This window comes from Nocardioides marmotae, from assembly GCF_013177455.1.
GTDB classification, from domain to species: Bacteria; Actinomycetota; Actinomycetes; order Propionibacteriales; family Nocardioidaceae; genus Nocardioides; species Nocardioides marmotae.
In genome coordinates this window covers 452080-508128 of sequence record NZ_CP053660.1, presented here as the reverse complement: position 1 = coordinate 508128, position 56049 = coordinate 452080, and the positions used below count along the sequence as shown (strand labels likewise).

The window sequence follows — 56049 nt, the reverse complement described above, 5'->3', positions numbered from 1 at the left end:
CATGGCCGGTCCGCACGCCGGCGTCCCGCAGCGGGAGCATGGCGCACCGCCAGAAGTCGAGAACGGTCCGGTCCTGCTGGTCGACGGTGCTGATCCGCAGGGCCACCAGTCCGGTGGGACGGCGCCCCTCCCTGCGCGCATTCTCCTTGAGACCGACGACCTCCGTGGTCGTGTAGAGGGTGTCACCGAGCCTGGGGGCCCGGTGGAAAGCCAGGCCTCGGTAGAAGAGATTGGCCTTCACGTGGTGGGTCACAATGGTCGATCCACCGATGGAGACGTCCCACACCAGCGCCGGGGACGCGAGAGCGGCATCGGCTCCACACACGCGAGAGCTCAGCTCCTTGTCCAGGGAGAGCCGCAGACGGTTGCCCACGATGGCCTGGTGCGCAGCCGCCAGCCCCTCGGTGAGGGTCACCCCGGACGCAGCCTCGAACACCTGGCCACGGCTGAGGTCCTCGAAGTGCGGACCCTCGGCGACGCGCGTCACGCCTTCTCTCCCGCCCTGCTCAGGGTGCGTCGGGCCGCGGCGGCGACGGCCTCGTCCACCATCATCCCGTCGAGAGCCACGGCTCCCGCGCCCACCGACGCAGCCGCGTCCAGCGCGTCGAGGACGACGCGGGCCTGTTCGACCTCGGCGTCACTCGGGGTGAAGGCGGCATGGACGGGTTCGAGGTGCGAGGGATGGATCGCCCACTTGCCATCGAAGCCCAGCTGAGCAAGGAAGGCCGCGCGCTCCCTCAGACCGGCGAGGTCCGCGATCGCGAGGTGCGGCCCGTCGAGCGCCAACAGACCGTGTGCGCGGGCAGCGACCAGGACGGAGACCTGGACCGGCAGCCACGCCGCGGCCGCGATGTCGGACCGCGTGCCGAGGTCGGCGGCCAGGTCTGCATACCCGATGGCGAGCGACATCAGCCGCCCACTGCTGCCAGCGATCTCGCGAACGTGGGCGACCCCGCGTGCTGACTCGATCAGCACCTGGGCGCGGATGTCCCGGGCGGCCCCGTTGCTCGCACCCGCGTCCTCGAGCAGGTCGAAGCAGGCCACGACATCCTCCGGCCCCTCCACCTTCGGCAGCACGATGCTGCCAGGAGGCTTCGAGAGCGCCGCGATCGCACGGAGGTCTGCTTCGTGCCACGCGGTGCCGGCAGCGTTGACGCGCACGGCGACCTGCCCCCGGGGGCGGACCTGCTGGGTGGTGAGGATGTCGACCACGGCTGCGCGGGCGACCTCCTTGGCGTCCAGGGCGACCGCGTCCTCGAGGTCGATGATGACCTCGTCCGCCGCCGACGCCAGCGCCTTGAGGACGAGGGCCGGATTGGACGCAGGAGCGAAGAGGGCAGATCGACGGCGCATTCCTACATCATATATGATGTTGTATATGCCCGATGTTCTCCCGCTCAGCGGGATCACGGTCGTCAGCCTGGAACAGGCCGTCGCCGCCCCCTTCGCCACCCGTCAGCTCGCCGACCTCGGCGCTCGGGTCATCAAGGTCGAGCGCCCCGGCGCCGGCGACTTCGCTCGCCGGTACGACGAAGCGTTCGGCCCCGGGATGTCCAGCTACTTCACCTGGCTCAACCGCTCCAAGGAGTCCCTGACGCTGGACGTCAAGACCCCCGCGGGCCGCGACATCCTGCACACGCTCGTGGCCAAGGCCGATGTGGTGGTGCAGAACCTGGCCCCGGGGGCCGCCCGCCGGTTGGGACTGGCGGCGGACCTGCTCGCGGCGACCCACCCGGACCTGATCATGTGCGACATCTCCGGCTACGGGGCCGACGGCCCGTGGACCGACGAGAAGGCCTACGACCTGCTGGTGCAGTGCGAGACCGGCCTGGTCTCCGTCACCGGCTCGCAGGACTCCCCCGCCAAGGTCGGCATCTCCGTCGCCGACATCTCAGCGGGTATGTACGCCTACTCCGGCATCCTCACCTCGCTGTACGTGCGCGCGACGACGGGACGGGTCGAGCCCTTGGAGATCTCCCTCTTCGAGTCCCTGGCGGAGTGGATGGGGTCGCCCATGTACTACGCCGAGGGCCTGGGGATCGAGCCCGCCCGCGTGGGCCTTCAGCACGCAACCATCGCGCCGTACGGCCCCTACCCCGCCAGCACCGGTTCGTTGGTCCTGCTCTCCATCCAGAACGACCGTGAGTGGGAGAGCCTCTGCACGTCGGTGCTGGGCAAGCCGCAGCTGCTCATCGACCCACGCTTCGTGACCTCGGCTGCGCGAGTCGCCCACCGCGACGAGCTCAACGCCGAGATCTCGGCCGTGACGTCGACCTTGAGCGACGACGCCCTGGTGGCACGACTCACGGCCGCAGCCATCGCGAACGCCCGGATCCGCACCGTGCAGGAGTTCCTCGACCATCCGGTGCTCGAGGGCCGCAAACGCTGGCGCACGGTCGGCACCCCGACAGGCCCCGTGCGAGCCCTGGTCCCACCCGCCACCACGCCCGGACGGGAGCCCCGGATGGACCCCGTGCCGGCCGTCGGCGAGCACACGGACTCGATCCTCGCCGAGATCGGCTGGTCCGCGTCCGACATCACAAGCCTCCACGAAAGGGGAATCGCATGACAACGCTGGTGCCTGAGGAGCAGGCCATCGTCGACCTGGTGCGCAACTGGGTCGACAAGGTCGTGCGGCCGGTCGTCAACGAGCTCGAGCACGACGACACCTACCCCGAAGACCTCATCGAGCACATGAAGGAGATGGGGATCTACGGCTTGTGCATCCCGGAGCCCTACGGCGACGTGCGGGTCTCGACCCCCTGCTACGCACTGGTCGCCCAGGAGCTCGCACGTGGTTGGATGAGCCTCGCCGGTGCCATGGGCGGCCACTCGGTCGTCTCCAAGCTCCTGCTCGACTTCGGCACGGAGGAGCAGAAGGAGCGGTACCTGCCCAGGATGGCGACGGGCGAGGTCCGGGCGACCATGGCGCTCACCGAGCCCGGGGGCGGGTCCGACCTCCAGGCGATGCGCACCACCGCCAGGCTCGAGGGCGAGGAGTACGTCGTCGACGGCTCGAAGATGTGGATCTCGAACGCTCGCCGGTCCTCCCTGATCGCGCTGCTGTGCCTCACGGACTCGACGGCCAAGCCCACGCACAAGGGCATGAGCATCCTGCTGGTCGAGCACGGCCCGGGCCTGACCGTCTCCCGCGACCTGCGCAAGCTCGGCTACAAGGGCGTCGAGACCTGCGAGCTCGCCTTCGAGGGCTACCGCACCCCCGCCGCCTCGGTGCTCGGCGGCGTGCCCGGGCATGGCTTCAAGCAGATGATGAAGGGCCTCGAGATCGGCCGGATCCAGGTCGCCTCCCGCGCGGCCGGGGTCGCCCAAGCCGCTCTCGACGACGCGGTCGCCTACGCGCAGGAGCGCGAGGCGTTCGGGGTGCCGATCTGGAAGCACCAGGGTGTCGGGCACCGGATCGCCGACATGGTCACCAAGCTCACGGCGGCGAAGCTGCTCATCGACCACGCTGCGGTCGAGTACGACGCGGGCCGCCGTTGCGACATGGAGGCCGGCATGGCGAAGCTGTTCGCCTCGGAGGTTGCCGCGGAGATCACCCTCGACGCCATTCGGGTGCACGGCGGCGCGGGGTACTCCACCGAGTACGACGTGGAGCGCTACTACCGAGACGCGCCGCTGATGATCGTCGGCGAAGGAACCAACGAGGTCCAGCGCAACGTCATCGTCCAGCAGCTGATCTCCCGCTCGCGAAAGTGAGCGACGGATGTCAGTCGTGGTCGAAGTGCTGCGCGAGCAGGTCACCAGCATGCGCGATGTGATCGTGCATCGCCACCCGAGCAGCCTCGGCGTCGTGCTCCTCCAGAGCCCTGAAGACTGCCTCGTGGTCGTGGACGGAAGCATCGGACCAACCCGGGATGGTCGCGAAGAACGGCAGGGGCACGTAGCGGACTGCGACCGAGAGCAGGAACGCCAGCTTCGGCGAGCCGGCCAGCAGGTTCACGTGGCGGTGGATCCGCCAGTTGAGGTCGACGACGTCGTCGGCGCGGCCCTCCTGCGACGCCGTGCCGAGGTCACGCTGGAGCGCACGCAAGGCGACGAGGTCCTCGGAGGTGGCCCGCGCAGCGGCCCGCGCGGCGAGTTCCCCGGCGATGTCGGCCTGCACCCAGAACAGGTCCCGGATGTCGGCGGCGGACAGGGGCGCGACCATGAAGCCACGGCGTGGCTCGAAGGTCAGGAAGCCCTCGGCGCTCAGCGTGTGCAGCCCTTCGCGGACCGGGGTGATGCTGACCTCGAGCTCGTCGGCGATGCGCTCCATGCGAACGAACTCGCCGGGCTTCAACGCGCCGGCCATCACGAGCGCGCGCACGTGAGCCGCGACCTCGTTGCTCAGTGTCGAGCGACGACGGACCGTTCCAGCGCCGGACGATCCCCTAGCCGCCATGGAATCTTCATATCATGCACCCTGCACGATCAGGGCTCCACGATGCGGAGGAGCGACAGGTGAGCGGGACCAGCGACTTCGTGCGCCAGATCCACCGCCTCTCGGGCGCCCCGCTCCCCGAGGCAGTGGTCGAGGAGGCGACCCGAGCGCTCCTCGGCGGGGTGGGGAACGCCATCGGGGCGATCCGCTACGCCGAGGTCGAGACTCTTCTCGGGGTCGCGCTGGCCAACGGGGCCGCCGTGCGCACCACCCCCCTGCCGGGTCGCACGGAACGAGTGGACCCGTTGTCGGCGGCCACGATCGTCGGCACGGCCGCCCACATCGACGACTTCGACGACACCCACCTCGCGACCGTCACCCACCCCACCGCCTGCGTGCTTGCCGCAGCGTGGCCGTTGCTGCACGTGGCGGAGGTCAGTGGGCGTGACTTCGTCGAGGCTTGTGCGCTCGGCATGGAGGCCGAGATCCGAGTCGCCTGGGCGATGACGCCGGGGCACTACGACTCCGGCTGGCACATCACCAGCACCGTAGGCGTCGTGGGGGCCGCAGTCACCGCCGGCCTGCTGCTCGGGCTGGACGAGGAGCTCCTCGTCCAGGCAGTCGCCATCTCAGCATCGATGACGCTCGGTCACCGGGAGGGCTTCGGCACGACGGCCAAGTCCTTCCACCCCGGCAAGGCCGGGGCGAACGGCTTGCTCGCCGCGCACCTGGCACGTGCCGGGGTGAGAGCGTCCTCGACGGTCCTCGAGGACCCCCGAGGCTACTTCGCGGCGCTCTCCCCGGAGTCACACCTCGACCGCCTGGTCGAGGGCCTGGGCTCGGACTTCATGCTGCTGGACAACACGTACAAGCCGTACCCCTGCGGCGTGGTGAGTCACCCGGCGATCGAGGCCGCCGAGGTCTTGCACTCCCGACTGGCCGGCCGGGAGGTCACCGCGGTCCGGGTGCACTGCCACCCGCTGACGGTCGAGCTCGCCGGCAATGCCGCTCCGGACTCGGGACTGTCCGCCAAGTTCAGCGCACCGCACAGCGTGGCCGTCACGCTCATCGATGGGGAGGCAGGATTGCGTCAGTTCAGCGACCTACGCGTGGGCGAACCGGAGGTAGCCGCCCTGCGGGGACGCGTGACGCTGCAGCCCGATCCCGCACTGTCGCGCAGTGCCGCGGTGGTCGAGGTGGACCTCTCCGACGGCGCCAGCCTTCGCGAGAGCATCACCGCCGTCAAGGGCAGCCGCGAGAAGCCGCTCACCGACGCGGAGATCGACGCCAAGATCCGAGCACTGGTCGAGCGGTCCTGTCCCGGTCGAGGAGCAGACGTCGTCGCCCAGGTGCGTGGCTGGAGCTCGTCGCGACGGGCGGTGCTCGCATGAACGCCTCGACGCCCTCGGCCGCTGTCGCAGCCTTCGTGTCCGGCAAGGCGAGAGGGCCCATTCCGGCCGAGGTGACCGCCGTCGGACGAGAGGTCCTGACGTCGGTGACCGGACGGATCTCCGCGAACACCGCGTCGCCTCTGGCGACCCAGGTAGGCGCGACGATGGCGGCCTTGGGCCACGGCGGGAAGACACGGGTGCCGGGGTCGAGCGAGACGTACTCGCCCTATGGCGCTGCCTTCGTCATGGGCGTCGCCGCCGGTCGCGACGGTGCGCAGCCGTGGGCCGGCGCGACCGTGGCCGCGGCGCTCGCGGCATCATCACTCACCCAGGCCGGGCCGGATCGGCTCACCGAGGGGATCACGGTCGGCCTGGAGGTCGCCGCCAGGCTCAGCGCCTGCCTCGGCGATTCCCACACCCGCCGAGGCTGGGACCCCGCGGGCAGCCTCGGCGTGGTCGGGGCTGCCCTGGCGGTGGCACGGCTCCTGGAGGCGGAGGAGCCCCAGGCGTTGGAGGCACTCGCCTTCGCGGCCACCCAGGCCGCAGGCCTGGGCGCGCAGAGCACCACACCGACCGGAGCCGTGCACGTCGGCAAGGCCGCGGCGGACGGCCTCGAAGCCGCGCGGCTGGGCCTCGCCCATCTCGGCGCGCCGGCCGAGCCGATCGAAGGACGGCGCGGCATGGGCGCACTGATGTCGGACGCCCTCACCGCCGCGGCGCTGGTCTCCGGGCTCGGCAGCCGGTGGGTCCTGCTCGAGAGCGCCGCCGGGGGCTCCTGACCCGGGGCGCCACATCTCGGCGGGCCGACAGCGGATCCGGCTAGCCGCGCAGGAGCTTGCGCAGATCTGTCGCGGGGTCGGCGAGCTCGGCGGGATCGACGGCGATGCGCCGGTCGATCAGGCGGCGGGCCGCCCGCACGGCGTTCGAGTCGTCGACTGCGACCGCGCCGATGACCTCGAACACCTCCGCCTCTCCACCCCTCGCCGGGCGGAGCGTGAACACGGAGAACGGTCCGTCGCCGATCTCGCCTCGGACGACGACCCGGTGCAGCGCGTCGGCTCCCCGCATCTCCCCCACGCCTTCGACGTGACGGTGGTAGCGGTCGGACCAGAACCAGTGGACCCCCTCGACCGGAGGGGTCGAGCCGAGGATCGTCGCGGCGGCGCGCTGCCCGTCGCGCTGGGCCGCCTCCCAATGCTCGGCGCGTGCATGGTTGCGGGGCCGGGCGCTGTCGCCGACGGCGAGCACGGCGGGGTGGCTGGTGACCTGCCCAGCGTCGACGACAACGCCGCGGTCGACCTCCAGGCCGGCAGCCTCGGCGAGTTCGGTGCTCGGCGCCATGCCGACCCCGATGAGCACGGCGTCGAACAGCCTGCTGTCGACCTCGCCCTGGAGCTGGGCGGCGATACCGGTCGAGGTCTCCTGGAGCGACTGCACGGTCGTGGTGACCACCTCCACCCCGTGGACGACGTGCTGGTCGTGCAGCCAGCGCGCGAGGTCGGGCCCGACCGCCGCGGCCATCGGCGGGTCGAGGGGATCGACGACGACCACCTCGGCGCCGAGCTCGAGGGCGGCGGTCGCGGCGGCCTCCGCGCCAATCAGGCCGCCCCCGACCACGAGCAACCGGGCTCCGGGGACCAGCAGCGCGCGCAACCCCTCGGCGTCGGTGTGATCGCGCAGCACGAACACCCGGGCGGAGTCGCTGCCGGGGATCGGCGGCCGGGTGGCGCGCCCTCCCGTGGCCAGCACGATGCGGTCGGCGGTGAACACCCGGCCGCCGGCGAGCTCGACCTCACCCTGGTCGGGGCGGACATCGGCCACCGTCGCGTTGCCGATCAGCTCGATGCCGTGCTCGGCGTACCACTCCGGCTTCTGGAGCGCGAGCTGCTCGAGGTCGCGGCCGCCAGCGAGGTAGTCCTTGGAGAGAGGCGGTCGGTCGTAGGGGAACTCCGCCCGATCGATGAGGACCAGCCGGCCGTCATACCCTCCGGCCCGCAGTGCGGCCGCAGTCGAGACGCCGGCGACGCCGCCACCGACGACGACGACCCCGCCATCAACCTCGCCATCCGTCACGGCGTCTCGTTGGGGTAGAGGTAGACGTTCCCGTCGACGACCCCGACCCGGTGGGGAACCGTGCTCTCCGTGGCGGGCATCCCCACGACCTGACCGGTCTTGAGGTTGAACTTCGAGGCATGCAGCGGGCACTCCACGAAGCCGTCCTCGACCCAGCCTTCCGCTAGTGAGGCGACCTCGTGGGTGCAGGTGTTGTTCAGCGCCCAGCACGCCCCGCTCTCGTCGCGCAGGATCGCGATGTCGTCCTCGGTCCCGGCAACCGCCGAGGGAACGGCGATCCCCCCGCCCTCGGGAATGTCATCGATGGATGCGACCCGGATGCCTTCACTCACTCTTCGTCTCCCCGTCTGCTCTCCGCCACGGCGCCAGATCGTCGCCGCCGACCAACGATCCCGGCAGTATACAACCAAACGTCTGGTAGGTTGACTGCTCACTCGCCGGCGTCGGACAAGGGTCTTGTCGACTCAGGCCCCGGGGGCACCCAGGCCCCGCAGCCCCAGGTCCGCTCAGCCTAGTGGGGTGCGGGCACACCGGGCCGCGACCGCGGCGAGGTCTCCGGCCAGCCGTTCGGCCTGCACACGGATCTCGGGGATCGCCGTGGACTCCCACAGCTCGCCGCGGCGCAGGGCCCCGAGGGTCCACACCGGCTGGAGCTCGCCGTCGGCCCCGACGAGCCGGCCCTCGGAGGTGGTCAGCCCGAGCCCGAGCGGGTCGGTCGTCGCCAGCGCGGGCCCGCCGTCAGCGCCCAGGAGCGAGTCGAGGACCGGGTTGCCCAGCGTGCGGACGTCGGAGCGGGGACCGGTGCAGTTGACGATCCAGGCGGCGTGGATCCGGCGGCCGTCGGCGGTCTCGACCTCGAACCCGTCGGCCGCCTCCTCGACCGCGACCACGCGCCCGGCGGCCACCTCGAGGCAGCCGTCTTCCTGCGCCTGCTCGACGACCGCGGCGGTGGTGGGCGGCATCCGGTGGCGGCGGACGCCCCAGTCGCCGGCGACCTCGCGCAGGAACCGCTCGCGCTCGCCGGTGGCGAGGCGGCCCCACAGCTCGGCGACCCGGTAGCGGATGCCGTCCACGGCCGGACGCCAGCTGCCCTGCGTGGCCTCCACCTCGCGCACGTGCGCGACCGCGGCGCCGCGGATCTCCTCCAGCGTGCTCCCCCAGCCCGAGACGTCCGGCACGACCTCGCCGAGATAGGACTCGGCGTGCGGCTGCGGCAACCGGCCGGCACGGGAGAGCGCGGCCACCCGGCGACCGGTGGCGCTCGAGCCGACCACGCTGACCGCGACGTCGACCATGGTCAGGCCGGTGCCGACGACGAGGACGTCCCCCTCGCCGTCCACCACCGCATCCAGTGCCCCGGGACGCCACGGGTCGGCGACGTACCGCTCCTGGGCCGAGAGGTCGCGCGGCGCCCAGTCGTCGCCCACGGTCGGCAGCCCGGTGGCGAGCACGAGGTGTTCGGCCTCGTGGGTCGAGCCGTCGGAGTCCGTGACGCGGACGCCGGCGCCGTCCCGCGCGACCGAGGTCGCGGCGGCGAGGACGTGGCGGACCACCAGTCGGCCCTCCACGGCCGCCAGCGCCTCGTCGAGGCGGGTGCGCAGGTAGCGGGCCCACTCCGCGCGAGGCGCGAAGAAGTACGGCGACGCGCCCTCCGCCAGGAGCCCCTCGGCGACGAGGTGGGCGACGAAGTCGAACCGGTCCTCGGGATCGACCGACATGCCGGAGGCCGGCACGTTGAGCAGGTGCCGCGGGTCGGTCGTGCAGAAGGCGGCGCCGTTGACCGGGCCGTTCGGGTCCAGCACGACGACCTCGACGCGGGAGCCCTCGGAGCCTGCCGCGAGGTGGCGGGCGAGGTGGAGCAGCACGAGCGAGCCGGCCGCGCCGGCTCCGACCACGACGAGCCGCAGCGGGGCGCCGGCCCCGTCGGTGATCGGTCCTGCCGTGGGCCCACTAGTTAAAGTCACGCGGCTTACTGTACCTAACGGACATGCTCCAGTCCCCGCGGGGCGCGCAGCGACCCGGGCAAGTGCCCTGGACCACCCCGGGCGGCGGCGCACCGGGGCCGAAATGCAGCGAACCCCCACCGGGGTGGGGGTTCGGCGCCTGGACTCTCTTCCATCCAGTGGCAGGTGAAGGATTCGAACCTTCGAAGGCAAAGCCGACGGATTTACAGTCCGCTCCCATTGGCCGCTCGGGCAACCTGCCGGGGTGCCGCGTCCGGGGGCCGATTGGCTCCCGGTGACGACGAGGAGAAACAATAGCGCAGGCGCAACGCCTGAGAAAAAACGTCACCCGGGAGGAACAGATGGCCGACTCGTCGTTCGACATCGTCAGCAAGATCGACCGCCAGGAGGTCGACAACGCCCTCGGCCAGACCGCGCGCGAGATCGCGACCCGGTTCGACTTCAAGGGCACCAACGCAACCATCGAGTGGTCGGGCGACCAGGTCATCGAGATCAGCGCGTCCGCCGACGACCGCGCCAGCGCGGTGCTCGACGTGTTCAAGGGCAAGCTGGTCAAGCGCGACGTCTCGCTGAAGGTGCTCGACGCCTCCGAGCCGCGCCAGTCCGGGCAGTCCTCCAAGATCACCGTCACCCTCAAGGAGGGCATCTCCTCCGAGGACGCCAAGAAGATCTCCAAGCTGATCCGCGACGAGGGCCCCAAGGGCGTCAAGGCGCAGATCCAGGGCGACGAGCTGCGGGTCTCCTCGAAGAAGCGCGACGACCTCCAGGCGATCATCGCGCTGGTCAAGCAGCAGGACTACGACTTCGCGGTGCAGTTCACCAACTACCGCTGACCCGGCGAACCCCTCTAGGAGCGGTACCGGGCGCCCCCCACGGCCCGGTCCCCGCGCGGGACCCCGGGCACGGCTCCCCCGTCGTGGTTGGCGTACAGGTCACGCGGACACATGTCGTAGGAGTGGTGCGCCGCCGGGTCGAACCAGCCCACCTCCGCGTCCCACACGAGGGCTTCGGAGCAGTGGCGGCAGGTGCTGCGGGGGAGCGGGCCCTGGTGGATCCGGACGAGCAACGTCATGCCGCCACGCTGGCCGGGCCCGCGGCCGGGGTGGAGGTGCTTCGGTCAACCGGGGAGGGGGCCCTTCGCCCCGGGCCCGGGGCATCTGGCCCCCGCCCCGCCGCCGGCCCGCCCGGCGGACGCACGAGGGGTGGACGCCCGCCGTGCGGACGCCCACCCCTCTGTTGCCGGGACCGGTCAGGACACCGCCAAGCGCAACCGGTCCGGGTCCTTCGGGGGCTGGCTCGGCAGCCCGTCGTACGTGCCGTCGGGCGTGATGATCGTGCCGGCCTCCCCGCGGAGGATCGCCGGCCCGTCCTCGAGCCGGCCGATGGCCGCGATCCCTCCGGTGAGCTCGACGAACCGGCACACCGCCTCGACCTTCGGCCCCATCGAGCCCGCCGCGAAGTCCAGGGCCCGCAGGCTCGCCGGGGTGGCGCGCAGCACGGGCTCCTGCTCGGGTGTCCCGAAGGCCTTCATCACGTTCGGGACGTCGGTGAGGATCATCAGGACGTCGGCGTCGAGCGCCTCGGCCAGCACCGAGCTGGTGAGGTCCTTGTCGACGACCGCCTCGACACCGTCGAGCTCGCCACGCTCGTTGCGGATCACCGGTACGCCGCCACCGCCGGCGCACACCACGATGGCCCCGCTCTGCAGCAGCATCCGGATCAGCCGTGTCTCCACGACCCGGTGCGGGCGGGGCGAGCCGACGACCCGGCGCCAGCCCGTCCCGTCCGGCTTGACCGCCCAGCCGCGCTCGCTCGCGAGCCGCTTGGCCTCCTCCTCGGTGTACATCTCCCCGACGAACTTGGTCGGGTCGGCGAACGCCGGGTCGGCGGCCTCGACGAGGGTCTGGTTGATGATCGCCGCGACCTGCCGGTTCGGCAGCTCGTTCTGCATGGCCTGGAGCAGCCAGTAGCCGATCATCCCCTGCGTCTGCGCGCCCAGCACGTCGAACGGGTAGGGCGTGGTCAGGCGGGGATCCGAGGCGCTCTGCAGCGCGAGCACGCCGACCTGGGGCCCGTTGCCGTGGGTGAGCACCAGCTCGTGCTCCTCCGCGAGCGGGGCGAGCGCCCCGACCGCGGCGCGGACGTTGTGCTCCTGCACGTCGGCGTCCGGCTTCTGGCCGCGTTGCAGGAGCGCGTTGCCACCCAAGGTGGCGATGACCCTCACCTCAGCCCCCCAGCGTGGCCACGAGCACGGCCTTGATCGTGTGCATCCGGTTCTCGGCCTGGTCGAAGACGATCGAGTGCCGGGACTCGAAGACCTCGTCGGTCACCTCGAGGGCCTCCATCCCCGTCTCCTGGTAGAGCTCCTCGCCCACCTTGGTGTGGCGATCGTGGAAGCCCGGGAGGCAGTGCATGAACCTGACCTTGGGGTTGCCGGTGGCCTTCACCACGTCCATGTTGACCTGGTAGGCCTTGAGCAGGTTGATCCGCTCTGCCCACAGCTCCTTGGGCTCGCCCATGGAGACCCACACGTCGGTGTAGAGGAAGTCGACCCCCGCCACCCCCGCCTCGACGTCGGCGGTGTGGGTGATCCGAGCGCCGGTCTCGTCGGCGATGGTGCGGGCCTGGTCGATGATCGCGGAGTCGTTCCACTGCACCTCCGGCGCGACGATCCGCACGTCCATGCCCATCATCGCGCCGGTGACCAGCAGCGAGTTGCCCATGTTGTTGCGGGCATCGCCGAGGTAGGCGAAGGAGATCTCCTCGTCGTGCTTGCCGCTGTGCTCGCGCATGGTGAGCATGTCGCAGAGCATCTGGGTGGGGTGCCACTCGTCGGTCAGGCCGTTCCAGACCGGGACGCCGGCGTAGGCGGCGAGGGTCTCGACGTTCTTCTGGGCGGCGCCGCGGTACTCGATGCCGTCGTACATCCGGCCGAGCACCCGGGCGGTGTCCTCCATGGACTCCTTGTGGCCGATCTGCGACCCGGTCGGGTCCAGGTAGGTCACCCGGGCGCCCTGGTCGAAGGCGGCGACCTCGAAGGAGCACCGCGTCCGGGTCGAGGTCTTCTCGAAGATGAGCGCGATGTTCTTGCCCCGGAGCCGGGGCTGCTCGGAGCCGGCGTACTTCGCCTGCTTCAGCTCAGCCGCCAGGTCGAGCAGGAACCTCCACTCCTTGGAGGTGAAGTCGAGCTCGCGGAGGAAGCTGCGGTTCCTCAGGTTGAAGGCCATGGTCCTCAGATCCCTTCGCGCTCGATGGGGCAGGACATGCACCGGGGGCCACCGCGGCCGCGGCCGAGCTCGTTGCCCCGGATGGTGATGACCTCGATGCCCTTCTTGCGCAGGTAGGTGTTGGTGGTGACGTTGCGCTCGTAGGCCACGACGACGCCGGGACGGATGGCCAGGGCGTTGCAGCCGTCGTCCCACTGCTCGCGCTCGGCGGCGTGGACGTCCTGGGTCGCGGTGAGCACCTGGATGTCCTTGAGGCCGAGGGCCCGGGCGATCGCCTTGTGCATGTCCTCGGGCGGGTGGGGGGTGACCTTCAGCTCGGGCTCGGAGTCACCGGGCTCGATCGTGTACGACGGGAGCATCCCGAGGCCGATGTACTTGGTGAAGGTGTCCTCGGAGAGCTGGGTCATGACCGTGTCGAGGTGCATGAAGGCCCGGGACTTCGGCATCGAGATCGCCACGACCTTGGTCGCGGCCCCGGCCTGAAACAGGCGGCGGGCGAGCCGCTCGACGCCCTGCGGGGTGGTCCGCTCGCTGACGCCGATGAGCACCGCACCGCGGCCGATGACGAGGATGTCGCCGCCCTCGGTGGTGGCCGCGCCGTTCGCCGCCCCCTCGGCCCAGACGTTGAACGAGGTGTCCGCGAAGAGCGGGTGCCAGCGGTAGATCGCCTCGTAGTGCACCGTCTCCCGGGCTCGGGCGCGCTTGCGCATGGAGTTGATGGAGACCCCGTCGTAGATCCAGGCGGAGGTGTCACGCGTGAAGAGGTGGTTCGGCAGCGGCGGCAGCAGCAGGTCGTCGAGCTCGAGGGCGTGCACGACCAGGGAGGCCGGCTCCTCGACCCGTTCCAGCAGCTCGCGCTTGGTCATCCCGCCGATGAGGTACGTCGTCAGCTCGGCGTCCTCCATGCTGTCGAAGGCCTGGTGCAGGCTCGCCATGGCGATCGGCCCGTAGACGAGCTCGTTGAGCGACTGCTCCAGGACGAACTTCCTGGCCTCGGGGATGGCCAGCGTCTGGGTCAGCAGCTGGTCCAGCAGGTGCACCTTGACGCCCTGCTCCCGCAGCATCTCCGCGAAGCCGTCGTGCTCGAGCTTGGCGTTCTTGACCCACAGCACGTCGTCGAACAGGTACTCGTCGTGGTTGCTCGGTGTGAGCCGCTTCAGCTCCAGGTCCGGGCGGTGGAGGATCACCTGCTTCAGGCTGCCCACCTCGGAGTCCACGTGCAGGGTCATGGCCGGTTCCTCTCGGTTGACGTCATGCCCCCACCGTGCGCTCGCAGGCCTTGCCCCCGGACGGGCAGAAGGTCATGGGGCGGCGGGTCAACCGGCAGGTCCGGGGCACGCGGCGTCCCGGCTTCGGTGGAGAGGTCCACGTCGGAAGCGACCGAAGGAACGCCATGGCTAAGCACGCGGCAGAAGAACCCGTCACGCCGTCCACCGAGCCCGAGTCCGAGGAGCCGCGCGGGATGCGGTTCCCCAGCGCCTTCACGGTGCTGTTCCTCGTCACCATCGCGGTCTGGCTGCTGGCATTCGTGATCCCCACCGGCGCCTACCGGAACGAGGACGGCGCCCCGGTGCCCGGGAGCTATGAGCGGACCGACGATCCGCTGACCTTCGGCGGGCGGCTGATGCAGCTGTTCATCGCCCCGGTCAACGGCCTCTACGGCGTGATGAACGACGAGGGCTTCATCGGGCCCTACGAGTCCGGCGAGCTCTACGGCGCCGCCGGCGTGTTCCTGTTCGTGCTCGCGATCGGCATCTTCATCACCATCTCGATGACCACCGGGGCCATCGACAACGGCGTCGCGCGGATCGCCCAGCGGATGAGCCACCGCGGCCCGGTGCTCATCGCCGTCTTGATGGTGCTCTTCTCGATCGGCGGCACGACCGAGGGCATGGCCGAGGAGACCCTGGGCTTCTACGCCCTGGTCATTCCCCTGATCCTGGCCCTGGGCTACGACCGGCTGGTCGCGACGGGCGTGATCATGGTCGGCGCCGGCATCGGCGTGCTGGCCTCGACGGTCAACCCGTTCGCCACCGGGGTCGCCTCGGACTCCGCGGGCATCTCCATCGGCGACGGCATCGGCTTCCGCCTGCTGATGTACGTCGTGCTCGTGCCGATCGGCATCTGGTGGGTGCTGCGCTACGCCAAGCGGGTCAAGGCCGACCCGAGTGCCTCCCGCGTGAACAGCGTCGAGGGCGACGAGGAGCTCCGGACCAGCGGGCTCGGGGATGTCGCCGAGCTCACCGCGCGGCAGAAGCTGGTGCTCACCATCATCGGGCTGACCTTCGCCTTCATGATCTTCGCGATCGTCCCGTGGGCCCAGATCATCGACGGGCCCAACGCCGAGAGCTACGCCTGGCAGCTGGACTGGTACTTCCCCGAGCTCGCCGCGCTGTTCCTCGCCATGTCGCTGGTGGTCGGGCTGATCGGCGGCCTGGGCGAGAAGGGCCTGACCGACTCCCTGGTCCGCGGCGCCGGCGACTTCATCGGCGTCGGCCTGATCATCGTGCTGGCCCGCGGCGTCACCGCGATCATGAACAACGCCGAGATCACCGGCACGATCCTGAACTCGATGGAGGAGCTGGTCAGCAACACCGACTCCGGCGTCTTCGGGGCGGTCATGTTCCTCATCAACCTGCCGCTGGCGTTCCTCGTGCCGTCCTCCTCCGGGCACGCCGCGCTGGCCATCCCGATCCTCGCGCCGCTGGCGGACTTCGCGGGCGTCAGCCGGGCCATCGTCGTCACCGCCTACCAATCCGCTTCGGGCGTGGTCAACCTGATCACCCCGACCTCGGCGGTCGTCATGGGCGGCCTCGCGCTCGCCAAGGTCCGCTACGACCAGTACCTCCGGTTCGTGCTGCCGCTCATCGGGATCCTGATCGTGCTGTGCATCGTGATGATCGCCGCCGCGGCGTCGTTCTGAGCGAGGGTCGGTTCGGCGGCCGGCGCGTCATGCCCCACCTGCGCTCGACGTACGCACGCACGGGGGACGCGGTGGCCGGCTCCTGCCCGCCCGTGGTGGTCGGGATCGACGGCTCGCCGGGCACCGAGGGCGCCGTGCGCGCCGCCGTGGCCGACGCACGCCGCCTCGACGCCCCGCTCCACCTGGTCCACGTGGTGCCGGACCGCTTCGCACTGGCCGCCGTGGACGCCCTGGTCGGCGCGGACCTGGTCGGGCGCGGCGCGTCCGTCCTCGCCCCGGCGGCGGCCGCCGTGGCGAGGACCGCCCCCGACCTCGAGATCGGGACCGAGCTGCGGCGCGGCACCGTCGCCGGCGAGCTCGCCGGGGCCGGCGAGACGGCGGCGGCGGTGTACATCGGTCGCGGCAGCCCGTCGTCGATCGGCGTGCTCGCCGGCCGGGCCGGCACCGCGACGGCCGGCCGCGCGCCGTGCCCGGTGGTGAGCGTGCCGGCGACCTGGTGGCCGGGCCGGTCCCGCGGCGGCGTGGTCGTCGCCCTGAAGAGCGCCGCCGGCGCGCCGGAGCTGTTCGCCGACGCCTTCGCCGAGGCCGACTCCCGCGGGGACCGGCTGGTGGTCGTGCACTCCTGGCGGCTCCCCGACGTGTACGACGACATCGTCACCGCCCGGGTCGGGCGCACCGAGCCCGGGCGGCGCGCAGCCGCCGCGCTCGAGGTGCTCCTCGAGGAGTGGCGGACCAGCTATCCCGCGGTGGAGGTCGAGCTCCGGGTCGTGCACGACCACCCCGCCGCGGCCCTGGTCGAGGCCTCCGCCGACGCCGACCTCCTCGTCCTGGTCCGCCGCACCCACGGGCTCGGCGGCGCGGGCATCCTCGGCGGCACCGCCCGGGCGGTCCTCCGCGACGCGCGGTGCCCGGTGCGGGTGCTCCCGACCGAGGGCATGACCGCGGTCCCGGGCCTGGTGGTGGAGCAGGCGGGCGACCTCGTGCGGTGACCGCCTCGCGCTCGAGGACGTGCACCCCACCCCGGCCGTGCGCGTCCTCGAGCGACGTCAGGACCCGGGGACCTGCCACTCGAGCACGGTGCCGTGGGGGTAGACCGGGGTGAGCCGGAGGCGCCCGCCGCGCCGCTGGGCACGTCGGCGGACGTTGGCGAGCCCGCTCTCCTGGACGCCCTCCGGGATGCCCGTGCCGTCGTCGGTCACCCGGACCAGGACCTCGTCGAGGACGCTGACCTCCACCTCGCACGTCGAGGCGTTGGCGTGACGGACCGCGTTGGACAACGCCTCGCTCAGCACCGCGAGGACGTCCGGCAGCAGGTCGCTGCTGATCGCCGAGCGCACCGGTCCGCGGAACCGCAGGGTCGGGCGCAGCTTCATCGTCCGCGCGGCCCGCTCGACCAGCTCGACGATGGCGGCCCGGGGATCGTTCACATCGTCGCGCGGGGTCCCGAGGCTGAAGATGGTCCGCCGGATCGCGCGGATGGTCGTGTCGATGCCGTCGGTCGCGCGGTCGAGCCGGCGCTCGATCTCCTCCGCGTCCCGGACCCAGGAGATCCCCTGGAGCTCCAGGCCGAGCGCGAAGAGCTGCTGGACGACCATGTCGTGCAGGTCCCGCGCGATCCGCTCGCGGTCCTGGAGCACCGCGAGGCGCTGCTCGTCCTTGCCGGCGCGCGCCACCCGCAGCACCAGGGGTGCCTGCCGGGCGATCGTGGCGGGCAGGGTGGCGCGGTCCTGCCCCGCCTCGGGGTCCTCGGGGTGGGGCCGCCACACGAGGGTGATGACGACGTCGTGGCCGACGGCGTCCCCGAGGGGCACCACCAGGGCCGGCCCGACCGGCTCGAAGCCCAGCACCGCGGCGGCGCCGGCCGCGTCCGGGTGCGCGGCGAGGCTCTCGACCTCCACGGGGAGCCCGGAGCGTACGGCGGGGATCGCCAGGGCCGCGCCGAGCTCGAGGTCGACCATCGCGGCGGGGTCCTCGATGCCCGAGACGACGCGCAGCCGCAGGTCCGCCTCGTCGGCGCCGGCGACGACCCACGCCGCGTCGGCATCGGCCATCTCGCGGACCCAGTCGACGAGCACCTGGAGCGCCGGGTCGTCGGCGCCGTACCGCAACAGGTCCGAGGCCGCCGAGAGCCAGCCCTCGCGGCGGGCGACCTGCTCGCGCAGCCGGGCGTTCTCGATGACGACGCCCGCGGCCCCGGCGAGCGCCGAGGCGACGCGCTGGTCGGCCTCGGTGAACGAGGACCCGAGGACCTTCCCCGTCAGGCGCAGGCTGCCGAGGACCTGCTCGCCGACGAGGATCGGGGCGTGCACCGAGGGCATCGTCGGCCACCGCTCGGTGCCGGGGCGCTGACCACCCCGGGCGCCGGCCTCGGGAGCGGCCGCCAGGTCCTCGGCCCAGTCGCGCGGCGGATCGGTCGCCCCGGAGTGGTCGGGGGCCCCCGGGTCGGCGCTGCCCGCGACTCCGTGAGGGGTGAGCCAGAGGCGCAACGGTCGCTGCTCGTCCCCGCCGAGCAGCGTGAGGGTGCCGTCCTGGGCGCCGGTCAGGTCGCGCCCCGCGAGGAGCAGCCGGCCCAGCGTGTCGTCGAGAGACCCTCCCGTGGACAGGCTCGACACGGCCTCGAGCAGGACCGTCCAGTCAGCGGTGCCGGCGGCCGGGGCCACGGTCGCCGCGACGCGCATCAGGTCCTCGAAGCTGGGCTGACCTCCCCAGGGCCAGTCCGGGGTCTCCTCGTGTCCAGCCGAGCTGAATCGCATGCACGCTCCCTCGCGTGAGTCGAACGACGATGTCACACCCCCCACACGGCTGAGCCCTCTGTCAGGTCATGCCTCGGCCAGCGGTCAGGCCTGCGGTTTCCCCCGCCCCCGGTGCCCGTTTCCGGCTCGCGCCGTCACCACGGGTCGGCCTGCCGGTGGGTGTCGATGATCGCCGCCTGCGTCCGCGAGGTCACCCCGAGCTTCCCGAGCATCGTGGAGACGTAGTTCTTCGTCGTCTTCTCGCTGAGCCCGAGCCGGGTCGCGATCTGGCGGTTGGTCAGCCCCTCCTTGACCAGCTCCAGGACCTGGCGCTCCTTGGGCGTCAGGTGGCGGGTCAGCGGGTTGACCGGCGGTCCGTCCCGCAGCCGAGCGAGCACGCGGGCGGTGAGCGCCGGGTCGAGCATCGACTGGCCAGCTGCCACGCGGCGCACGGTGTCGGCCAGGTCGGCGGCCTTGACCTCCTTGAGGACGTAGCCCGCCGCGCCGGCCATGATCGCCGCGAAGAGCGCCTCGTCCTCCTCGTAGGAGGTCAGCATCAGGGCCGCGATGCCCGGGTCCACCGACCGGACCTGCCGGCAGACCTCGACCCCGGTGCCGTCCGGGAGCCGCACGTCGAGGATGGCCACGTCGGGCCGCAGCGCGGGGATGCGGTGCGCGGCCTGCTGGGCCAGGCCCGACTCCCCGATGACGACGATGTCACCCTCCCGCTCGAGGAGGCTGCGGATGCCGTACCGGACGACCTCGTGGTCGTCGAGCAGGAAGACCGTGATCGGTCGCTGAGGGTCGGTCGAGGGGTCCGAGAGCTCCGCCATTCGGTCAACGTACGTGCAACCTGACCTGGTTCACCCTGGGATGTCGACTATTACTTTCGGGACTTTGGTCCCTGGTGACCGGGCCCCGCGACCTGCTCCGATCCAAGCTCCCCGCCGGTGTCGGCCGGACGGGGCCGCCCGACCGGCCCGGAAGTCATCCCCCACTATGCCGTTGGTCTCTAACCCGCCGCCCTCGGGCGGCCCCACGGTGGACGGACTCCTCCAATCCATCGAGGGAGAGCGAGCATGGACGCCGTCACCCATCGCCGGCACATCATCGAGGTCGCCGAGCGGCTCGTCATCGAGTTCGCCGGGACGCTGCCCCCGGGCCAGGTCCTCCGCACCGTCCACCGGGCGAACCGCCTGGTCGTGCACAGCGTGACCGACGAGCAACGTGCTGTCGACCTCTGCGAGTCCATCGCCCGGCGTCTGATCCGCGACCGGTGTGCCGAGGTCGGGCACCCCTCGGCCCCCGCGTGACCCCCGCCCGGACCGCCGGCGGTCCCTGACTCGGACCCCGGGGGTCCGCCTCGCCCGCAGGGCGAGCCCCACACGGGGGTGGCGCGTCGCCGCGCGCAGCCCCATGCCGGCCGTGGCGCCCTCCGTCCCCCCATCCGGGAGGGCGCCACGGTCTCTTATCCCAGGGTCCGACGCAGGGTCCGGGGCCGATGGTCACACCCCGGTCCGGCCAGCAGTCCCTCCCCGGCCGGAGCCGTCCGCCCGAGGGTCGTTGCATGACCATCCTCAGGACCACCAACGGCCGGCTCCCCCGCAGCACCGTCGGGTTCCTGGAGCGACACAGCCGCTTCGGCGCGGCGATGACCCTGGTGGTGCTGGTGCTGGTCGGCGCCGGTCTCGGCGGCGCGACGGGCGTGCTCCTGACCCGGCTGGTCCAGGTGCTCCTCGGCTTGGTGTCCGGCGACGGCTGAGAAGGGTGGACGCCCGCCCGAGCCGGGTGCACGGCTCGGGCGGGCGCCCGGTCTGGGGGTCAGCCCGCGACGGGCTCGCCCTCGGCGAGGGCGGGCGTCGGGCTCGCGACCGCGGTCGCGCCCTCCGCGGGGACCAGCCAGACGGTGGCCCCCGCCTCGAGCCCGAGCGCGCGGGCGTGGGTGCGGGTCATCACGACGGTGACGGGTGCGTCCTGGCCGGCCACCGCGACGGCGACCCGGACCTCGAAGCCGACCCGCAGCAGCCGCGTGATCGTCCCCTGGAGCGCGCCGGGGGTCGGGTGCGTCGCGACCTCGATGTCGTGCGGACGCAACCGGACGTCGCCCAGCCCGGTGACCTCGCCGAGGAAGCCCATGACGAAGTCGTTGGCGGGCTCGTCGTAGAGCTGGTCGGGGCTCCCGACCTGCTCGACCCGCCCCTCGTTCACGACCACGATCTCGTCGGCGACCTCGAGGGCCTCCTCCTGGTCGTGGGTCACGAAGACCGTCGTCACGTGCACCTCGTCGTGCAGCCGGCGCAGCCAGTCGCGCAGCTCCTTGCGCACCTTGGCGTCCAGGGCGCCGAAGGGCTCGTCGAGCAGCAGCACGCTCGGCTCGATCGCCAGCGCGCGCGCCAGCGCCATCCGCTGCCGCTGCCCGCCGGAGAGCTGGGAGGGCAGCCGGTCGGCGAACGCGTCGAGGTGGACGAGATGGAGCAGCTCCTCGACCTTGGCCTTGATCTCGGCCTTGGGCTTCTTGCGGATCTCCAGGCCGAAGGCGACGTTGCGCGCGACCGAGAGGTGCTTGAACGCCGCGTAGTGCTGGAACACGAAGCCCACGTTGCGCTTCTGCACCGGGAGCCGGGTGGCCTCCACGCCCTCGATCACGACCGAGCCCGAGTCGGCGGTCTCGAGGCCGGCGATGATGCGCAGCAGCGTGGTCTTGCCCCCGCCGCTCGGCCCGAGGAGGGCGGTGAGCTGGCCGGTGGGGAGGGAGAGGTTGATGTCCTGCAGGGCGACGAAGTCGCCGTAGCGCTTGTTGACCCCTGACACGTCGATGCTCATGACTGCCTTTCGAACGCACGGTGACGGGTCCCGCGTGCGCGCAGCACGAAGACCACGAGGATGGCGAGGACGGACACGCTGGCGAGGAGGAACGCCACGGCGTACGCCCCCTCCTGGTCGAAGTTGAGGTACTTCTCCTCGACCGCCAGGGTCGCGGTCCTGGTCTCGCCCAGGACGTTTCCCGAGACGACCTTGACCGCGCCGAACTCGCCCAGGGAGCGGGCCAGCGTCAGCACGACGCCGTAGATGACCGCCCACTTGATGCTCGGCAGGGTGATCCGCCAGAAGGTCTGCCAGCCGCTGGCGCCCAGGCTCTGCGCGGCCTGCTCCTGCTCGGTGCCCAGCTCGTGCAGCACCGGCACGACCTCCCGGATCACCAGCGGCAGGGACACGAACGCGGTGGCCAGGACGATGCCCGGCGTCGCGAAGACGACCTGCAGGCCCCAGCCCTCGACGGTCGGCCCGAACCAGCCGTTGCGGCCGCCGTACACGAGCATGAGGGCGAGGCCCACGACGATCGGCGAGACCGAGAGCGGCAGGTCGATCAGCGCGCTCAGCACGCGCTTGCCGGGGAACTCCTTGCGCACCAGCAGCATCGAGATCGTGACGCCGAAGACGGTGTTGATCGCCGTCGCGATGACCGCGGCCACGGCGGAGAGCCGCAGCGCGTGGATCATGTCGGGGTCGGCGAAGATGTCGCTCAGGGCCTGCGTGCCGTTCGCGAAGGTGTTGGTCACCACCAGGACGACCGGCCACGCGACGAGCAGCACGAGGTAGACGACGACGAAGGCCCGCAGGAGGTACGTCGTCGGGCCGGCAGTGGCGCGTCGGGTCTCAGCCACGGCGGGCCACCCGTCGCTGGAGCAGGTCGAGCGCGACGATGACGAGCAGCGAGATCACCAGCAGCACGGCCGCGATGGAGGTCGCGGCCGCCCGGTTGTCGTTCTCGATCGCGCTGAGGATCCGCACCGAGGTCACCTCGGACTTGAACGGCAGGTTGCCCGAGAGCAGCACGAGCGAGCCGTACTCCCCCACGGCCCGCGCGAAGGAGAGCGCGGCACCCGCGGCGATCGCCGGCGCCAGGCTGGGCAGGACGACCCGGCGGAAGATGGTGGCGCGGCTCGCGCCGAGCGAGGCCGCGGCCTCCTCCACCTCCAGGTCGAGCTCCTCGAGCACCGGCTGCACCATCCGGACCACGAAGGGCAGGGTCACGAAGAGGAACGCCAGGTAGATCGACCACTCGGTGTTCGCCAGGTGCAGCCCGAGGGGGCTGTCGTTGCCGTAGAGCGAGAGCAGGACCAGGCCCGCGACGATCGTGGGCAGCGCGAACGGGATGTCGATGACCAGCTCGAGGAGCCCCTTGCCGGGGAACCTGTCGCGCACCAGGACCCACGCGATGGCGGTGCCGGTGACGACGTTGGCGAGCGTGACCGCCGCGGCTGCCGTGACGGTGATCCGGATGGCCGCGGCCGTCTGCTCGTTGGTGATGGAGCGCCAGAACTCCGCCCATCCACCCGAGGACGCCGTCACCAGGACGGCGGTCAGGGGGATGAGCACGAGCAGGCTGAACCAGAGCATGGAGACGCCGAGACCGATCCCGGACGCCATGGTGAGGTTGTGGTTGACCAGGGTCGGCCGGGCACGACCCGGCCGACCCTCGAGCGCGACAGTCATTGCACCCTGTCCTGTCGTCTCGACGCTGCTACGAGCTGGCCTTGCCGGACTTCGCGATCGCCTCGGTGACGATGCCCAGCGGGTCGCCGTCCTCACCGGTGCCGAACAGCTTGTCCGCAACGCCGCTCCAGTCGCCGCCGCCGAAGTTCCCCTCGAGGGTCAGCAGGTTCGGCACCGCCGGGAAGGGGTCCTCGGGGTCCGGGGCGCCCTCGATGTCGCCGGGCTCGAGCCCGACGGCCGCCCAGTCGACGGCGCCGGGCTCGGCGGTGTTGACCGGGCGGAAGCCGGTGAGCGCGAACTGGCGCTGGCCCTCCTCGCTGAGCACGAAGTCCAGCCAGTCCTGCGCGACCGGGGACGCATCCTTCAGGACCGCTCCGGGGTTCTCGATGAGCAACGTGGTCTCGGGGATCACGTAGTCGAAGCCCTCGCCGTTCTGCGCGGCCAGGATCGCCTCGTTCTCGTAGGCCAGCAGCACGTCGCCGTTGCCCTGGAGGAAGCTCGTGGTGGCGTCGCGGCCGGAGTTGGCCAGCGAGACGACATTCGCGAAGAGCTTGTCGACGAACTCGGTGGCCTCCTCGTCGGAACCGCCGTTCTCGGTGATGTGGCCCCAGGCGGCCAGCGCGTTCCAGCGCGCGGCGCCGGAGGAGGCCGGGTTGGCGGTCACGATGCCCACGCCGGGCTTGACCAGGTCGTCCCAGCCCTGGATGTCGAGCGGGTTGCCCTCACGGACGCCGAGGACCACGACCGAGGTCGAGACGATGCCCTTGTTCTCGCCCTGGTTCCACGCCGGGTCGACGAGGTCGGCCTCGACGAGGCGGTCGACGTCGGTGGCGACGGAGAAGTGGACGTAGTCGGCGTCGAGGCCGTCCGCGACGGCACGGCTCTGGTCGCCCGACGGGCCGTACGACGTCTTGAACTTCACGCCGTCACCGGCGTCGGTCTTCGTGAACTCCTCGGCGATCGCCTTGTTGGCCGCTTCCGGCACGGCGAAGCCGACGATGCTGACGGTGTTGCCGTCGTCCGCCCCGTCGGCATCTCCACCACAGGCGGCCAGTCCCAAGGCCAGCACCCCCGCGGCGACACCGGCCGCGGCAACCTTGATCTTCATGTCGTCCCGACTTTCTTCCGTGACCCAGCGAACCCAGGTCAGTTGCTTATGTCGAGCAGGCTACGTCACTTAACAGAGAAACAGCGTTATCGATCACTGTGTCGCGACTCACTGGTCTGGTCCAGCTCCAGCGACGGACACGGCTTCGGATGCACGCCTGCGGTCTCTATCGTGGAGAGGTCGCGTCGGGGTCCGGCCGAAACTGGAACGTGTTTCAGTTCTGTTCGTTGAGCCCTACGATCGACTCCGCCAATGGACGTGCGTCGTCCGACTACACGCAGCAAGGGAAGTGGGCGCGAGGTGTCCAGCCAGGTACAGAAGCAGGTCAAGCAGCTCGACCGCGTGATCATCCGGTTCGCCGGTGACTCCGGTGACGGCATGCAGCTGACCGGTGACCGGTTCACCCAGGAGTCGGCCGTCTTCGGCAACGACCTGGTGACCCTGCCGAACTTCCCGGCCGAGATCCGCGCCCCCCAGGGCACGCTGCCCGGCGTCTCGTCCTTCCAGGTGCACTTCGCCGACCACGACATCCTCACCGCCGGCGATGCCCCCGACGTGCTGGTCGCGATGAACCCCGCGGCGCTCAAGGCCAACGTCGGCGACCTGGCCAAGGGCGCGACGATCATCGTCGACACCCACGACTTCAGCGGCCGCAACCTGACCAAGGCCGGCTACGACTCCAACCCGCTCGACGCGCTGGGCGACGCGAACGACCCGCTGGGCGACTTCGCGGTCCACCCGGTGGACCTCACCGGGATGACCGTCGCCGCGGTCAAGGAGTTCGGCCTCTCCCGCAAGGACGCTGCGCGCGCGAAGAACATGTTCGCCCTCGGGCTGCTCTCGTGGATGTACGGCCGCCCCACCGAGTCGACCACCGCGTTCCTGAACAAGCGGTTCGCCAAGGTTCCCGCGATCCGCGACGCCAACATCACCGCCTTCAAGGCGGGCTGGAACTTCGGCGAGACCACCGAGGCCTTCGCGGTCTCCTACGAGATCAAGCCGGCCCCGGTCTCCCCGGGCACCTACCGCAACATCTCCGGCAACCTCGCGCTGGCCTACGGCCTGGTCGCGGCCGGCGTGCGGTCGGGCCTGCCGGTCTTCCTCGGGTCCTACCCGATCACCCCGGCCTCCGACATCCTCCACGAGCTGAGCAAGCACAAGGCCTTCGGCGTCACCACGTTCCAGGCCGAGGACGAGATCGCCGGCGTCGGCTCCGCGATCGGTGCCTCCTTCGCCGGCCACCTCGGCGTCACGACCACCTCCGGCCCGGGCATCGCGCTGAAGTCCGAGGCGATCGGCCTGGCGATCATGACCGAGCTGCCGCTGCTGGTCGTCGACGTCCAGCGTGGCGGGCCGTCGACCGGCCTGCCCACCAAGACCGAGCAGGCCGACCTGCTCCAGGCGATGTTCGGCCGCAACGGCGAGGCGCCGATGCCGATCGTGGCCCCGCAGTCGCCCGGCGACTGCTTCGACGCCGCCCTCGAGGCCGCCCGGATCGCGATCACCTACCGCACGCCCGTGATGCTGCTCTCCGACGGCTACCTCGCCAACGGCTCCGAGCCCTGGCGGATCCCCGAGATCGCCGACCTGCCGGTCATCGAGCCGGACTTCGCCACCGAGCGCAACCACGTGGTCAAGGAGGCCCGGACCCTCGAGGACGGCACGGTCACCGAGGAGGAGAAGGACTTCTGGCCCTACCTCCGCGACGAGGAGACGCTGGCCCGCCCGTGGGCCGTGCCCGGCACCCCCGGCCTCGAGCACCGCATCGGCGGCCTGGAGAAGGGCGAGGGCCACGGCAACATCTCCTACGACCCCGCCAACCACGACTTCATGGTCCGCACCCGCCAGGCCAAGGTCGACCGGATCGCTGAGTCCCTGCCGCCCCTGGAGGTCGACGACCCCTCGGGCCGGGCGAAGGTGCTCGTGCTGGGCTGGGGCTCGACCTACGGCCCGATCGGCGCCGGCGTACGCCGCGTCCGCAAGGCCGGCTACGACGTCGCCCAGGTCCACCTGCGCCACCTCAACCCGTTCCCCCAGGACCTCGGGGAGATCCTGAAGCGCTACGACAAGGTGCTCGTGCCCGAGATGAACCTCGGCCAGCTCTCGCTGCTGCTGCGCGCGAAGTACCTCGTCGACGCCGTCGGCTACAACGTCGTCCGCGGCCTGCCGCTGAAGGCGGCCGAGCTCGCCGAGGCCATCGGCGGCCTCGTCGCCGACGCCGAGGGGATCACCGTCGACCTGTCCACCACGACCGCGGAGGAGACCTCCCGATGACCGCCCTCTCGTCCGGCACCGAGCTGCCCTTCCCGGGCCTGCGCTCGGGCGTGGAGCTGGTGCCCACCACCGACCAGCCCCAGACCGGCAAGGAGTACACCTCCGACCAGGAGGTCCGCTGGTGCCCCGGCTGCGGTGACTACGCCGTGCTCAAGGCGGTGCAGGGCTTCCTGCCCCAGCTCGGCCTGCGCCGGGAGAACATCGTGTTCGTCTCCGGCATCGGCTGCTCCTCGCGTTTCCCGTACTACCTCGACACCTACGGCATGCACTCGATCCACGGTCGCGCGCCGTCGATCGCGACCGGCATCGCCACCGCCCGCGAGGACCTCTCGGTCTGGGTCGTCACCGGTGACGGCGACGCCCTCTCCATCGGCGGCAACCACCTGATCCACGCGCTGCGCCGCAACGTCAACATGACGATCCTGCTGTTCAACAACCGGATCTACGGCCTGACCAAGGGCCAGTACTCCCCCACTTCCGAGCCGGGCAAGGTCACCAAGTCCACCCCGATGGGCTCGGTCGACCACCCCTTCAACCCGGTCTCGCTGGCCCTGGGCGCCGAGGCGTCCTTCGTCGCCCGCACCATCGACTCCGACCGCAAGCACCTCACCTCGGTGCTCTCCGCGGCCGCCGCCCACCGCGGCACCTCGCTGGTCGAGATCTACCAGAACTGCCCGATCTTCAACGACGGCGCGTTCGACGCGATCAAGGGCCAGGGCGACTTCAAGGACGCCGGCCAGGCCGACGCGATCATCCCGCTCGTCCACGGCGAGCAGATCCGCTTCGGGGCGCCCGGCGAGGACGGCCTCGGCTCGAAGGTCGTCGTCCGCGACCCCGCCACCGGCTCGGTCCGGGTCGCGCAGGCCGCCGACGTCGAGGAGTCCGCGATCCTCGTCCACGACGCCCACGACCCCGACCCGTCCACGGCGTTCGCGATCAGCCGGCTCACCGCGGCCGACTACCTCCACCAGGCGCCGATCGGGATCTTCCGGTCCGTCGAGCGTCCGACGTACGACGACCAGGCCCGCGCCCAGGTCGCCACCGCCCGCCAGGCCGTCACCGGCGAGCCCGACGACCAGCTCGCCGCGCTGATCGGCTCCGGCGACACCTGGACGGTCGTCTGACCAGCAGCACCACGCACGAAGCACGAAGGGTCCCCGCCCGAGAGCGGGGACCCTTCGTGCTTCCAGCGGCGTCCGAGCGGTGCTAGCGCCGCCGGCTTGAGCAGGCTCAGTAGTAGGTGCGGACGATGCAGAGCTTCGGCGAGAACGAGGTCTTGTACTTCTTGCTCGAGGGGGCCTTGACCTTGTAGCAGACCTTCTTGGCGCCCTTGCTCGGGCCGTTGACGCGGACCCGGTAGCTGCTCTTCGCGTCGGTCTTGAACGTCTTCCAGTTCGACCACTTCTTGGCGCCGCCGGGCTTGCGCATCATGACGAGCTTGGCCTTCGGGTAGCTGCCGGTGAGCACCTTGCCCTTGATGAAGAACTTGTTCTCCTTCGGCTCGATGCCCTGGGCGCGGATCTCGCGCTTGACCTTGTCCGCGGCGGTCGCGGGGGCCGCGAGCGCCAGCGGCGAGGCGGCCATGACGACCAGCGCGATCAGGCTGGCGACGAGACGGTTCATGCGCATGGGGTGGATCTCCTCCAGAGGGGGGTGCGGGGACGGAACCACCCATCTGCCCCCAACGGCCGAGGCGCAAACCCCCCGGCCTATCGTTCGACGCGTGTCGAACGCGCGCCGGGGACTGCTGCTCGGCGTGGCCGCCTACACCCTCTGGGGCGGGTTCCCGCTCTACTTCCCGCTGCTGGAGCCGGCCGGGGCCGTCGAGGTCCTCGCGCACCGGATCCTGTGGTCGGCGGTCACCATGGGCCTGCTCGTCCTGCTGCTCGGCCGGGTCTCCCACGTGCGGGCGCTGGTCCGCTCCCCGCGCACCCTGGCGCTGCTGACCGTCGCCGCCCTGACCGTGAGCATCAACTGGGGCACCTACATCTGGGGCGTCACCAACGACCGCGTCGTCGAGGCCTCGCTCGGCTACTTCATCAACCCGCTGGTGACCGTGCTGATCGGGGTCTTCGTCCTCGGCGAGCGGCTGCGCCCCGCGCAGTGGGGGGCGGTCGGCGTCGCGTCGGCGGCCGTCGCCGTGCTGACCCTCGACTACGGGCACCCGCCGTACGTCGCGCTGGTCCTGGCCTTCTCCTTCGCCGCCTACGGCCTGACCAAGAAGACCGCGAACGTGGGGGCCGTGGAGAGCCTCGCCGTGGAGACCGCCGTCGTCGCCCCGCTCGCCCTGGCGTACGTCGCCTGGCTGGTCGCGACGGGCGCGTCCGGCTTCGCCCAGCACGGCTGGGGCCACTCGCTGCTCCTGATGAGCAGCGGCATCGTCACCGCCATCCCGCTGATCGCGTTCGGGGCGGCCGCGACCCGGGTCCCGCTGGTCACCCTGGGGCTGCTGCAGTACCTCACGCCGGTGCTCCAGTTCGCGCTCGGCGTGGCGGTCTTCCACGAGGAGATGCCGCCCGCGCGGTGGGCCGGCTTCGGGCTCGTCTGGCTCGCGCTGGTGATCTTCACCGTCGAGGCCAACAACCACCGGCGTCGGCAGCTGCGCCTGGTCGCGACGACCAGCACCGCGGCCTGACCCCGCCCGTCACCGGGACGGGTCGGGACCGGCGGGCAGCTCGAAGGTCGTCGCGGTCGGTCTGCCCGAGGCGACGTCCCAGCCGCGCACGCCGTCGTCGGCGGCGACCGACCAGAGCGTCGCGCCGTCCGGCGCGAAGGCCACCGCCCCGGGCTCGCCGGCGTGGCCCGTGAGCGTGCGCGTGCGGCCGGGCCCGCCGAGCGCTGCGGGGCGCCACAGCCGGACGGCGGTCGTGTCGAACGCGGTCACCGCCACGCTCCGCCCGTCGGGGGCCACCGCCGCCTCGTGCAGCCGCACCCCCGGCAGCTCCTCGACGGGCTCGAGCCCCGGCAGCCGCCACACGGTCGGCGCCTCGGCCGGTCCCGGGCCGACCAGGTGGCGGCCGTCGGGGGTCCAGGCCACCGCGCCGTTGCGACCGGAGTCCGCGACGGCCGCGACCACCGCCCCGTCCTCGATGCTGCGGACCTCGACCGGTCCCCCGCCGGCGAGGGCGAGCAGCGAGCCGTCGGGGCTGAACGCCAGGGCATGCGGGGCGTACCCCGCGGTGAACGCCACCCGCTCGCGGCCGTCGTCGACCGACCAGACCCGCACGGAGCCGTCCAGGCCCGCGGCCGCGACCAGCGCGCCGTCGGGGCTGTAGGACACCGCGGCCACCGGGGAGCCGTCGGTGACCTCGGCGTCGGCGAGGCCGCGCAGGGTCCGCACCGGCGCACCGTCCTCGAGCCCGACCAGCACCACGGCGCCGCCGTCGACCGTGGCGAGGGTGGACCAGTCGGGGGCGACAGCGACCTGGGCCCGGTCGGGGTCCCGGGTCAGCCGCCCGGCTCCGGTGTCCCAGGTGCACAGGGCGTCCCAGCAGTCGGCGAGCACCCGCCCGCCGTCCGGGCTGACCACGAGGTCGTCGGTCGCCACGAGCTCGAAGGGCACGTCACCCACGGTGGAGCCGCCCGGGCCGGGCTCGTCGTCCCCGCAGCCGCCGAGGAGCAGCAGGAGGGCCAGGGCCGGCGCGACGGCTGCGGGCCTAGGCACCGGCGGGCGCGATCGGGACGACGAACCAGGCCTCGGCCCCGCCGACGAGGCCGCCGAACCACCCGCCGACCCCGGCGTCGGTGCCGGTCACGTCGTCGGTGTGGGTCCCCAGGTCCTCGGCGAAGCTGGACGCGGTGTCGGCCAGGGCCTCGACGGCGGTGTCCCAGGAGCTCCCGAGCTCGCCGAGGTGGGCGACGCAGTCGGCCCCGGGGACCGCATCGGCGGCCCGCCGCATCTCGGCCGGCACCACCTGCAGCTGGCTCATCGGGGCCCCTCCTCACGTCGAGTCGAGGGCACCCTTCCCGTCGACGCTCCCGGGAAACGCCGAGCGCGCACGCGGGCCGCGGTCGGTCGCGGTCAGGCGGAGCGGACCGCCACCGCGTCGGCGAACGCCTCGAGGGCGGCGCGGACCGGGCCCTCGGGCAGCACGGACAGCAGTGCCTTGGCCTCGGCGGCGCGGCCGACGACGTACCTCCGCGCCTCGTCGAGCGCCGGGTGCGCGCGCAGCAGGCCGAGGGCCTCGGCGTGCAGCGCGTCGTCGGAGAGGTCGGCGTCGAGCAGCTCGTGGAGCCGCGCGTCGGCGGGGTCGCTGGACGCACGCGCCATCAGCACCGGCAGCGTCGGCACGCCCTCGCGCAGGTCGGTGCCGGGGGTCTTCCCGGACTCCGCGGAGTCCGAGGCGATGTCGAGGATGTCGTCGGAGAGCTGGAAGGCCGAGCCGACGATCTCGCCGTACGCCGTGAGGGCCTCCTCGACCTCGGCGGAGGCCCCGCCGAAGCGGGCACCGTAGCGCGCGGAGGTCGCGATGAGCGAGCCGGTCTTGCCGGCGACCACCTCGAGGTAGTGGGCGAGCGGGTCCTCGCCCGGGCCGGGCGGGACGGTCTCGAGGATCTGCCCCTCGACGAGCCGGCTGAAGGTCTCGGCCTGGATCCGCACCGCGTCCGGGCCGAGCTGCGCGGTCAGCTCCGAGGAGCGGGCGAAGAGGAAGTCGCCGGTCAGGATCGCGACGTGGTTGTCCCAGCGGGCGTTCGCGGAGTCCGCACCGCGCCGCAGGGCGGCCTCGTCCATGACGTCGTCGTGGTACAGCGAGCCGACGTGGGTGATCTCCACGACGCAGGCCGCGGTGAGCACCTCCTCGGCGAGCGGGTGCGGCCCGGCCTCGGCGGCCAGGAGCACCAGCAGCGGGCGGAACCGCTTCCCCCCGGCGTCGAGCAGGTGGCTCGCCGCCTCGGTGACGTAGGGGTAGCGGCTCTGCACGTGGGCGTACAGGGCCTTCTCGACCTCGACCATCCGCTCGCGCAGGCGCGCCTGGAGGGCCGGGTCGGTGACCGGCAGGGCGAGACCCGCGGACGAGTCGCCCGCGGTCGTTCGGGAGCTCACCTGATGAAGTCTCCCGCACGGGCCGCGAGATCGAGAACCGGGCCCGGCACGACGCCGAGGACGACGGTCGCGACGACACCGGCGGCGATGGTCGCCGAGGTCAGCAGCGACGGCGTCGTGACCGACGCCAGCTCGCCCGGAGCCGCGCCCGCCGCGCCCTGGGGCTCGGCGAAGAACATGATCCGGATGTAGCGGACGTAGAAGAAGACCGCGATGATGCTCGACGCGATCGCGGTCAGCACCACCGGCCACGCGCCGGCCGACATCGCGACCGTGAAGACCGCCCACTTGCCGACGAAGCCGGCGGTCAGCGGGATCCCGGCCATGGAGAGCAGGTAGAGGCCGAAGGCCCCCGCCAGCCACGGCGAGCGGCGGCCCAGGCCGGCCCACCGGTCGAACTGGGTGGCCTCGCCGTTGGAGTCGCGCACCAGCGTCACGACGGCGAACGCGCCGAGCGTGGCCACGCCGTACGTCGCCAGGTAGAACAGCACCGCCTGGAGCGAGGTGACCTGGCCCTCGGCCAGCTCGCCGGAGGCCTGCACGCCGAGCACGCCGGTCAGCAGGAAGCCGGTGTGGGCGATCGAGGAGTAGGCGAGCATCCGCTTCACGTCGGTCTGGGCGACCGCGACGATCGCGCCGACGAGCATCGTGAGGATCGCGATGACCCACATCATCGGCTGCCAGCTCCAGCGGTCGGCACCGAAGGCGACGTAGAACAGGCGCAGCAGCGCACCGAACGCCGCGACCTTGGTGGCCGCGGACATGAACGCGGTGAGCGGGGTCGGGGCGCCCTGGTAGACGTCGGGCGTCCAGCCGTGGAAGGGCACCGCACCGACCTTGAACAGCAGGCCGACGGCGAGCATGCCCATGCCGACGAGCAGCAGGCCCTGGTTCGCGGTGTCGTTGCGGACCGCCTCGGCGATGGCGGCGAACTCCATCGACCCGGCGAAGCCGTAGACCAGCGCGACGCCGTAGAGGAAGAAGCCGGAGGAGAACGCGCCGAGCAGGAAGTACTTGAGCGCGGCCTCCTGGCTGAGCAGGCGCCGGCGCCGGGCCAGGCCGCAGAGCAGGTAGAGCGGCAGGGAGAGGACCTCGAGCGCGACGAACATCGTCAGCAGGTCGTTGGAGGCCGGGAAGAGCATCATGCCGCCGACCGCGAAGAGCATCAGCGGGTAGATCTCGGTGTGCTCCCACCCGCGGGTGGAGACCTCGCGCTCGGCATCGGTGCCGGGGAGCGCGGCGGCCTGGCCGGCGAAGGCCGACACCCCGCCCTCGAGGCGGCGCTCGGCGAAGAGCGCCACGCCGCCGAGGGAGAGCAGCAGGACCAGGCCCCACAGGTAGACGGTGGGCCCGTCGACGACGATCGTGCCCCCGGCGGTCAGCAGGCCGCGGGCGGCGCCGTCGGCCACCTCGTCGAGGTCGGTGGCGACCCAGATCGTGGTCGCGAGCGCCGCGAGGAGCACGACGGCGGTGAGCAGCACCTGCACGAGCCGGCGCCGCTCGCGCGGGAGGAAGGCCTCGGCCAGCACGCCGAGGCAGGCGCCGCCGAGGACGATGAGGAGCGGGGCGAGCTCGGCGTACTCGATGGTCGGCTTGACGAAGTCCATCTCAGTGAGCTCCCTCTGCGTCGTCGTGCTCGACGGTGGTCCCCGGGGGGACGGCGGGCGCGTCGTCCGCGACCTCGATCTCGGCCATCAGGTCCTCGACGTAGGGGTTGGCCACGTCGAACAGCGGCATCGGGTAGAAGCCGAAGGCCACCAGCCCGACCACGAGCGGCGCCAGGACGGCGACCTCGCGGGGCCGCAGGTCCCGCGGCACGGCGACCGCCCCGGTCGTCCCGACCGCCGGCCGGGTGGCCGTCGCGGTCGCGGCGCCGCCGCCCGTGGGGGCGTCGGTGCCGTGCCCGGCGGGCTCGCGGTGGGCCGGGTCGTCGAGGTGCTCCCCCGCGGCGCCGGCGGCACCCGCGGGGAGCGGGTCCGGTCCGGTCATCACCCGCTGGTAGGTCCACAGGACGTAGATCGCGGCCAGCACGATGCCGGTGACCGCCACCGCCCCGACCCACCAGGCGTAGTCGAAGGCCGCGATGATCACGAGCATCTCGGAGATGAACGGGCTCAGGCCCGGGAGGCTCAGCGTGGCCAGGCCGGCGATGAGGAACATCCCGGCCAGGACCGGCGCGAGGCGCTCCATCCCGCCCATCCGGCTGATCAGCGAGGTGCCGCGGCGCTCGATGACGTAGCCGGCGGTGAGGAAGAGCGCGGCGGTGCCGAGACCGTGGTTGACCATGTAGAGGATCGCGCCGCTCTGGCCCTGGCTGCTGAAGACGAAGATGCCCAGGGTGATGAAGCCGAAGTGGCTCAGCGAGGTCAGGCCGACCAGCCGCAGCAGGTCGTCCTGGCCCATGGCCAGGAGCGCGCCGTACACGATCGAGATCAGCGCGAGGGTGACCACCAGCGGGGTCGCCCACTGCGAGGCGCCGGGGAAGAGCTCCAGGCAGAAGCGGAGCATCCCGTAGGTGCCGATCTTGTCCAGCACGCACACGAGCAGCACGCTCGTGCCCGGCGTGGCCTTCTCGGTGGTGTCGGCCAGCCAGGTGTGCAGCGGGAACAGCGGCGCCTTGATCACGAAGGCGATGAGGAAGCCGGCGAAGATCCAGCGCTCGGCAGATGTCGACATGTCGAGAGCGGCGAGGTCGGACTGCAGGTAGGACGGCTGCCCGGCCTGCGCGGAGACGACGTAGAGCCCGATGACCGAGGCGAGCAGCACCAGGCCGCCGCCGAGCTGGAACATCAGGAACTTCACCGCGGCGGCGCTGCGGCCGGCCTTGCCGAAGCCGCCGATGAGGAAGTACGCCGGGATCAGCGTGGCCTCGAAGACGACGTAGAAGAGGAACACGTCGGTGGCGAGGAAGACCGCGAGCGAGAGCGCCTCGAGGGCGAGGGTCCAGGCGAAGAACGACCGGGCGCCCGCGCCGGACTCCTCGTCGGCCTGGGACCAGGAGTACGCGAGCACGATCGGCACCAGCACGACGGTCAGCAGGACCATCAGCAGCGAGAGCCCGTCGACGCCGAGTGCGTAGTGGACGCCGAACTCGGCGATCCACTCGTGGGTCTCGGTCAGCTGCATGCCGCCGTCGAGCTCGTACTGCAGCGCGACGGCGACGCCGACCCCGAGGGTGAGCACGGAGACCGCGAGCCCGACCAGCTTGGCCAGGTCGGCCCGCGGGAGGGCGGCGACGACGACCGCCCCGATGAGGGGCACCGCCACCAGGACGGTGAGCCAGGGGAAGTCGCTCATGCGAGGTTCACCGCCAGGAGTGCGAGGACGACGAGGAGGACCCCGCCGAGGACGGACAGGGCATAGGTGCGGACGAAGCCGTTCTGGAGCCGGCGCAGGACGCCGCCGAGCACCTTGACGGTGCCCGAGCCGCCGGTGAAGGCGCCGTCGACGACCGCGTGGTCGGCGACGGTGACCCCGCGCACGAGCGCCGCGCCCGGCTGCACGACCAGCGCGTCGTTGATCGCGTCGCCGTAGAGGTCGGCCCGCGCCGCCCGGGTCGCGAAGGAGACGTCGGTGGGCGGGGTGAGCGGGATCTCCCGCTTGCCCACCAGGAACCACGCGGCGGCCACGCCGACGGCCACGACCGCGACGGTGAGCAGCGTGATCACGATGATCGGCAGCGGCGGCTCGTGGTGCGGCGCGACCCCGACGACCGGCGCGAGCCAGTCGACGATCCAGTCGCCGAGGAGCAGCACGCCGCCGAGCACCGACAGCGCGGCGAGGACGATGAGCGGCACAGTCATCACGGCGGGCGACTCGTGCGGGTGCACGTCGTCCTTCCACCGCTTGTTGGTGAGGAAGGTCAGCAGCATCAGGCGGGTCATGTAGAAGCCGGTGATGCCGGCACCGAGCAGGGCGAGCACGCCGACGACCCAGTTCTCGGCCAGGGCGGTCTCGATGATCTTGTCCTTGGACCAGAAGCCCGAGAAGCCGGGGAAGCCGATGATCGCGAGGTAGCCCATCGCGAAGGTCAGGAACGTCACCGGCATCGCGTGCCGCAGCGCGCCGTAGCGGCGCATGTCGACGTCGTCGTTCATGCCGTGCATGACCGATCCGGCGCCGAGGAACATGTTGGCCTTGAAGAAGCCGTGCGTGATCAGGTGGAAGATCGCGAAGGCATAGCCGGCCACGCCGAGGCCGGCGCCGAGCATCATGTAGCCGATCTGGCTCATCGTGGAGCCGGCCAGCGCCTTCTTGATGTCGTCCTTGGCGCAACCGATGATCGCGCCCCACAGCAGCGTGACCGTCGCGACGATCACGACGACCGTCTGGGCGGTGGGGGCGAGCTCGAAGATGAAGTTCGAGCGGACGACGAGGTAGACGCCGGCGGTGACCATGGTCGCGGCGTGGATGAGCGCGGAGACCGGGGTCGGGCCCTCCATCGCGTCGAGCAGCCAGGCCTGCAGCGGCACCTGGGCGGACTTGCCGCACGCCGCGAGCAGGAGCAGCAGGCCGACCGCCGTGAGCGTGCCCTCCTGGGCGGCACCGGAGACGCCGCTGATCGCGGAGAAGCTGGTGGTCCCGAAGGTGACGAAGAGCAGGGCGATGGCCAGCGCCATGCCGATGTCGCCGACGCGGTTGATGACGAAGGCCTTCTTCGCCGCCGCGGCCGCCGAGGGCTTGTGCTGCCAGAAGCCGATGAGCAGGTAGGAGGCGAGGCCGACGCCCTCCCAGCCGAGGAACAGCCCGACGTAGTTCTCCGCGAGCACCAGCATGAGCATGGCGGCGACGAAGAGGTTGAGGTAGGCGAAGAACCGGCGCCGGCGCGGGTCGTGCTCCATGTAGCCGATCGAGTAGACGTGGATCAGGGACCCCACGCCGGTGATCAGCAGCAGGAACAGCGCCGAGAGCGGGTCGTAGAGCAGGTCCATCCCGACGTTGAGGTCACCGACGGAGATCCAGTCCCACAGGTGCTGGGTGACCGACCGGTCGGCCTCGTCGCGCCCGGTGAGCTCGACGAAGAGCACCAGGCTGACCACGAAGGACCCGACCGACATCAGCGTGCCGAGCCAGTGGCCCCAGCGGTCGGTGGCGCGGCCGCCGAGCAGCAGCACGGCGGCGCCCAGCAGGGGCAGGCCGATGACCAGCCACAGCAGCGAGAACGCGCCGTCGGCGGCGCTCGACTCGATGACCGGCACCTGGTGCGCGGCCTCGGAAAGTGCGTACATCCGCTTCTCTTCCTCAGTACTTCAGCAGGCTGGCGTCGTCGACCGAGGCCGACCGGCGGGTGCGGAAGATGGTCATGATGATCGCGAGCCCGACGACCACCTCGGCGGCCGCGACGACCATCACGAAGAACGCCGCGACCTGCCCGTCGAGGTTGCCGTGCTGCTTGGCGAAGGCCACGAGCGCGAGGTTGCAGGCGTTGAGCATCAGCTCGACGCACATGAAGACGACGATCGCGTTGCGGCGGGTCAGCACCCCCACGGCGCCGATGCTGAACAGGATCGCCGAGAGCACGATGAACGGCGTCACGTCGGTCACCGGTGGGCCTCCGAATCCGTGGCAGGGCCGGTCGCCCGGCCGTCGACGTCGGCGCCCGGGTTCTCGGTGTTGTGGCCGGAGCCCGCCGAGAGGTCACCGGGCGTGCCCGAGCCGCCGTCAGGGCCCGCCAGCGCGCGCTGGACGTCCTCGATGTCGTCGGCGAGGTCGGGGGCGTTGCGGATCGTGCCGCGCGCGGCCAGCGTCCGGGAGACCGAGGACTCCGCGGGCGTGCCGTCGGGCAGCAGCGCCGGGGTGTCCACGGCGTTGTGGCGGGCGTAGACGCCCGGCGCCGGGAGCGGGCCGAGGTGGACGCCCAAGGTGCCGAAGTCGCGGACCCGCTGGGCGGCCAGGTCGGCCTGCCCGGCCCGCGGGCTGGTGCGCTCGCGGTGGGCCAGCACCATCGCGCCGAGGGCGGCGGTGATGAGCAGGGCCGCGGTGACCTCGAAGACCAGCACGTAGCGGGAGAACAGCAGCCCCGCCAGGCCCTCGATGTTGCCGCCGGCGTTGGCCGCCTCCAGGCCCACGGTCGGGCCGAGGGAGAGCTGGGCGACGCCGAGCAGCATGACCACCGCGAGGCCGGCGCCGAGCACGACGGCGGCGACCCGCTGGCCCCGGATGGTCTCCACCAGGGAGTCCGAGGCGTCGACGCCGACGAGCATGACGACGAAGAGGAAGAGCATGAGGATCGCGCCGGTGTAGACGATGATCTGCACGACGAAGAGGAACGGCGCCTCGAGCACCAGGTAGAGCACCGCGAGGCTGATCATCACGGTCGCGAGCAGCAGGGCGGCGTGGACCGCCTTGCGCACGACCAGGATGCCCAGGGCGCAGACCACCATCACCGGGGCGAGGATCCAGAACGCGATCATGCCGTGCCCTCCGGGGCCGGGGCGGCGTAGGCGCCGCGGTAGTAGTCGCCCTCGTCCGAGCCCAGCCGCATCGGGTGCGGCGGCTGCTCCATGCCCGGCAGCAGGGGGGCGAGCAGGTCGGACTTCTCGTAGATCAGGTCGGCGCGGTTGTCGTCGGCCAGCTCGTACTCGTTGGTCATCGTCAGCGCGCGGGTCGGGCACGCCTCGATGCACAGCCCGCACAGGATGCAGCGCAGGTAGTTGATCTGGTAGACGCGGCCGTACCGCTCGCCGGGGCTGAATCGGCCCGAGCCGTCCGGCAGGTCGACGTTCGAGGCGCCCTCGACGTAGATCGCGTCGGCCGGGCAGGCCCAGGCGCACAGCTCGCAACCCACGCACTTCTCCAGCCCGTCGGGCCAGCGGTTGAGCTGGTGACGGCCGTGGAAGCGCGGCGCGGTCGGCTGCTTCTCGAAGGGGTACTGCTCGGTGACGACCTTCTTGAACATCGTCCGCAGCGTGACCCCGAACCCGGCGACCGGGTCGAAGAAGCCCTGCTTGCCGCTCGGCTGGTCGTTGGTCGGGTGGCCGCTCGGTGCGTCGGTCATCGGCTCTCCTCCTCCGCCTCGGCGCTGCTCCCCGCGGTCGCGGAGGTGGTGCCGGCGGGAGATGCGAAGGTCAGCGGTCGGGCGGCGCCGCGGACGGCACCCCCGGCGGGCATGGGCGGGACGGGGAAGGCTCCGGTCGGCTCGGGCACCGGGCGGGTCGCGCCCGCGGCCGGCTGGTCGGAGTCCTGGCCGAGGAACATCGCCGCGAGCAGCACGGCGGCGAGCACGGCGAGGGCAACCAGGACGTACTGGCGGTCGAGGCCGCCGTCGAGGGTGATCGCCCGGATGACGGCGACCGCGACGGTCCAGCCCAGCGCGACCGGGATGAGGACCTTCCAGCCGAAGTTCATGAACTGGTCGTAGCGCAGTCGCGGCAGCGAGCCGCGCAGCCAGATGAAGAAGAAGATGAAGAACAGCATCTTCCCGAAGAACCAGATCAACGGGACGTAGCCCTCGTTGGCGCCCTCCCAGACCCGGTCGATCCAGAACGGTGCGCGCCAGCCGCCGAGGAACAGGGTGGTCGCGACCGCGGAGACCGTCGCCATGTTGATGTACTCGGCGAGGAAGAACAGGGCGAACTTCAGCGAGGAGTACTCGGTGTGGAAGCCGCCGACCAGCTCGCCCTCGGCCTCGGGGAGGTCGAAGGGCGCGCGGTTGACCTCGCCGACCATCGAGATGACGTAGATGACGAACGAGGGCGCCAGCACCAGGCCGTACCAGAGGGTGTCCTGGGCGTCGACGATCTGGGAGGTCGAGGCGGAGCCGGCGTAGAGGAACACCGAGACCAGCGCCAGGCCCATCGAGACCTCGTAGGAGATCATCTGCGCGCTCGAGCGCAGCCCGCCCAGCAGGGAGTACGTCGAGCCGCTGGACCAGCCGCCGAGCACGATGCCGTAGATGCCGATCGAGGCGATCGCCATCACGAAGAGCACCGCGACCGGCATGTCGGTCAGCTGGAGCGGGGTGACGGTGTCGGTGAACGGGATCCGCACCTCGGGCCCGAACGGGATCACGCTGAACGTCACGAACGCCGGGATGACGGCCATGATCGGGGCGAGGAGGAAGACCACCTTGTCGGCGGCCTTGGGGATGATGTCCTCCTTCAGCGCCAGCTTCACGCCGTCGGCCAGGGACTGCAGCAGGCCGAAGGGGCCGTTGACGTTCGGGCCGATGCGGTGCTGCATCCGCGCGACGACGCGCCGCTCCCACCAGATGTTGAACAGCGTGAGCAGGACCAGGACGACGAAGATCAGGACGGTCTTGAGCAGCACGACCCAGAGCGGGTCGCCGCCGAAGGCCGAGAGGTCGTCGGCGGCCAGGGGCCTCAGCAGCGGCGTCATCGACCTGCTCCCTTCACGGTCACGCGTGAGCCGGGCGAGGCCAGGCCGGCCAGCACCCCGTCGCCGAAGGAGTTCGCCGGGACCCAGACCACGCCGTCGAGGAGGTCGTCGGTGATCTCGGCCGGCAGCGTCACCGAGCCGCGGTCACCGGTGAGGGTGACGGTGGGTCCGACCACGTCGTACGTCGCGGCGCTGATCCGCGCGACCGGCATCCGGGCGGTGGCCCGGAGCGCGGCGTCGCCGTCCTGCATCGAGCCGAGGTCGAGCATCTGCTTCCAGGTCGCGAGGACCATGCCCTCTCCCGGGCCCTCCCCCGGGCCCTCCCCGGCGGCGGGCACCGGCGCGGGCAGCGGGTCGGCGGCGGGGGCGGGGCGCTGCCCGTCCCACCCGCCGAGCTCCTCCATCCGCGCGCGGACGTCGGCGACGGTGCGGAAGCCGAGCGGGCGGCCCTGGCCGAGCGCAGCGAGCTCCTCGGCGATGCCGGCGAGGACGCGGAGGTCGGGCAGCGAGGCGGGGTTGGTGAAGACCGCCTCGAAGGGCCGCGGACGGCCCTCCCAGGTGACGAAGGTGCCGGCCTTGTCGCTGACCGGCGCGACGGGGAAGACCACGTCGGCCTCGCGGGTCACGTCGGTCTCGCGGACCTCGAGGGCCACCACGAAGCGGGCGGCGCGCAGCGCCTCCCGGGTGGCCGCCGGGTCCGCGGTGTCGTCGGGGTCCACGCCGCCGACGACCACGCCGCCGAGCTCGCCGGAGCGCAGCGCGGCCACGATCTGGTCGGCGTCGCGGCCCGGGGTCTCCGGGAGCGAGGCCACGCCCCAGGTGGTGGCGGCGTCGACACGGGCGCCGGCGTCGGCCACGGGCCGCCCGCCGGGCAGGAGGGTGGGCAGGCAGCCGGCCTCGACCGCGCCGCGGTCACCGGCCCGGCGCGGCACCCACGCCAGGCGGGCGCCGGTACGCCGCGCAAGCGCGGCCGCGGCGGTCAGGGCGCCGGGCGAGGTCGCGAGCCGCTCCCCCACCAGCAGGACCGTGTCCTGGTCCAGGCCGTGCTCGCCGTGCTCGGCCAGCGCGTCGATGACCGCGGCCTCGGTGCCCGGCACGGCCGGGACGAGGACGCCGTTCATCTTGCGCAGCCCGCGGCTGCTGAAGGGCGCCACCGAGAGCACGCGCGTGCCCCGGCTCGACGCCTTGCGCAGCCGCAGGAAGATCGCGCCGGCCTCGTCCTCGGGCTCGAGCCCGAGCAGGACGACGGTGCGCGCGGCCTCGAGGTCGGCGTAGGAGACCCCGCCGGCCCACGGGCCGGTGAGCACGACCTCGGAGGCGAGGAAGTCCGCCTCCTCCGCCGAGAGCGGCCGGGCGCGGAAGTCCACGTCGTTGGTGCCGAGCGCGACCCGGGCGAAGACGCTGTAGGCGTAGGCGTCCTCGGCGGTCAACCGACCACCGGGCAGCACGCCGACGGCGCCGGCCGCGGCGAGCCCGCGGGCAGCCACCGCGAAGGCCTCCGGCCACGAGGCCGGCCGCAGCGAGCCGTCGGTGTCGCGGACCTGCGGGTAGGTCAGCCGGTCGGGCTGCTGGGCGTAGTGGAACGCGAAGCGGTCCTTGTCGGTGATCCACTCCTCGTTGACCTCGGGGTCGTTGCCGGCCAGGCGGCGCATCACCTTGCCGCGGCGGTGGTCGACGCGGATCGCGGAGCCGCAGGCGTCGTGCTCGGCCACGGCCGGGGTGGAGACGAGGTCGAAGGGACGGGAGCGGAAGCGGTACTCGGCGCTGGTGAGGGCGCCGACCGGGCAGATCTGGATGGTGTTGCCGGAGAAGTAGCTCTCGAAGGGCTCCTTCTCGTAGATCCCGACCTGCTGGAGCGCCCCGCGCTCGACCAGCGCGATGAACGGGTCGCCGGCGATCTGCTCGGAGAAGCGGGTGCACCGGGCGCACAGCACGCAGCGCTCGCGGTCGAGCAGGACCTGGGCGGAGATGTTGATCGGCTTGGGGTAGGTGCGCTTGATGCCGCCGCTGGCGGCGAAGCGGGACTCGCCGCGGCCGTTGGACATCGCCTGGTTCTGCAGCGGGCACTCCCCGCCCTTGTCGCAGACCGGGCAGTCCAGGGGGTGGTTGATGAGCAGGAACTCCATGACGCCCTGCTGCGCCTTGTCGGCCACCTCGCTGGTGGCCTGGGTGCTCACGACCATGCCCTCGGCGACCGGCAGCGTGCAGGAGGCCTGCGGCTTCGGGAAGCCGCGGCCGTTGCCGGCGTCGGGGACGTCGACCAGGCACTGGCGGCAGGCGCCGACCGGCGCGAGCAGCGGGTGGTCGCAGAAGCGCGGGATCTGGATCCCCACCTGCTCGGCGGCGCGGATGACCAGGGTGTCCTTGGGGACGCTGACCTGGACGCCGTCGATGGTGAGCGAGACCAGGTCGGTCCGGTCCTGTTGCAGCGTCATGCCATGGCTCCCACGGTCCGGTCGGCCCACGCGGTCGAGGCGGCCGGGTCGAACGGGCAGCCGCCGTGCGTGAGGTGGGCGAGGTACTCCTCGCGGAAGTACTTGATCGAGCTGGAGATCGGGCTGGTCGCGCCGTCGCCGAGGGCGCAGAAGGAGCGGCCCAGGATGTTGTCGCACTGGTCGAGCAGCAGGTCGAGGTCGGCCTCGCTGCCCTGCCCCTTCTCCAGCCGGGCCAGGGTCTGCACCAGCCACCACGTGCCCTCGCGACACGGGGTGCACTTGCCGCAGGACTCGTGCTTGTAGAACTCCGTCCACCGCAGGACCGCCCGCACCACGCAGACGGTCTCGTCGAAGATCTGGAGCGCGCGGGTGCCGAGCATCGAGCCGGCCGCGCCGACGCCCTCGAAGTCGAGGGGTACGTCGAGGTGCTCGGCGGTCAGCAGCGGGGTGCTGGAACCGCCCGGGGTCCAGAACTTCAGCTCATGACGCTGGCCGTCCGACTTCTGGCGGATGCCGCCGGCGAGGTCGATGAGCTCGCGCAGGGTGATGCCGAGCGGCGCCTCGTACTGCCCCGGGCGCTGCACGTGCCCGGAGAGGGAGAAGATGCCGAAGCCCTTGGACTTCTCGGTGCCCATGCTGGAGAACCACTCGGCGCCGTTGGCGATGATGCTGGGCACCGAGGAGATCGACTCGACGTTGTTGATGACCGTGGGGCTGGCGTAGAGGCCGGCGACCGCGGGGAACGGCGGGCGCAGGCGCGGCTGGCCGCGGCGGCCCTCGAGGCCCTCGAGCAGCGCGGTCTCCTCGCCGCAGATGTAGGCCCCGGCCCCGGCGTGCACCACGACGTCGAGGTCGTAGCCCGAGCCGTGGATGTCGCGACCGAGGTGCCCGGCGGCGTACGCCTCGGCGACGGCGGCCTGGACCCGGCGGATGACGTGGAGGACCTCGCCGCGGATGTAGATGAACGCCGTGTGCGCCCGGATCGCGAAGCTGCTGAGGATGACGCCCTCGACCAGCGTGTGCGGGCTGGCCATCATCAGCGGGATGTCCTTGCAGGTCCCCGGCTCGGACTCGTCGGCGTTGACGACGAGGTACTTCGGGTTCGGGTTGTCCTGCGGGATGAAGGACCACTTCATCCCGGTCGGGAAGCCCGCGCCGCCGCGACCGCGCAGGCCGGAGTCCTTGACCGCCGCGATGACGGCGTCGGGGCCCATCGCGAACGCCTTGTCGAGGGCGTCGTAGCCGCCGCGGCGGGCGTAGGCGTCGAGGGTCCAGGACCGCTCGTCGGCCCAGCCGGCGGTCAGCACCGGGGTGAGGGTGTCGGTCGAGCCGCTCATCGAGCGTCTCCCTTCTCCGCGGCCGTCTCGGTCGTCGGGCTCTCCTTCTCGACCACGGCGGCCTCGGCCTCCGGGGTGCCGGCGTCCGCGGTCGCCTCCGCCTCGCGGCTCGGCTCCTCGGCCACGCCGTGCCCGCCCTGGCCGCCGTCGGCGGACCCGGTCGACGGCGCGGACCAGCCGCGCTCGTGGGCGATGTCGAGGCCGACCAGCGAGGCCGGCCCGGCGCTCGGGCCCTCGTCGACGCGGCCGTCGGGGAAGCCGGCGAGCACGCGGGAGGCCTCGCGCCAGGTGCAGATCCGGGGGCCGCGGGTGGAGCGGACCTCGGCGCCGGCGCGCAGGTCGTCGACCAGCTGCACGGCCGACTCGGGGGTCTGGTTGTCGACGAACTCCCAGTTGACCATCATCACCGGGGCGTAGTCGCAGGCCGCGTTGCACTCGAGGTGCTCGAGGGTGACCTTGCCGTCGGCGGTGGTCTCGTCGTTGCCGACGTCGAGGTGCTCCTTGAGCCGGGCGAAGATCTCGTCGCCGCCCATCACCGCGCACAGCGTGTTGGTGCAGACGCCGACGTGGTAGTCGCCGACCGGCTTGCGCTTGTACATCGTGTAGAAGGTCGCCACGCCGCTGACCTCGGCCGCGGAGATGCCCAGCACGTCGGCGCAGGCCTCGATCCCCTCGGGGGTGATCCGGCCCTCGACCGACTGCACCAGGTGCAGCATCGGCAGCAGGCCCGAGCGGGGCTGCGGGTAGCGGGCCGCGATCTCGCGCAGCTCGGCCAGCGAGTCCTCGGTGAGCTTGGTGCTCATCGGTCCACACCTCCCATGACGGGGTCGACGGAGGCGATCGCGACGATGACGTCGGAGATCATCCCGCCCTCGCTCATCACGCTGGTCGCCTGCAGGTTGGTGAACGACGGGTCGCGGAAGTGCGCCCGGAACGGGCGGGTGCCGCCGTCGGAGACCACGTGCGCACCGAGCTCGCCGCGCGGCGACTCGACCGGCACGTATGCCTGGCCGGCGGGGACCCGGAAGCCCTCGGTGACGAGCTTGAAGTGGTGGATCAGCGCCTCCATCGACTCGCCCATGATGTGGCGGATGTGGTCGAGGCTGTTGCCCATCCCGTCGCTGCCGATGGCCAGCTGGCTGGGCCAGGCGATCTTCTTGTCCGCGACCATGACCGGCGCGCCCTCGAGCCCGGCGAGCCGGTCGGCGGCCTGCTCGATGATCTTCAGCGACTCCCACATCTCGTTGAGCCGGATCCGGAACCGGCCGTAGGAGTCGGCGGTGTCCCAGGTCTGCACGTCGAAGTCGTAGGTCTCGTAGCCGCAGTAGGGCTGGGTCTTGCGCAGGTCCCAGGGGTAGCCGGTGCTGCGCAGCACCGGGCCGGTGAGGCCCAGGGCGACGCAGCCCTCGAGGTCGAGGGTGCCGACGTTCTCGAGGCGGGCCTTGAAGATCGGGTTGGCGTTGCACAACGCGGCGTACTCCGGCAGCCGCTTGCGCATGAGCTCGACGAACCCGCGGATCTCCTCCAGCGCGCCGGGCGGGAGGTCCTGGGCGACGCCGCCGGGGCGGATGAACGCGTGGTTCATCCGCAGGCCGGTGATCAGCTCGAAGAGGTCGAGCACCAGCTCGCGCTCGCGGAACCCGACGGTCATCACGGTCAGCGCGCCGATCTCCATGCCGCCGGTCGCGATCGCGACGAGGTGGGAGGAGATGCGGTTGAGCTCCATGAGGAGCACCCGCATCACGGTGGCCTTCTCGGGGACCTGGTCCTCGATGTCGAGCAGCCGCTCGACGCCCAGGGAGTAGGTCGCCTCGTTGAAGAACGGGGAGAGGTAGTCCATCCGGGTGCAGAACGTGACGCCCTGGACCCAGGAGCGGAACTCCATGTTCTTCTCGATGCCGGTGTGCAGGTAGCCGATGCCGCAGCGGGCCTCGGTCACCGTCTCGCCCTCGAGCTCGAGGATCAGGCGCAGCACGCCGTGGGTCGAGGGGTGCTGCGGGCCCATGTTGACGACGATCCGGTCGCTGTCGTCCTCGGCGAGGCCCTCGGCGATCTGGTCCCAGTCCTGGCCGGAGACGGTGAAGACCCGTCCTTCGCTGGTCTCGGTGGACCCGGCGTACATGTCGTGCTCGGTGGTGGTCATCAGCTGTAGCTCCGTCGCTGGTCGGGCGGCGGGATGGTGCCGCCCTTGTACTCCACGGGGATGCCGCCCAGCGGGTAGTCCTTGCGCTGGGGGTGGCCCGGCCAGTCGTCGGGCATGAGGATGCGCGTCAGCGCGGGGTGGCCGTCGAAGACCAGCCCGAACATGTCGTAGGTCTCCCGCTCGTGCCAGTCGGCCGTGGGGTACGTCGCCACGACCGACGGCAGGTGCGGGTCGGCGTCGGGCACGGCGACCTCGAGGCGGATCCGGCGGTTCCAGGTCATCGAGAGCAGGTGGTAGACCGCGTGCAGCTCGCGGTCCTTGTCGTCGGGGTAGTGCACCCCGCTGACCCCGCTGAGCACCTCGAAGCGCAGCGAGGGGTCGTCGCGCAGGGCGCGCGCGACCGCGGGCAGGCCGTCGCGGCGGACGTGGAAGGTGACCTCGCCGCGGTGGACGACGACGCCCTCGATCGCGTCGGGGGCACCGGCAGCGGCGAGCGCGGCATCGAGCGCGGCCGCGACCTCCTCGTGCCAGCCCTCGAGCGGTCGGCGGGCCGGGGCCGGGAAGACCACCGGCTGCACCAGGCCGCCGTAGCCGCTGGTGTCACCCGAGCCGCGGGTGCCGAACATGCCGAACCGGGCGCCGACCGCACGCACCTCCGGGTCGAGGGTGGCCGGGGCGTTCTCCGGCGACTCGTCCACGGCGCGCTGGTCGGGGGCCTTGCCGGGCTCGTTGGTCGCGTCGCTCACCGCAGCATCCCTCGCATCTCGGAGGTGGGCAGGGCGCGCAGCGCGGCGTTCTCCCGCTCCTCGATCTCGGCGGCGCGGTGCGGGCCCATCTTGGTCTGCTGCACCTGGTCGTGGAGCTTGAGGATCGCGTCGATGAGCATCTCCGGGCGGGGCGGGCAGCCGGGGAGGTACATGTCGACCGGCACGATGTGGTCGACGCCCTGGACGATCGCGTAGTTGTTGAACATGCCGCCGCTGGAGGCGCAGACACCCATCGCGAGCACCCACTTGGGCTCGGCCATCTGGTCATAGATCTGGCGCAGGACCGGGGCCATCTTCTGGCTCACCCGGCCGGCCACGATCATCAGGTCGGCCTGGCGGGGGCTGGCCCGGAAGACCTCCATGCCGAACCGGGCCAGGTCGTACTTCGGGCCGCCGCTGGTCATCATCTCGATGGCACAGCAGGCGAGCCCGAAGGTCGCTGGCCAGAACGACGCCTTGCGCATGTAGCCGGCCACGCCCTCGACCGTGGTCAGCAGGACGCCGCTCGGCAGCTTCTCTTCGAGTCCCATGGTGCAGTCCCTCGGTCAGTCCCAGTCGAGACCACCGCGACGCCACTCATAGGCGTAGGCGATGGTGATGTTGAAGAGGAAAATGACGACCGCGATCAGGCCGAACCAGTGCAGCTGGTCGAAGTAGACCGCCCACGGGACCAGGAACATGATCTCGACGTCGAAGATGATGAAGGTCATCGCGACCGTGTAGTACTTCACCGGGAACCGCCCGCCGCCGATCGGCTGCGGGGTGGGCTCGATGCCGCACTCGTAGCTGTCGAGGCGGGCCCGGTTGTAGCGCTTCGGACCGATCAGGGAGCTCATCGCGACGGAGCCGACCGCGAAGAGCGCGGCCAGCGAGGCGAGGGCCAGCACCGGTGTGTAGAGCTCCACGGGCACTCCTGTCGAACGTCGGTCGGGCGGCACTTCCGCACCACCATGTGACCTTGTGAATGGAATCACGAAGTGGTACGTGACACATAGTGCCACTGGTGCCCCACCGGCGCACGCAGGGGGTGGGAACTCGCGATTCCCGGCCTGACCTGGGCATTTACCGCACGCGGACGTTTCCTATATGCAACCGGTTGCTGACCTGCGGGAACGCCCCGCCTGCGCTCCCTGGTGGCGCCTCGGTGGCTACTTGGTGGCGCGGTGCAGGGCGACGATCCCCGCGGAGAGGTCGCGCCACTCGGGGCGCTGCCAGCCGGCCTCGGCGACGAGGTCGGCCAGGCCGCGCTGGTCGGGCCAGGCGCGGATCGACTCGGCGAGGTAGACGTAGGCGTCCGGGGCGGAGGAGACCGCGCGGGCGATCGTCGGGAGCGCCTTCATCAGGTACTCCAGGTAGACGGTGCGGAACGCGGCGTTCGTCGGGTGGCTGAACTCGCAGACCACCAGGCGGCCGCCGGGCTTGGTGACCCGCCGCATCTCGCGCAGGCCGGCCAGCGGGTCGACGATGTTGCGCAGCCCGAAGGAGATGGTGACCGCGTCGAAGGTGTCGTCGGCGAAGGGCAGCCGGGTGCCGTCACCGGCGGTGAAGGGCAGGTCGGGGCGCGCCTGCTTGCCCACCCGGAGCATGCCGAGGGAGAAGTCGCACGGCACCACGGTCGCCCCGCGGTCGGCGAAGGGCTGGCTGGAGGTGCCGGTCCCGGCGGCGAGGTCGAGCACGAGGTCGCCCCACCCGGCGTCGACCGCCTCGATCACGTCCTGGCGCCAGCGCCGGTCCTGCCCGAGGGAGAGGACGTCGTTGGTCACGTCGTAGCGACGCGCGACCGCGTCGAACATCCGACGGACGTCGGTCGGCTGCTTGTCGAGCTCTGCACGGGCCACGGCCGAACCCTACGGGGGCGTCGCGCTCGGGCCGCAGCCGCGGCTCAGGCGACCGCGTCCCAGGCGGCGTCGAGCAGCTCGACCAGGTCCGCGGCAGGCAGCCCGGAGGCGGTGGCCTGGACGGTCAGGTCGCCCTCGCTGCGCTGGCACGAGACGTAGGAGGGGGCCGCGTCCTGCGGGGCGCCGGCGGCCGGGTCCACGGCCGGGCGCTGCACGATGCAGATCGCGTCGCCCTCGCGCACCAGCTCCTGGCTCGCGGCGCCGGTCGCGGCGGCCTCCTCCCCGGAGATCGTCTCGGGGGCGAAGGCGCCGCCCGGGGCGCGGAAGGCCTGGACGAAGACGGCCGTGGTGAGGTCCTCGCTGGCGTAGGTGCGGGTCTCCGCCGCGTAGTCGTAGACCTCGTCGAGCACCTCGTCGCTGTGCTGGCGCGCGGAGGCCTGGCGGCCCGCGAGCGTCTCGGCCTCCTCGGCCTCGTAGCTCCCGGCGAACGCCTCGCCGCGGTCGGCCGCGGTGTAGCCGCCGGGCAGCGTGTCGGGCAGGTCGAGGGGGTCCTCGGCGTTCGAGCCGCCGGTCGCCTTGGGCAGCAGGACGGCGAAGACGACCAGCACGGCGAGCACCACCACGCCGGCCAGCGGACCGGTCCAGCGGGTCAGGGCGGGGGACGGGGTGCTGCTCACGGGAGGACTCCTCGATCGGGGGACTGCGGGGCGCGGAGAGGCCCCGAGCGACGGTAACCGCCGAACCTGAGTCGCAGCCGGGCGGCCCCGCCTGGGCTCCGGGTGGGGGCGGGGTCGTGGGTACCCTCGGGGCGTGACCACCCGTACGGCTCCGGACGAGCAGGTGTCCGCAGGCCGGCTGGTCGCGCGGACCGTGGCGCTCGAGCCCGACTCCCCCCTCTGGCCCGGCGACGCGCTGCTCGACCTGCTCCCCACCGACGCGCCGGTCACCTGGCTGCGCCGCGGCGAGGGACTGGTCGGCTGGGGCGTGGCCGCCCAGCTGCGCACCAGCGGCCCGACCCGCTTCGCCGACGCCGCCAAGTGGTGGGCCGAGACCGTCGGCCGCGCCGAGGTCCTCGACGAGGTCCGCGAGCCGGGCACCGGCCTGGTCTCCTTCGGCACCTTCGCCTTCGCCGACGAGCCGGGCGACTCGGTGCTCACCGTGCCCGCCGTGCTCGTCGGTCGTCGCGGCGACCGGACCTGGGTCACCACCGTCTCCCCCGCCGAGGGGCCGGCCGTCGCCCCCGACGTCCGCGTCCGCGACGTGCCGCCCGCCCCGGTCGGGCTGACCTTCGCCGACGGGGCGCTCGACGGCGAGCGCTGGATGAGCGTCGTGGCCGACGCCGTCGCCCGGATCTCGGCCGGCGAGCTGGAGAAGGTCGTGCTCGCCCGCGACCTGGTCGCCACCGCCACCGAGCCGCTCGACGTCCGCTGGCCGCTGCGGCGGCTGGCCGCCGGCTACCCGATGTGCTGGACCTTCCACGTCGACGGGATGTTCGGCGCCACCCCCGAGCTGCTCGTGCGCCGCGAGCGCGGCCTGGTCACCTCCCGGGTGCTGGCCGGCACGATCCGCCGTACCGGCGACGACGAGCGCGACCTGGCGCTGGCGGCGACGCTGGCGCGCTCCTCCAAGGACCTCGAGGAGCACGAGTACGCCGTCCGGTCGGTCGCCGACGCGCTCGAGCCGCACTGCTCCTCGATGAACGTCCCCGAGGCGCCGTTCGTCCTGCACCTGCCGAACGTCATGCACCTCGCGACCGACGTGAACGGCGTGGTGCACGACGCGGCGACCGTCTCCTCGCTCCAGCTCGCCGAGGCGCTGCACCCCTCCGCCGCCGTCGGCGGGACCCCGACCCCGGAGGCCACCGAGCTGATCAGCCGGATCGAGTGCATGGACCGCGGCCGCTACGCCGGCCCGGTCGGCTGGATGGATGCCTCGGGCGACGGCGAGTGGGGCATCGCGCTGCGCTCGGGCTTCCACGAGGGCGACACCGTCCGCCTCTTCGCCGGCTGCGGCGTCGTCGCCGACTCCGACCCCGAGTCCGAGCTCGCGGAGTCGCAGGCGAAGTTCGTGCCGGTGCGCGACGCCCTGGCCGACTGACGCCGGGCCCTAGAGGTCCTGGAGGTCCTGCCCGTCGGCCAGCCGGGTGTAGACCTGCCCGGTCGGCTCGAGGAACCGATCGAGGTGCCCGCCGATGACGCCGAGGCCGGTCTCGGAGTAGATCCGGTCGTGGATGGCCAGGTTGCGGGGCGCCCCGACCTCGCGGGCGAAGTCGATGGCCTCGGCCGCCTTCAGCCACGGCGCGGAGACCGGGAGCAGCAGCAGGTCGATCGGCTCGCCGGGCCCGGTGAGCGCGTCGCCGGGGTGGAAGACCTTGTGGCCGCCGAGGTCGAGCAGGTAGCCGGAGTTGGTGATCCGGGGCAGCTCGGGGTGGATGACCGCGTGCAGCTCGCCGACCGCGCGCACCGCGATCGGGCCGATGGTGAAGTCCTCGCCGGGCGCGACGACGTGCAGCCGCTCGGCCAGGTCCGGGGCGTCCGCGCGGACGTGGGCGGCGACGCCCTCGATCGTGTAGACCGGCGCGTCGGCACGGAGCAGTGTCTCGGCGACGTAGTGGTCGGCGTGCTCGTGGGTGACCAGCACGGCGTCCGCGCCGTCGACCGCGTCGGGGTCGGTGAAGGCCCCGGGGTCCAGGACGATCGTGGTCCCCTCGTGCTCGATCCGGACGCAGGCGTGCCCCAGCTTCGTGATGCGCATGAGGCCCACCGTAGAGCGCGGCCAGGGGCGTTCGGCGACTGTGGTCGGCGCTCGGGCGCTCCCTACGATGGACCGGTGAGCTCCCCCGACCGCTTCGACGGCGTCACCATCCGGCCCGCCGTCCTCGACGACGCCGACGCGCTCGGCCGCCTCCACGTCGACTCCTGGGACGAGTCCTACGCCCACCTGGTGCCCGAGAAGGTCCGCGCCGAGCGGGAGGAGCACCTGGCCGAGCGGATCGAGGTGTGGCGCGAGATGGTCGCCCTCCACGACCGGACGCTGGTCGCCGAGGCCCCCGAGGGCCTGGTCGGCTTCGCCGGCGCGGGCGAGCCCGACGAGCTGGGCCTGCCGCTGCTGGCGCTCTACGTTCGGGCGCACTGGTGGGGCACCGGCCTGGGGCACCTGCTCTTCGTCGCGACGATCGGCGACGCCCCGTCGTACCTGTGGGTCCTGGAGCCCAACAAGCGCGCGATCCGGTTCTACGAGAACCACGGCTACCACCCCGACGGCGCCTTCGAGCACGCCGAGGAGGGCCTCCACATCCGCATGGTCCGGCCGTGACCCGCTTCGACCTCGGCGATCCGACGTTCGACGTCACCGCCGGGCACTGAGGGTCGAGGCCTCCAGCGCGGCGATCAGCGTCCGGGCGTCCCACGGGCCCTCGTGCCGGCGGTCCCCGACGAAGAACGTCGGCGTGCCCCGCGCGCCGCTGGCGGCCGCGCTGTCGAGGTCCTGACGGACGCGCTCGTGCACCGCGTCCTCGGCGAGGTCCCGGATGAACTGCTCGACGTCGAGCCCGAGCGCGGCGGCGTGCCCGACGAGGTCCTCGTGCTCGAGGGCGTCCTGGTGGGAGAAGAGCCGGTCGTGCATCTCCCAGAACGCCCCCTGCCGGGCGGCCGCCTCGGCCGCCACCGCCGCCAGGGGCGCGTGGGGGTGCATGCCCATCGGCAGGTGCCGGGCGACGTAGCGCAACCGGTCGCCGAAGTGCGCGCGGACCTCCCGGGCCGAGCCGGTGGCGCGAGCACAGAAGGGGCACTCGAAGTCGAGGTACTCCACCAGCGTCAGCGGCGCGTCGACCGGTCCGTGCACGTGGTCGCGCTCGGGGTCGACCGGGACGCTGAGCACCGCCGGCAGCGCCGCGTCCTCCTGGCCGAAGCGGCGAGCGGCGACGCGGAAGACCAGCCACCCGACGGCGCTCGCGACCACCACCGAGAGCAGCACACCGACGGTCGCCTCGTCCCGCAGCCGATCGTCGTCGAAGGCCAGGTCGACGATGAGCAGCGAGACGGTGAAGCCGATGCCCGACAGCGCCCCGCCGGCAAGCACGTGCCCCATGCCGACCCCCTGCGGCAGCTCGCCCCAGCCGGCCCGGACCGCCAGCAGCGCGCCCAGGCCGATCCCGACGGCCTTGCCGACCACCAGGCCGGCGACCACGCCCCAGGTGACCGGGGAGGCGAGCGCGTCGCCGAGCACGCCGCCGCGCAGGTCGACGCCCGCGTTGGCGAGCGCGAAGAGCGGCACCACGACGTACCCCGCCCAGCCGTGCAGCGCCTCCTGCAGCCGCTCGTTGACCGAGATCGCGCGGGTCAGCTCCTGGCGGGCCGAGCGTTGGACGCCCGGCATCGGCGACTGCCGGAACGCCCGGAACCGCAGGGCGGCGGCCTCGACCTGGGCCCGGTCCGGCTCGGCCGCCGGGACCAGCAGGCCCGCGAGCATGCCGGCGATCGACGCATGCAGCCCCGACTCGAACGTCGCGAGCCAGGCGATCACGACCAGCGCGACGTACGGCGAGGCGCGCCACTGCCCGAGGCGGACGAGCACGACGAGCCCGGCCAGGGCGGCGCCGGCGATCGCGAGGGGCACCGGCGAGAGCTCGTCGGTGTAGGCGAGGCCGATGACGCTGACCGCGACGACGTCGTCGATGACCGTCAGCGTGAGCAGGAAGATCCGCAGCTGGGTCGAGACCGCCGGCCCGACCAGGGCCAGGACGCCGAGGAGGAAGGCGGTGTCGGTGCCGATCACCGCGCCCCAGCCGGCGGCCGCGGGGCCGGAGGGGTTGAGCGCGAGGTAGACCGCGGCCGGCACCAGCATGCCGCCGACGCCGGCGACCAGCGGCACGACGACCCGGCGCCGCTCGGTGAGCTCGCCGACGGCGGCCTCGCGGCGCACCTCGAGCCCGATGACGAAGAAGAACAGCACCATCAGGCCGTCGTTGATCCAGTGGTGCAGGTCCATGGAGATGCCGTCGCCGCCGATGGCGACCTCGACGGTGGTGTGCCACAGCGCCTCGTAGGAGCCCGACCACGGCGAGTTCGCCCACACCAGCGCGACCACCGCAGCCGCCACGAGCAGCGCCGCGCTGGCGGACTCGGTGTGGATGTACTCGCGCAGCCGGGCCCCCGCGCGGTCCTGGCGTTCGCGCGTCGCATCCCGCTGGCTCACGACGGCAGCCTAGGCCGAGCCCGGTGCCCTCGGTTCCCTACGGACGCAGGGCCCGGATCCGCTCGTCCAGGTCGCGCCGGGTGCGCCGGTCCACGACGGCCTCCACGACCTCGATGCCGCCGTTCGGGCTGGCCAGCGCGTGCTCGAGCTCGGCGAGGGTGTCCACGCGCCAGTGCGGCGTGCGCGTTGCCGCGCAGAGGCTCGCCAGGTCGACACCGTGCGGGGTGCCGAAGAGGTCCTCGAACGGCCCGGCGTGCTCCGGGGCGCCCTGCTCGAGCATGGAGAAGATCGCCCCGCCGTCGTCGTTGACCACCACGACAGTCAGGTCGGGGCGCTCCTCGCGGGGCCCGAGGACCAGCCCGCCGCTGTCGTGCAGGAAGGTCACGTCGCCCATGAGCGCGAGGTTGCGGGTGCCGTGCGGCCGGCCGAGCGCGGCCCCGATCGCGGAGGAGATGGTGCCGTCGATGCCGGCGAGACCGCGGTTGGCGACCACCTTGCGCCGGTCGCCGACCTCGTAGCGGGCGACCACCAGGTCCAGGTCGCGGATCGGGCTCGAGGCGCCGACGTACAGCAGGCCACCGGGGGGTACGGCGCGGCTCACCGCCGCCGCCACCTCGTACGGCGTGAGCCCGGGCTCGGCGGCCAGCAGCCGGTCGAGCTGCCGGGCGAGCGCGCGGTCCGCCTCGCGCCAGGCGGCCAGCCAGGTGCCGTCCTCGGCGCCGTCCACGACCGGGCGGAGCACCTCGCGGTCGACCGGGAAGGGCCGCTCCGCCCACACGCCGCGGGCCGGGACGGAGACGACCTCGACGTCCTCGCGGCCGAGCAGCCGGGTGACCGGGCGCGACAGCGTGGGGTGGCCGGCCACGACGACCCGCTCGATGCTGCGGCCCAGGTCGGTGTCGAGCAGCAGCCGGTAGCAGCGCAGGGCGTTGTCGCCGGTGCGCGAGCCCGAGGTCGGCTCGGCGAGCAGCGGCCAGCCGGCGCGCTCGGCGAGCACCCGGGCCGGCGGGCCGGCGTCGTCGCCCGCGACCACCACGGTGCGAGGGCCGAGAGGGAGCAGGTCCCCCGCCGGTGCGGGCGCAGGTTCCGGTGCCCGCGACGCTGGGGGCGAGGGCGCCACCGGCACCCAGGCGTCGGTGGGAACGAGCGGCTCGTCGAGCTGGACGTTGAGGTGGGTGGGGCCGTGGTCGTCGAGCTCGAGCGGGTCCTCGGGCAGGTCGCGGGTGGTGACGAGCCGGCCGAAGACGCCGACCTGGTCGGTGGTCTGGTTCGCGCCGGTGCCGCGCAGCCGCGCCGGCCGGTCGGCGGTGAGCACGACCAGCGGCAGGCCGGAGTGCGCGGCCTCGAGGACGGCCGGGTGCAGGTTGGCCACCGCGGTGCCGGAGGTGCACAGCACGGCGGCGCGGGCGCCGACCTTGGTCAGCCCGAGGGCGAGGAAGGCGGCGCTCCGCTCGTCGACGCGGGTGTGCAGGCGGAGCAGGCCGGCCTCGGCGGCGGCGTGGACCGCGAAGGACAGCGGGGCGTTGCGCGAGCCGGGCGAGAGCACCACCTCGGTGACGCCGGCCTCGAGCAGGGTGGTGACCACCGAGCGGGCCAGGTCCGCCGAGCTCGGGGGCGAGCTCGGGGGCGGGGTCGGCGGGGCGGTCACGGGAGCCGACCCTCGCGCAGCGCCCGGACCTCGGCGAGCCGCGCCTCCCAGTGCGCGACCCGGTCGGGCGCGGCGACCGGGTGGCCGGGGTCGAGGGCGGGCACGCGCACCGCGATCTCGCCGGCGACCGGCAGCAGCGGCTCGGTGGTGGTGTCGGCGGCCAGCAGCTGGGCGGTGGCCAGCCCGCAGGCGTAGGGCAGCTCGGGCAGCGCGGCGGCGAGCGCGACGCCCGCGGCCAGCCCGATCGAGCTCTCCAGGGCGGAGGAGACGACGACCGGCAGCCCGATGTCCTCCGCGATCCGCAGGCACGCCCGCACCCCACCGAGCGGCTGCACCTTGAGCACCGCGACGTCGGCGGCCTCCAGGTCGCGCACGCGGTAGGGGTCCGCGGCCCGGCGGATGGACTCGTCGGCGGCCACCGGCACGCCGACGGCCCGGCGCACCGCGGCGAGCTCCTCGACCGTGGCGCAGGGCTGCTCGACGTACTCCAGGCCGCCGGCGGCGCGGTCGAGCACGGGCAGCCGGGCGAGCGCCTCGTCGGTGCTCCACAGGCCGTTGACGTCGATCCGGACCCGGCCGGCGGGCCCGAGCGCGTCGCGCACCGCCTCCACGCGGGCCTGGTCGTCGGCGAGGGTCTGGCCCGGCTCGGCGACCTTGACCTTCGCGGTCGCGCAGCCGCCGGCGCGGACGATCGCGTGGGCCCGCTCGGCGTCGACGGCCGGCACGGTCACGTT

General features: G+C 72.3%; 54 protein-coding genes and 1 tRNA gene (2 of these 55 cut by a window edge). 14 read left to right on the top strand and 41 right to left on the bottom strand.

The annotated features are described in order from the left end of the window. Both HPC71_RS02375 and HPC71_RS02370 read right to left on the bottom strand, forming a co-directional pair. Nucleotides 1-487 carry the 5' portion of a MaoC family dehydratase gene (locus HPC71_RS02375; protein ID WP_171896023.1) on the bottom strand. Its footprint begins 485 nt before the window's first position, so only the first 487 of its 972 coding nucleotides appear in the window; it begins with the start codon at nt 485-487; its stop codon lies off the left edge, out of view. After that, nucleotides 484-1353 carry an HpcH/HpaI aldolase/citrate lyase family protein gene (locus HPC71_RS02370; RefSeq protein WP_154613686.1) on the bottom strand — a complete coding sequence of 290 codons (870 nt, stop codon included), beginning with the start codon at nt 1351-1353 and terminating at the stop codon, nt 484-486. Before HPC71_RS02370 ends, HPC71_RS02375 begins: the two co-directional genes overlap by 4 nt. Before the next feature lie 25 nt (nt 1354-1378). Here HPC71_RS02370 and HPC71_RS02365 point away from each other — a divergent pair, with 25 nt between their 5' ends. Together HPC71_RS02365 and HPC71_RS02360 are read left to right on the top strand one after the other, a co-directional pair. Further along, nucleotides 1379-2569: a CaiB/BaiF CoA transferase family protein gene (locus HPC71_RS02365; protein ID WP_154613518.1), complete on the top strand. Its 1191-nt coding sequence runs from the start codon at nt 1379-1381 to the stop codon at nt 2567-2569. After that, nucleotides 2566-3717 (top strand): acyl-CoA dehydrogenase family protein, encoded by a 1152-nt coding sequence (locus HPC71_RS02360; protein WP_154613517.1) that lies wholly within the window; start codon nt 2566-2568, stop codon nt 3715-3717. Before HPC71_RS02365 ends, HPC71_RS02360 begins: the two co-directional genes overlap by 4 nt. Nucleotides 3718-3727: 10 nt before the next feature. Here HPC71_RS02360 and HPC71_RS02355 read toward each other — a convergent pair whose 3' ends face one another. Next, nucleotides 3728-4402 (bottom strand): GntR family transcriptional regulator, encoded by a 675-nt coding sequence (locus HPC71_RS02355; protein ID WP_154613516.1) that lies wholly within the window; start codon nt 4400-4402, stop codon nt 3728-3730. Between the two features lie 14 nt (nt 4403-4416). Between HPC71_RS02355 and HPC71_RS02350 the strand changes: the two genes are divergently transcribed. Both HPC71_RS02350 and HPC71_RS02345 read left to right on the top strand, forming a co-directional pair. After that, the gene (locus HPC71_RS02350; protein WP_154613515.1) at nt 4417-5772 is read left to right on the top strand and encodes an MmgE/PrpD family protein; all 1356 of its coding nucleotides are present in this window, start codon (nt 4417-4419) and stop codon (nt 5770-5772) included. Further along, nucleotides 5769-6551 (top strand): MmgE/PrpD family protein, encoded by a 783-nt coding sequence (locus HPC71_RS02345; protein ID WP_154613514.1) that lies wholly within the window; start codon nt 5769-5771, stop codon nt 6549-6551. The genes HPC71_RS02350 and HPC71_RS02345 overlap by 4 nt, the downstream gene beginning before the upstream one ends. 40 nt (nt 6552-6591) lie before the next feature. Here the strand turns inward: HPC71_RS02345 and HPC71_RS02340 are convergent, their stop codons facing one another. From HPC71_RS02340 to HPC71_RS02325, 4 genes are all read right to left on the bottom strand, one after another. After that, nucleotides 6592-7845 (bottom strand): NAD(P)/FAD-dependent oxidoreductase, encoded by a 1254-nt coding sequence (locus HPC71_RS02340; protein WP_171896021.1) that lies wholly within the window; start codon nt 7843-7845, stop codon nt 6592-6594. Continuing rightward, nucleotides 7842-8177 carry a non-heme iron oxygenase ferredoxin subunit gene (locus HPC71_RS02335; RefSeq protein WP_171896020.1) on the bottom strand — a complete coding sequence of 112 codons (336 nt, stop codon included), beginning with the start codon at nt 8175-8177 and terminating at the stop codon, nt 7842-7844. Before HPC71_RS02335 ends, HPC71_RS02340 begins: the two co-directional genes overlap by 4 nt. 174 nt (nt 8178-8351) lie before the next feature. Then, entirely contained in the window at nt 8352-9809 is a 1458-nt protein-coding gene (locus HPC71_RS02330; protein ID WP_216656519.1) for an FAD/NAD(P)-binding protein, read from the bottom strand. 159 nt (nt 9810-9968) lie between these two features. Further along, nucleotides 9969-10050 (bottom strand) — tRNA-Tyr (locus HPC71_RS02325). 100 nt (nt 10051-10150) lie between these two features. Here HPC71_RS02325 and HPC71_RS02320 point away from each other — a divergent pair. Further along, nucleotides 10151-10642: a YajQ family cyclic di-GMP-binding protein gene (locus HPC71_RS02320; RefSeq protein ID WP_154612949.1), complete on the top strand. Its 492-nt coding sequence runs from the start codon at nt 10151-10153 to the stop codon at nt 10640-10642. Between the two features lie 14 nt (nt 10643-10656). Here HPC71_RS02320 and HPC71_RS02315 read toward each other — a convergent pair whose 3' ends face one another. From HPC71_RS02315 to HPC71_RS02300, 4 genes are all read right to left on the bottom strand, one after another. After that, the gene (locus HPC71_RS02315) at nt 10657-10881 is read right to left on the bottom strand and encodes a hypothetical protein (protein WP_154613513.1); all 225 of its coding nucleotides are present in this window, start codon (nt 10879-10881) and stop codon (nt 10657-10659) included. 177 nt (nt 10882-11058) lie between these two features. After that, nucleotides 11059-12033: a carbamate kinase gene (gene arcC, locus HPC71_RS02310; RefSeq protein ID WP_171896019.1), complete on the bottom strand. Its 975-nt coding sequence runs from the start codon at nt 12031-12033 to the stop codon at nt 11059-11061. A 1-nt stretch (nt 12034) separates the two neighbouring features. Then, entirely contained in the window at nt 12035-13036 is a 1002-nt protein-coding gene (argF, locus tag HPC71_RS02305) for an ornithine carbamoyltransferase (protein ID WP_154612947.1), read from the bottom strand. 5 nt (nt 13037-13041) lie between these two features. Further along, entirely contained in the window at nt 13042-14265 is a 1224-nt protein-coding gene (locus HPC71_RS02300) for an arginine deiminase (protein WP_154612946.1), read from the bottom strand. A gap of 164 nt (nt 14266-14429) precedes the next feature. Between HPC71_RS02300 and HPC71_RS02295 the strand changes: the two genes are divergently transcribed. Both HPC71_RS02295 and HPC71_RS02290 read left to right on the top strand, forming a co-directional pair. Beyond that, on the top strand, nt 14430-15959 hold the full coding sequence (locus tag HPC71_RS02295; RefSeq protein ID WP_171896018.1) for a YfcC family protein: 1530 nt from the start codon (nt 14430-14432) through the stop codon (nt 15957-15959). A 29-nt stretch (nt 15960-15988) separates the two neighbouring features. Beyond that, the gene (locus HPC71_RS02290) at nt 15989-16948 is read left to right on the top strand and encodes a universal stress protein (protein ID WP_154612945.1); all 960 of its coding nucleotides are present in this window, start codon (nt 15989-15991) and stop codon (nt 16946-16948) included. 57 nt (nt 16949-17005) lie between these two features. Here the strand turns inward: HPC71_RS02290 and HPC71_RS02285 are convergent, their stop codons facing one another. Both HPC71_RS02285 and HPC71_RS02280 read right to left on the bottom strand, forming a co-directional pair. After that, nucleotides 17006-18712: a GAF domain-containing sensor histidine kinase gene (locus tag HPC71_RS02285; RefSeq protein ID WP_154613512.1), complete on the bottom strand. Its 1707-nt coding sequence runs from the start codon at nt 18710-18712 to the stop codon at nt 17006-17008. A 134-nt stretch (nt 18713-18846) separates the two neighbouring features. Then, nucleotides 18847-19524, bottom strand: a complete 678-nt coding sequence (locus HPC71_RS02280; RefSeq protein WP_154612943.1) for a response regulator — start codon at nt 19522-19524, stop codon at nt 18847-18849. 246 nt (nt 19525-19770) lie between these two features. On the opposite strand from HPC71_RS02280, the gene HPC71_RS02275 reads away from it, so the two are divergent. Both HPC71_RS02275 and HPC71_RS02270 read left to right on the top strand, forming a co-directional pair. After that, complete coding sequence (locus HPC71_RS02275; protein WP_154612942.1) at nt 19771-20004, top strand: hypothetical protein; 234 nt, start codon at nt 19771-19773, stop codon at nt 20002-20004. A 254-nt stretch (nt 20005-20258) separates the two neighbouring features. Beyond that, nucleotides 20259-20453: a hypothetical protein gene (locus HPC71_RS02270; RefSeq protein WP_154612941.1), complete on the top strand. Its 195-nt coding sequence runs from the start codon at nt 20259-20261 to the stop codon at nt 20451-20453. A 59-nt stretch (nt 20454-20512) separates the two neighbouring features. Here HPC71_RS02270 and HPC71_RS02265 read toward each other — a convergent pair whose 3' ends face one another. The 4 genes from HPC71_RS02265 to HPC71_RS02250 are packed head-to-tail and all read right to left on the bottom strand — an operon-like array spanning nt 20513 to nt 24296. After that, entirely contained in the window at nt 20513-21514 is a 1002-nt protein-coding gene (locus HPC71_RS02265) for a sulfate/molybdate ABC transporter ATP-binding protein (RefSeq protein WP_154612940.1), read from the bottom strand. Then, nucleotides 21511-22356: a sulfate ABC transporter permease gene (locus HPC71_RS02260; protein ID WP_171896017.1), complete on the bottom strand. Its 846-nt coding sequence runs from the start codon at nt 22354-22356 to the stop codon at nt 21511-21513. Before HPC71_RS02260 ends, HPC71_RS02265 begins: the two co-directional genes overlap by 4 nt. Next, nucleotides 22349-23188, bottom strand: coding sequence for a sulfate ABC transporter permease subunit CysT (cysT, locus tag HPC71_RS02255; protein ID WP_154612939.1), 840 nt, complete (start codon nt 23186-23188; stop codon nt 22349-22351). Before cysT ends, HPC71_RS02260 begins: the two co-directional genes overlap by 8 nt. Before the next feature lie 28 nt (nt 23189-23216). Continuing rightward, the gene (locus tag HPC71_RS02250) at nt 23217-24296 is read right to left on the bottom strand and encodes a sulfate ABC transporter substrate-binding protein (protein WP_154613511.1); all 1080 of its coding nucleotides are present in this window, start codon (nt 24294-24296) and stop codon (nt 23217-23219) included. Nucleotides 24297-24674: 378 nt separating this feature from the next. On the opposite strand from HPC71_RS02250, the gene HPC71_RS02245 reads away from it, so the two are divergent. Next, nucleotides 24675-26570: a 2-oxoacid:acceptor oxidoreductase subunit alpha gene (locus HPC71_RS02245; RefSeq protein WP_230083957.1), complete on the top strand. Its 1896-nt coding sequence runs from the start codon at nt 24675-24677 to the stop codon at nt 26568-26570. After that, complete coding sequence (locus tag HPC71_RS02240; protein ID WP_154612936.1) at nt 26567-27694, top strand: 2-oxoacid:ferredoxin oxidoreductase subunit beta; 1128 nt, start codon at nt 26567-26569, stop codon at nt 27692-27694. Before HPC71_RS02245 ends, HPC71_RS02240 begins: the two co-directional genes overlap by 4 nt. A gap of 106 nt (nt 27695-27800) precedes the next feature. Here the strand turns inward: HPC71_RS02240 and HPC71_RS02235 are convergent, their stop codons facing one another. Beyond that, a complete protein-coding gene (locus HPC71_RS02235; RefSeq protein WP_154612935.1) occupies nt 27801-28199 on the bottom strand; it encodes a hypothetical protein in 399 nt (132 codons plus the stop codon). Nucleotides 28200-28293: 94 nt separating this feature from the next. Between HPC71_RS02235 and rarD the strand changes: the two genes are divergently transcribed. Then, nucleotides 28294-29205, top strand: coding sequence for an EamA family transporter RarD (gene rarD / locus HPC71_RS02230; protein ID WP_216656518.1), 912 nt, complete (start codon nt 28294-28296; stop codon nt 29203-29205). Nucleotides 29206-29214: 9 nt separating this feature from the next. On the opposite strand, the gene HPC71_RS02225 is transcribed toward rarD, so the two are convergent. The 19 genes from HPC71_RS02225 to HPC71_RS02135 form a co-directional block, all read right to left on the bottom strand. Further along, nucleotides 29215-30234 carry a WD40 repeat domain-containing protein gene (locus HPC71_RS02225; RefSeq protein WP_154613508.1) on the bottom strand — a complete coding sequence of 340 codons (1020 nt, stop codon included), beginning with the start codon at nt 30232-30234 and terminating at the stop codon, nt 29215-29217. Further along, entirely contained in the window at nt 30227-30499 is a 273-nt protein-coding gene (locus HPC71_RS02220) for a hypothetical protein (protein ID WP_154613507.1), read from the bottom strand. The genes HPC71_RS02225 and HPC71_RS02220 overlap by 8 nt, the downstream gene beginning before the upstream one ends. Nucleotides 30500-30591: 92 nt before the next feature. After that, entirely contained in the window at nt 30592-31614 is a 1023-nt protein-coding gene (locus HPC71_RS02215; protein ID WP_257866153.1) for a polyprenyl synthetase family protein, read from the bottom strand. Next, nucleotides 31611-33221: an NADH-quinone oxidoreductase subunit NuoN gene (nuoN, locus tag HPC71_RS02210; protein ID WP_154612932.1), complete on the bottom strand. Its 1611-nt coding sequence runs from the start codon at nt 33219-33221 to the stop codon at nt 31611-31613. Before nuoN ends, HPC71_RS02215 begins: the two co-directional genes overlap by 4 nt. Nucleotide 33222: 1 nt before the next feature. Beyond that, nucleotides 33223-34911, bottom strand: a complete 1689-nt coding sequence (locus tag HPC71_RS02205; protein ID WP_154613506.1) for an NADH-quinone oxidoreductase subunit M — start codon at nt 34909-34911, stop codon at nt 33223-33225. Then, the gene (gene nuoL / locus HPC71_RS02200) at nt 34908-36842 is read right to left on the bottom strand and encodes an NADH-quinone oxidoreductase subunit L (protein ID WP_154613505.1); all 1935 of its coding nucleotides are present in this window, start codon (nt 36840-36842) and stop codon (nt 34908-34910) included. The genes HPC71_RS02205 and nuoL overlap by 4 nt, the downstream gene beginning before the upstream one ends. Nucleotides 36843-36855: 13 nt before the next feature. Then, entirely contained in the window at nt 36856-37149 is a 294-nt protein-coding gene (gene nuoK / locus HPC71_RS02195) for an NADH-quinone oxidoreductase subunit NuoK (RefSeq protein ID WP_171897169.1), read from the bottom strand. Nucleotides 37150-37154: 5 nt separating this feature from the next. Then, nucleotides 37155-38027 carry an NADH-quinone oxidoreductase subunit J gene (locus HPC71_RS02190; protein ID WP_154612929.1) on the bottom strand — a complete coding sequence of 291 codons (873 nt, stop codon included), beginning with the start codon at nt 38025-38027 and terminating at the stop codon, nt 37155-37157. Continuing rightward, nucleotides 38024-38611 (bottom strand): NADH-quinone oxidoreductase subunit NuoI, encoded by a 588-nt coding sequence (gene nuoI, locus HPC71_RS02185; protein ID WP_154612928.1) that lies wholly within the window; start codon nt 38609-38611, stop codon nt 38024-38026. Before nuoI ends, HPC71_RS02190 begins: the two co-directional genes overlap by 4 nt. After that, nucleotides 38608-39951: an NADH-quinone oxidoreductase subunit NuoH gene (nuoH, locus tag HPC71_RS02180; protein WP_154613504.1), complete on the bottom strand. Its 1344-nt coding sequence runs from the start codon at nt 39949-39951 to the stop codon at nt 38608-38610. Before nuoH ends, nuoI begins: the two co-directional genes overlap by 4 nt. Continuing rightward, nucleotides 39948-42386: an NADH-quinone oxidoreductase subunit G gene (locus HPC71_RS02175; protein WP_154613503.1), complete on the bottom strand. Its 2439-nt coding sequence runs from the start codon at nt 42384-42386 to the stop codon at nt 39948-39950. The genes nuoH and HPC71_RS02175 overlap by 4 nt, the downstream gene beginning before the upstream one ends. Continuing rightward, nucleotides 42383-43723: an NADH-quinone oxidoreductase subunit NuoF gene (nuoF, locus tag HPC71_RS02170; protein WP_154613501.1), complete on the bottom strand. Its 1341-nt coding sequence runs from the start codon at nt 43721-43723 to the stop codon at nt 42383-42385. The genes HPC71_RS02175 and nuoF overlap by 4 nt, the downstream gene beginning before the upstream one ends. Next, entirely contained in the window at nt 43720-44526 is an 807-nt protein-coding gene (gene nuoE, locus HPC71_RS02165; RefSeq protein WP_154613499.1) for an NADH-quinone oxidoreductase subunit NuoE, read from the bottom strand. Before nuoE ends, nuoF begins: the two co-directional genes overlap by 4 nt. Next, on the bottom strand, nt 44523-45866 hold the full coding sequence (locus tag HPC71_RS02160) for an NADH-quinone oxidoreductase subunit D (protein ID WP_154612923.1): 1344 nt from the start codon (nt 45864-45866) through the stop codon (nt 44523-44525). The genes nuoE and HPC71_RS02160 overlap by 4 nt, the downstream gene beginning before the upstream one ends. Beyond that, nucleotides 45866-46612, bottom strand: coding sequence for an NADH-quinone oxidoreductase subunit C (locus tag HPC71_RS02155; RefSeq protein WP_171896016.1), 747 nt, complete (start codon nt 46610-46612; stop codon nt 45866-45868). The genes HPC71_RS02160 and HPC71_RS02155 overlap by 1 nt, the downstream gene beginning before the upstream one ends. Further along, entirely contained in the window at nt 46609-47163 is a 555-nt protein-coding gene (locus HPC71_RS02150; protein ID WP_154612922.1) for a NuoB/complex I 20 kDa subunit family protein, read from the bottom strand. Before HPC71_RS02150 ends, HPC71_RS02155 begins: the two co-directional genes overlap by 4 nt. A 15-nt stretch (nt 47164-47178) precedes the next feature. Then, nucleotides 47179-47538, bottom strand: a complete 360-nt coding sequence (locus HPC71_RS02145; protein WP_171896015.1) for an NADH-quinone oxidoreductase subunit A — start codon at nt 47536-47538, stop codon at nt 47179-47181. Between the two features lie 243 nt (nt 47539-47781). Next, complete coding sequence (locus HPC71_RS02140; protein WP_171896014.1) at nt 47782-48471, bottom strand: demethylmenaquinone methyltransferase; 690 nt, start codon at nt 48469-48471, stop codon at nt 47782-47784. Between the two features lie 44 nt (nt 48472-48515). Continuing rightward, nucleotides 48516-49148, bottom strand: coding sequence for a hypothetical protein (locus HPC71_RS02135; RefSeq protein WP_154613497.1), 633 nt, complete (start codon nt 49146-49148; stop codon nt 48516-48518). 133 nt (nt 49149-49281) lie between these two features. On the opposite strand from HPC71_RS02135, the gene HPC71_RS02130 reads away from it, so the two are divergent. Then, the gene (locus HPC71_RS02130) at nt 49282-50568 is read left to right on the top strand and encodes an isochorismate synthase (RefSeq protein WP_257866152.1); all 1287 of its coding nucleotides are present in this window, start codon (nt 49282-49284) and stop codon (nt 50566-50568) included. Nucleotides 50569-50577: 9 nt separating this feature from the next. Here the strand turns inward: HPC71_RS02130 and HPC71_RS02125 are convergent, their stop codons facing one another. After that, a complete protein-coding gene (locus HPC71_RS02125; RefSeq protein WP_154613495.1) occupies nt 50578-51225 on the bottom strand; it encodes an MBL fold metallo-hydrolase in 648 nt (215 codons plus the stop codon). A 75-nt stretch (nt 51226-51300) separates the two neighbouring features. On the opposite strand from HPC71_RS02125, the gene HPC71_RS02120 reads away from it, so the two are divergent. Then, nucleotides 51301-51786 (top strand): GNAT family N-acetyltransferase, encoded by a 486-nt coding sequence (locus HPC71_RS02120; RefSeq protein WP_154612919.1) that lies wholly within the window; start codon nt 51301-51303, stop codon nt 51784-51786. 33 nt (nt 51787-51819) lie between these two features. Here the strand turns inward: HPC71_RS02120 and nhaA are convergent, their stop codons facing one another. The 3 genes in view from nhaA to HPC71_RS02105 are tightly spaced (at most 37 nt apart) and all read right to left on the bottom strand, a layout consistent with a single transcriptional unit that may run on beyond the window. After that, on the bottom strand, nt 51820-53667 hold the full coding sequence (gene nhaA, locus HPC71_RS02115) for a Na+/H+ antiporter NhaA (protein ID WP_216656516.1): 1848 nt from the start codon (nt 53665-53667) through the stop codon (nt 51820-51822). A gap of 37 nt (nt 53668-53704) precedes the next feature. Beyond that, the gene (gene menD / locus HPC71_RS02110) at nt 53705-55315 is read right to left on the bottom strand and encodes a 2-succinyl-5-enolpyruvyl-6-hydroxy-3-cyclohexene-1-carboxylic-acid synthase (protein ID WP_171896013.1); all 1611 of its coding nucleotides are present in this window, start codon (nt 55313-55315) and stop codon (nt 53705-53707) included. Next, nucleotides 55312-56049: the 3' portion of an o-succinylbenzoate synthase gene (locus tag HPC71_RS02105; RefSeq protein WP_154613681.1), read on the bottom strand. 183 nt of this gene lie beyond the right edge of the window; 738 of the gene's 921 nt are visible here — the last part of the coding sequence; its start codon lies off the right edge, out of view — the gene reads right to left on this strand; the stop codon is at nt 55312-55314. Before HPC71_RS02105 ends, menD begins: the two co-directional genes overlap by 4 nt.

Coding starts and splice junctions, on each gene's coding strand:
- nuoI (WP_154612928.1), bottom strand. CDS start 38,611: ATGACCGACGCACCGAGCGGCCACCCGACCAACGACCAGCCGAGCGGC.
- nuoE (WP_154613499.1), bottom strand. CDS start 44,526: ATGAGCACCAAGCTCACCGAGGACTCGCTGGCCGAGCTGCGCGAGATC.
- HPC71_RS02240 (WP_154612936.1), top strand. CDS start 26,567: ATGACCGCCCTCTCGTCCGGCACCGAGCTGCCCTTCCCGGGCCTGCGC.
- HPC71_RS02370 (WP_154613686.1), bottom strand. CDS start 1,353: ATGCGCCGTCGATCTGCCCTCTTCGCTCCTGCGTCCAATCCGGCCCTC.
- HPC71_RS02280 (WP_154612943.1), bottom strand. CDS start 19,524: ATGGCGGAGCTCTCGGACCCCTCGACCGACCCTCAGCGACCGATCACG.
- HPC71_RS02285 (WP_154613512.1), bottom strand. CDS start 18,712: ATGCGATTCAGCTCGGCTGGACACGAGGAGACCCCGGACTGGCCCTGG.
- HPC71_RS02150 (WP_154612922.1), bottom strand. CDS start 47,163: ATGGGACTCGAAGAGAAGCTGCCGAGCGGCGTCCTGCTGACCACGGTC.
- HPC71_RS02290 (WP_154612945.1), top strand. CDS start 15,989: ATGCCCCACCTGCGCTCGACGTACGCACGCACGGGGGACGCGGTGGCC.
- HPC71_RS02125 (WP_154613495.1), bottom strand. CDS start 51,225: ATGCGCATCACGAAGCTGGGGCACGCCTGCGTCCGGATCGAGCACGAG.
- HPC71_RS02365 (WP_154613518.1), top strand. CDS start 1,379: ATGCCCGATGTTCTCCCGCTCAGCGGGATCACGGTCGTCAGCCTGGAA.
- nuoH (WP_154613504.1), bottom strand. CDS start 39,951: ATGACGCCGCTGCTGAGGCCCCTGGCCGCCGACGACCTCTCGGCCTTC.
- HPC71_RS02160 (WP_154612923.1), bottom strand. CDS start 45,866: ATGACCACCACCGAGCACGACATGTACGCCGGGTCCACCGAGACCAGC.
- HPC71_RS02235 (WP_154612935.1), bottom strand. CDS start 28,199: ATGCGCATGAACCGTCTCGTCGCCAGCCTGATCGCGCTGGTCGTCATG.
- HPC71_RS02245 (WP_230083957.1), top strand. CDS start 24,675: ATGCAGCTGACCGGTGACCGGTTCACCCAGGAGTCGGCCGTCTTCGGC.
- nuoF (WP_154613501.1), bottom strand. CDS start 43,723: ATGAGCGGCTCGACCGACACCCTCACCCCGGTGCTGACCGCCGGCTGG.
- HPC71_RS02275 (WP_154612942.1), top strand. CDS start 19,771: ATGGACGCCGTCACCCATCGCCGGCACATCATCGAGGTCGCCGAGCGG.
- HPC71_RS02300 (WP_154612946.1), bottom strand. CDS start 14,265: ATGACCCTGCACGTGGACTCCGAGGTGGGCAGCCTGAAGCAGGTGATC.
- HPC71_RS02175 (WP_154613503.1), bottom strand. CDS start 42,386: ATGACGCTGCAACAGGACCGGACCGACCTGGTCTCGCTCACCATCGAC.
- HPC71_RS02355 (WP_154613516.1), bottom strand. CDS start 4,402: ATGGCGGCTAGGGGATCGTCCGGCGCTGGAACGGTCCGTCGTCGCTCG.
- HPC71_RS02320 (WP_154612949.1), top strand. CDS start 10,151: ATGGCCGACTCGTCGTTCGACATCGTCAGCAAGATCGACCGCCAGGAG.
- HPC71_RS02205 (WP_154613506.1), bottom strand. CDS start 34,911: ATGAGCGACTTCCCCTGGCTCACCGTCCTGGTGGCGGTGCCCCTCATC.
- argF (WP_154612947.1), bottom strand. CDS start 13,036: ATGGCCTTCAACCTGAGGAACCGCAGCTTCCTCCGCGAGCTCGACTTC.
- cysT (WP_154612939.1), bottom strand. CDS start 23,188: ATGACTGTCGCGCTCGAGGGTCGGCCGGGTCGTGCCCGGCCGACCCTG.
- HPC71_RS02350 (WP_154613515.1), top strand. CDS start 4,417: ATGCACCCTGCACGATCAGGGCTCCACGATGCGGAGGAGCGACAGGTG.
- nuoL (WP_154613505.1), bottom strand. CDS start 36,842: ATGTACGCACTTTCCGAGGCCGCGCACCAGGTGCCGGTCATCGAGTCG.
- HPC71_RS02360 (WP_154613517.1), top strand. CDS start 2,566: ATGACAACGCTGGTGCCTGAGGAGCAGGCCATCGTCGACCTGGTGCGC.
- HPC71_RS02295 (WP_171896018.1), top strand. CDS start 14,430: ATGGCTAAGCACGCGGCAGAAGAACCCGTCACGCCGTCCACCGAGCCC.
- HPC71_RS02265 (WP_154612940.1), bottom strand. CDS start 21,514: ATGAGCATCGACGTGTCAGGGGTCAACAAGCGCTACGGCGACTTCGTC.
- nuoN (WP_154612932.1), bottom strand. CDS start 33,221: ATGGACTTCGTCAAGCCGACCATCGAGTACGCCGAGCTCGCCCCGCTC.
- HPC71_RS02345 (WP_154613514.1), top strand. CDS start 5,769: ATGAACGCCTCGACGCCCTCGGCCGCTGTCGCAGCCTTCGTGTCCGGC.
- HPC71_RS02250 (WP_154613511.1), bottom strand. CDS start 24,296: ATGAAGATCAAGGTTGCCGCGGCCGGTGTCGCCGCGGGGGTGCTGGCC.
- HPC71_RS02315 (WP_154613513.1), bottom strand. CDS start 10,881: ATGACGTTGCTCGTCCGGATCCACCAGGGCCCGCTCCCCCGCAGCACC.
- HPC71_RS02270 (WP_154612941.1), top strand. CDS start 20,259: ATGACCATCCTCAGGACCACCAACGGCCGGCTCCCCCGCAGCACCGTC.
- HPC71_RS02220 (WP_154613507.1), bottom strand. CDS start 30,499: ATGAGCCAGCTGCAGGTGGTGCCGGCCGAGATGCGGCGGGCCGCCGAT.
- HPC71_RS02190 (WP_154612929.1), bottom strand. CDS start 38,027: ATGATCGCGTTCTGGATCCTCGCCCCGGTGATGGTGGTCTGCGCCCTG.